Consider the following 42133-nt stretch of genomic DNA (forward strand, 5'->3'; position numbering starts at 1 on the left):
AACCGCTGCACCGCCAGGCCCGGCAACTGCCGCAACCCACCCAGATCCTCGAAGTTCGTGGTGAACGCCCGATACCCACCGCCCTCCAGGAACCCCCGCAACCCCAGCTCGATCCGGGCGGCATAGCGCAGCGACTCGGCCCGCTCCCCCAGCAGCGCGGAGGAGACACGGTAGGTGTCGGCGTACTCCTTGACCAGCCGGTCAACCTCCGCATCCAACGCGGCGTCGACCGCCGCGACGAGGTCGTTGACACCGAAGGTGTTGACCGACACCCCGAACCGCAGCTGCGCCTCAACCTTGTCACCCTCGGTCACGGCCACATCACGCATGTTGTCGCCGAACCGGACCAGCCGCAGCGAACGCATCGCCGCATACCCGACCGCGGCACGGGCCCAGGCACCGATACGGGACACCACACGGGGGTCGGACACATGCCCGGCGACGGTCTTGCGGGCCACACCGAGCCGGGACTGGATGTACCCGAACTCCCGGTCACCGTGCGCCGCCTGATTGAGATTCATGAAATCCATGTCGATGTCCGCCCACGGCAGCGCGACATTGGCCTGGGTGTGCAGATGCAACAACGGCGTACGCAACGCGTCCAACCCAGCGATCCACATCTTCGCCGGCGAGAACGTATGCATCCACGCGATCACACCGACCACATTCGGATCGTTACCCGCCTCCAGACACACCCGCAGAATGTCCCCGGCCGAGGTGAGCACAGGCTTCCACACGACCCGCGGGCCGATGTCCGACGCCTCGTCCAGCGCGGCGGCGATCTGCCGGGATTGGTCGGCGACCTGTTCCAGGGTCTCCGGGCCGTACAGACCCTGGCTACCGGTGAGAAACCAGATCTGCTTGTCGTTCATACCGCGGTTCCTTTCGGGGTGTGTTGGCCGTAGACGTTCTGACAGCGACGGAAGGGCGGCCGCAGGCCGCCCTTCCGGTTTCGTGCTCAGGCTCGGGGTCGTGGCGGACGTCTTGTGGACGCCCGCCACGACCAACGTGCGGCGACTACCGAACGACGACGGAGCCAGAGGATGCGAACGATCCGCTCTCGACCACGGCGGCGAGCGCCGACGTGCCCTGGATCGTCACCTTGCCGGGCGTGTGCACGGTGAGGTCGACGAGTGCATCGGTGGTGGAGTTGGCGGAGAAGGTCACGGCGCCGTTCTGCGAGTTGGAGCCGGTGACGATCACCTTCACCGAGTGGCGGCCGCCGTCGTCAGACACGAAGGCGATGCCGTTCACCGCGTCGAACTTGTCCACGTAGATGACGAGGTTGCCGCGAAGCTTCACCGTCATCTCCTGCAGCGCCACCGAAGCGCAACCCGAGGTTGCCGTCCGAGCGTCGACGACGAGATCGGATGCGACCGTGACCTTGCCGGCGTTCACGCTCGACGCCCATGGGGCCATCGTGCAGCCCGGGTTCGCGGTCAGACCCTGCGACGAGCTCGGCGCACCGTTGGCGGCCGCGGTGGCGTTCATCCACTGCCGCCAGGTGATCCGGCCGGCAGCGTTCCCGTCGAACTCCGCCGGCGTGAACCCTGCCACCGTCAGTGCGGAGACCCCGACGCCTGCCTTGACGGTACCGCCGACGATGCCGTGGCTGGTCAGGTAGTCGATGGTCTTGCCGTCGATGACCGTGAACGTGGTGCCGGCCGAGATCGACCCGCCCACCTTCGCCGTGGACTGGAACCGGACCGAGCCGACCGCGAACACCGAACCGCCGACGCTTGGGGTGGAATCGATGGTGACGTTGCCACCCGCGCGAAGGTCGCCGTCGATACGGCAGGTGTTGGTGAGGTAAGCGTTCCCGGTCACCAGAACGTTGCCGGCGACGCGGACCTGCGAGTTGCACGTGAAGTCCCCGCGCACCTGCACGTCGCCCACCGTCACGCTCATCTGGTTGGTCAGGGTCACCGAGCTCTGCGATGTGATCGCCGGGGCGGACGCGACGTGGAGGGTCGTCTCCGACTGGTTGCCCGCGACGTCCACCGCCCGGTAGACCACGGTGTGCTGCGACTTGTCGATCTTGACTGGACTGGTGTAGTCGGCCCAGTCGGCGTCATCGACCTTGACCGTGACGGAGGCCACGCCCGAACCCGCATCGGTGGCGACAACCGTCACCAGTCGATCGGACGCGTTGGCGACGCTGATGCTGGCGTTCACCGTCGGCGCGATCGTGTCCACCTTCACCGTGCTCGACTTCGACTCCTCGACGTTGCCGCTGGTGTCGGTCGAGCGGTACTCCACCTTGTGGGTGCCCTGCTCGTTGAGGGTGACCGGCGTGCCCGTGTAGGCCGTCCACTCACCGCCGTCGAGCCGGTACTGCGTGCTGGCCACGCCGAACGCGTCCTTCGCGTCGAGCTTGAAGGACGGGGCCGTGCGGTACCAGTTGTCACCGCCGTCCGGCTCCGCCGGCGACCAGGTCATGGTCGTCGTCGGGGCCACCGTGTCCTTGCCCACGGTGAGGATCAGCGCGGTCTGCGTGGCGCCGGCCTGGCTGACGTAGTCAGGCAGGGCCAGGTCGCCGATGACGACGTAGCGGCCTGGAGTGTTGACGATGTTCGCGTCGTAGTTCCAGTTGACCGCGATGGCCTGGTTGTCCCGGGAGCCGTCGTTGTAGGAGACGTCCACCTTCTTGGGCAGGTAGGGCTGCTGGCCCACCTCGAGTGTCTGCTCGAACGACTCGGCGCCCTGGATCGAGATGCCGCCCTGCGACATCTCGGGCCGCACGTAGATGTCGGCCTCGACGATCAGGCCGTACGCGTCGTTCATGCCGTAGACGACGAACGGGTCGACGTTCGCCTCCGCGACCATGTCCGGGGTGATCTCCTGCCACCGGATTCCCACGGTGCCGCGGGCGCCGCTGGCGTAGACCGCGTCGAGCGTGCTCGGCAGGGTCGGCACCATGCCGATGCCGGTCCGCATGTACACCGGCGAGCGCACCGAGTCGACGGTCTCGCCGTTGGCACGCCAGCGCAGCACGCCGGTGCCGGCACCGCTGCCCTGGACACCCCAGATGCGGATGCGCAGGAAGCGCGCGGTGATCGGTTCGAAATCGAAGTGGTTGTAGGCGTTGATGTTCAGCCCGTTCGCGTACGACGATCCCTTGTTGAGCGTGACCGGCGTCCACGTGGTGCCGTCCTGGGAGGACTCGAGGGCGTAGGTCGTCGCCGTGGGCCGGCGGGTGCCGCCGTTGTCGTCGTACCAGTAGATGTCGGTCGACGACAGCCGCACCGCCGAGCTCCACGTGTACTGGATCCACGCCGCCTTCGCGAGGGTGGTGCCGTTCTGCGTCGTGCCCCAGTTGCCCCAGCCGTAGCCGGTGCCCGGGTTCGAGCTGCTCGGGTTGGTGGACTCGTTGACGCGCAGCGGGTTCTCCCACGACGCGCTGCCGCTGGTGCTCACCGTCGCCGAGGAGCCGAACTCCGCGCTGACCGCCTTCTTGGTCAGGGTCACGGGGATGGTCGCCACGGACCGCTTCTCGCCGTCGAAGGCGAAGAACCGGAACACGTAGTCACCGGGGAGCGTGCCGGTCACCCGGGTCGTCAGCGCCTTCGGGTCGGAGAAGATGACGCCGGCACCCTGGGGCGCCGAGACCGTCTCCCAGCCGAAGGTGAGGTCGCTGTCGTAGGGGATGCCGTCGTCGCTCGCCGTGGCGACCAGCTTGGTGGACAGGTTGCCGTCGGCCGAGGCGTCACGGGCGACGGACACGACGGGCGCCTGGTTGGTGACCGCCGGAACCGCACGCCCCGAGTTGAAGATCTGGATCTCGGAGATGGCCGTGTAGTACGTCGGGCTGTTCGTGAACACGACGCGCACCTTGCTCGCCGAGACGGTGTTGAACAGCGCCTCGTTGAACTTGGCCGCCGGGACGGTTGGGTTCTTGAACTGGTTCGGAACCTCTTTCCATCCTCCGTTGCCGTCGGGCACCTGGATCCACCAGCGCGAAGGCTCGTGGTAGCCGCCCGCCTGCCGGTCGCTGACGAACGTCACCTTCACGTTGTCGAAGGACTTGGCCGACCCCAGGTCGAGCTCGATGTAGCCGTTCTTCTCCGTGGTGCCGTAGTTGCCCCAGTACGGCTCGTTGGCCGTGTTGCCGTCGGTCACCGCGGCCAGCGACACCGGCCGTTCGGTCTCCGAGATGGCACCGGGCGTGTAGTTCATCGAGGTGCTGCTGTAGCCGGGCGTGTGGAACTGCCGCCACGCCGCCGGCCGCGGACCCTGCTGGGTGTACGAGGAACGCAGGGTGGCGCCCTTCGCCAGGTTCGGCGCGTTCACGGTGAGGTCGATGCCGGCCGTCTTGAGGTAGTCGACGACCCGGCCATCGGTGATGGGGGTGTTCACCGCGCTCGGGAACGCGGTGCTGGTCCCGGCCTGGAAGGTGACGTTCACGCCGCTCTCGGCCTGAACCTGGTTGGTGTTCGGGTCGTAGGTGATCTTGCCGAGCTTGTCGGTGCTGACCTTCTTCTGGCCGTCCACGAACAGGCTGTAGCCGGCGCCCAGGCCGTACTTGCTGCCGGTGGGGTCCCACACGACCGTGAGATCGTGCCCGTGGTAGCGCAGGTTGTTGGCCATGAAGTAGTCGTAGCCGAACTTGATCGGCCACAACTCGATCTTGTCGTCGGAGCGCGGCTGGAGGCCGGCCATGTCCTCGACGAAGATGTAGTTCATGTTGCCGAGCATCACGTGGTTCGGGTTGTTGCGGTTGTAGGTCTTCGTGCTCGCGTTCCAGCCGGAGAAGTACTCGGCCTGGTTCGGGATACGCATGTCCGCGCCCGGGTAGACGCTCCACGCCATCCAGTCCAGCAGCCGCTTGGCGTACTCCGGAGTGATGTACTTCTGTTGCGGGTCGTAGTGGCGCAGCGCCGACCGGACACCGCGGTACTGCACGGTGAAGTTGATGTTGGAGAAGTTGTTGGAGCCGCCGATCCCGTACGCCGTCCGGTCATACTGGTTGGCCGTGTAGAACGGGAAGATCGGGAAGTTGTCGTCGTACGTCAGGAACCGGAAACCGTCCACGTACTGCTGCCACTGGTCGTACGGGATGAGGTCCTCGGCGTAGATGTCGTAGAGGTTCGACTCCTTGGCCGGGATCAGGTTGCGGGCCGCCACCGGCAGCGGATTGGCCGTGCCGTTGGAGCTCGCCCCGCTGGTGGCCCCGTACGACGTGCGGGTCAGGAACATCCGCATGTCGGGGCTCCACAGGTTACTGAGGATCGAGTCGCGGATGTTGTCGGCGCCGGTCGCCATCTGGTTGACCTTGGAGGGGTCGGCACCGGCGATCTGGTAGAGCTGCCGGGCGGCGTCGAAGTCGCCCCACACGTACGCCGACTCCGGGCGCTCGATCGTGCGCGAGCCGGCTGCGGTGGCGTTGGACTTCGGGAAGCCGAACGAGATGGCGTCGGCGTCGTTACCGGCCATGTAGTTGGTGTCGTAGGCGATGAGATTGTTCTTGTTGCCGTCGTAGTGCTCGAGCTGGCCGACGCCGTCGCCCTCGAAGTACTGGGCGAACTTCTGCGCGATCTCCTGGCCGCCGCCGTGCACCTGGTAGGCCTCGAGCCCGGCGGTGCCGACGTACTGCGAGTAGTGGTTGTTCCAGCTCGTGTGGCCGGGGCTGTCCAGGAAGGCCGACGAACCCGACAGCTCACCGATGTTGAGGATCTCGCCGTAGGGCAGGTACGGCGTGCGAATCCACTTGGTGTCCTGCAGGTGCATCGGCTGGGTCAGCGCGATGGAGTTCTGGTAGAGGTTCGCGCCCTCGACCGTGGTCGGGTACTGGTAGACGTAACCGGGCGTGTTGGCGTCCAGGCTGTTGTAACGCTCACCCCACCAGCGGTAGACGATGGCCTTCTCGAGCGCGGGGTCAGGCACGTTGATGTAGGGGATGTCCTGCGCCCAGCGGCGGTTGAACTCGGTGATGCCCGAGCGCACGGCGTCGGACGGCGCCATCGCGGCGTAGTCCTTGTAGCTCGCGACCGTCTGGGGCAGCGTCGCCGAGGAGACGGCGCCGACGACCGACAGCGACACCTTGCCGCCGGCGGGCACGGTGATCGTGCGGTCGAGGTTGGTGCCGTTGCGGGTGAAGCCGGCACCGGTCAGGTCGACCTTCACCGTGTTCCACGGGGTGTCGACGAGTCCGTTGTTCGACCCACTGGTGATGACCCGGCTGCCGGTGAGCTCGGCGTCGCTCTCCCCGGCCGCGGTGGCCAGCGGCGAGGCCGCGCGGACCGTGAACGTCGCCGCCGAGCTGCCCGGGTTGTTGAAGTCGATGGCGGTGACCGCGACGTTGTCGTACGTGATGAACTTCGTCAGATTGGCGGTGACGCCGGTGCTGCCGATCGTGTACTGGTCCTTGGCGTGGCTGGGCGCGTTGAACCGGTTTGCGCTGACCTCGGTGACGGTCTGTCCGGTGACGGTGACCGTGTACAGGTTGCCGAGGTTGTTGGGGCCGCCGACGTACGTCGTGCCGGCGAAGCCCATGGTGGTGAAGTTGGCGGTGTTCGAGCCGCGCATGTACAGGGAGCGGCCCCTGGTCATCAGGAAGGGTGACCCGATGGTCCCGCTGACGCCCAGAATGCGGTCGAGGTAGTAGTCCGTGCCGCCGGCGGCGAGGTCCTTCTCGAAGATGGACTGGTGCATGCTCGACGCGGTGAACGGCACCCCGGGCACGAGTTGCGCGGCGACGTTGCCGACGTTGTTGTAGACCGGGTCCCCGATCTCCATGGCGTGTTTCTGTCCGTTGGTGTATTTACCTACGTCACCCTCATTGCCCGGCAGGATCGGGCTGGCGGCGTGGGCTATGGACGCCACGCCGGCCACCCCTCCCACCATGAGTGCGGCTACGGTGACCCAGATGGGTCCCCGCTTCAGCCGTCTCGTGAACATGTTCTACCTCCTTGATACCGGCGCGGCCGGATGTGTTTCGGGGGTGACCAGCGCGCGCACTCGTGTGGGGTGGTGAGGCCGGTGAACCGCATGCGGTTTCCACCGCAAGGTCGGCGGGAGAGCGGCGTAGCCGATGGCGCCACGGCTCGCCGTACACATGTGGCATGAATTGGACAGAATCAATGGAGTGCAGAATGTCGCTGCGCGCCGCCGAGCTGGTCCGGTCGCTGCGCACCAGCGGCCGGACCCCGGCCCGATCAGCCCTTCTGCAGTGACTTCGTGATGGCGGAGTTGCCCGATTCCAATGCCGTCGCCGCGTCGGCGAACAATGCGCCCCGGCACGTGGCGAGCCACGGGCTCTGCGGGTCGTTGAAGGAGGCGTTGAAGTTCTTGGCGTACGGGGTCTTGCCGCTGGCCACGATGCCGTTGATGGTGGCGATGCGCGGATCGGCCGTCGAGTACTTGTTCGAGGCCAGGTCGGTACGGGTGGGCACGCCCTTACCCTTGGCGATGACCTCGATCTGCGCGTCGTCGGACATCGTCCAGGCCAGGAAGTCCCATGCCTGCGCCGCCTTCTTGCTGGTGGCCCCGATGCCGATGGCGTCACCGCCGACGAAGGTGGACGAGCCGCCGTTCATACCCGGGATCGGGGCCACCCCCATCTTGATGCCCTTCTCCTCGATCAGACCGAGCCAGACCGAAGGCCCCGGCGCGATGCCGATCTTGCCGCTCTCCAGCGCCCCGAGCCAGGTCGGACCCGCCTCGTCCTTGGACGCCGGCGCGGCCACGCCCTCCTCGTACAGCTTGCGGTAGAGCGCGAAGACGTCGGCCATCTCCTTGGAGTTGAGCGTCGCCTCGGTGCCTCCGGGGTTGATCACATCGCCCCCGCTGGCCCACACCGAAGGCCAGAACGTGAACTCGATGCAGCCACCACAGTTGCCGCCGAAGTACGTGCCGTGCACGTCACCACCGAGCTTGTTGACCGCCCGTGCCTGGTCGGCGAACTCCTGCATCGTGGTCGGCGGCTTGTCCGGGTCCAGACCCGCCTTCTGGTACAGGTCCTTGTTGTACAGCATGACGGACATGTCGATCGTGTGTGGTACGGCGTAGTTCTTGCCCTGCCACGTACCCGCCCGCACATGCGCCGGGGCGACCTTGTCCTTGACCGGCAACGCCGCGAACCTGTCGGTGATGTCGAGCCACAGCCCCTGCGACGCGTACTGCGGCGCGAAGACCACGTCCGAGGCGAACATGTCCGGCAGCGCCTTCGCGCCGGCGGCCGAGGCCAGCTTCGCCGGGTACTCCTCGTTCGGGTACGCCGCCACCTCGACCTTGTTCTTGTGGCTCGCGTTGTACGCCGCCGCGTACGCCTTCGAGACCGACTCGGTCGCGGCCCGAGTCCATAATGTCAATGTACTGCCGTCGTCGAGACTCGCACTCGCCGCAGGAGTGTCGCCGCTCTCACCCTTGGTACAGGCCGCGAGGCCCAGCGTGAGAACCATCGCCGACGCGACCGCACCAGCCACCCTGGCGAGGGAACGGGTTCTCATGGTGTCTCCTTCCGAACTGCATGTCTTGCCGGTGGTGGTGTCTAGTCGGTTGTGCGCCCGGCGGGAAGGCCGGACCAGGAAATGTGTCAAAGTTGTGGCAGCCAGACCCGCATGGTCGACGGTCCGCGGCGTGCCCACTGGTAGTAGGGAACGAGCGTTATCGAGACCGGCTCGCCGGCGCTCGGCGTCGGCTCCTCGCGGTGGTACGCCAGCGCGCCGTCGCGGTAGGCGCGCAGAACTCCCCGCGCCGAGGTGCCGTTGTCCGTGTCGTCCGGCTCGGCGCTCGGGTCGACCCGGAGGTCGTCCAGCGACCGCCCGGGCAGGTCGACCGACTCGGCGCAGAGCACGAGCGGCCCGCGCTCGGCCGCGACGCATCCGCGGATCGCGTCGATGCGTGGATCGGGAAAGACCCACCGGCTGCGGACGGGTAGGCGCAGCACGATCTGGTCACCGACGGCGAACGGCCGGTGGATGGTGGTGATGCCCGGCCGGCGGTCAGTTCCCGGATCTCGCGATCGCGACCTTCGTCGCCGGTGCGGCCGTGATCCCAGGCCATCGCCTCGACCAGCTTGAAGACCTCGGAGTCGGAGAACTCGCGTCCCCGTCGCTCGCGCGAACCCTGCCCAGCCTTGGCGGCGACGAAGTTGCCCGTCCAACCCAGCCGATCCAGCCAGGTCCGGGCATGACCGATCGACGCCTCGCTGACGACCTGTTGACGCCGGCCCCAGAAGCCGCCGGCGATGCGGACCTGGCCGAGGCCGAGCGGGCGCAGCGCACCGCGGGACGGGACGACCGGGCGTCCGCCGGCGGAATCGGCCTCCGCTCGAACCACCGTCATGGCTGCCTCCGTCTAGTCTTCGTTCAGCGATCTCGCGCCTGCGGAAGACGATGAGGGACGAAAACGTTTTCGGCAAGGTTACATTTATGTAACATCCGGCGCTGGTTGATGCATCGAAGTACAGAAGATTCGATCCTGGCTCCACCTCGAAGGGAGCCGCTACGCTGCTTCTCATCGCCTACGACCACACCCGGTGAGCGCCCGAACGAGACCGAAAGGCTTTCCGAAAGGATTTCAATGAGCCCGCAAACCCGCTCCGTGACCCTCGGTGACGTCGCCAAGCGAGCCGGCGTCTCGGTCGCTACCGCCTCAAAAGCCCTCAATGATCGGGACCAGGTCGCGGAGACGACCCGGTGGCGGGTGCAGCAGGCCGCAGCGGAGTTGGGATACCGGCCGAATGTGCTCGCCCGCGGCCTGATCTCCGGGCGTACCCGCACGATCGGGCTGCTCACCGATGAGCTGAGCGGCCGCTTCTCAATCCCGATCATGCTCGGCGTCGAGATCGCCGTCGGCAGCCAGGAGATGTCCGTCGTGCTCTGCGACGCGCGCGGGGACGCCATCCGCCGCCAGCACTATGTTCGCGCTCTGCTCGCACGGCAGGTCGACGGGTTCATCGTCCTCGGCGATCGCAACGACGTCCGCCCCTCACTCAGCCACGACATCCCGGTTCCGGTCGTCTACGTGTACGGCGAGTCGACCCATCCCGATGACCTGTCGGTGCTGGCGGACGACGCCGGCGGCGCACGGCTCGCCGCGAAGCATCTCGTCTCGTTGCAGCGCCGTCACATCGGGCACATCACCGGACCGGCGAGCTACCGGCCCGCGCGCGACCGGGCCACGGCGCTGGCCGAGGTGCTCGACGAGGCCGGCCTCCGACTGGCCGGCGAGGCACTCTACGGCGAATGGTCGCGACGCTGGGGCCGGCACGCCTCCCGAATCCTGCTCACCACCTCGCCCGAGGTGGATGCGATTTTCTGCGGAAATGACCAGATCGCCACGGGGGCCTGCGACACGCTGACGGCCATGGGCCGCCGCATCCCGGAAGATGTCGCGATCGTCGGCTACGACAATTGGGACGTCTACGCCGCCGATGGACTCCCTCCACTGACCACGGTGGACCTGAATCTGGAGCAGCTGGGGGGCACCGCGGTCGAGCACCTGATCGCCGCCATCGATGGACAGCGTCGCTCGGGTGTCATCCGCCAGCAAGGCCGGCTTGTCGTTCGGGAGTCGACAGTTCCACGGTAAGTAACCGCACGGCGGCCGGAAGGCGGGTCAGTCAGGCCCGAGCGATGTCGCGCCACCGCAGCAGCCCGTCGCCACCGGCCCCGGCCAGGTGCCCGTCGTAGCCGGCGATGATGGTGCGGTCACCGGCCGAGCCGAGATCCGTCCAGGCCGACTGCGTGACGGTCGGCAACCGGGTGCGCAGCCGGCGGTTACGGTCGACGGCGAAGAGCAGCCCGCCGGCCGCGGTGAGAGCGACCGCACCCTCCGCGTCTCCGGCGTCGGGCCAGCCGTGGTCCCCCTCGGCGAGCCGGGCCAGGGGCAGGCAGCGGAGCCGGTCGTCCTCGGTGACGGCGAAGAGCGAGCCGTCGGCGCTGGCGAGCGCCAGGACCCCGTCCGGCGCGGTGCCGATCTCCTGCCACGGCGCGGGTTCCCGGATCGGCTCCCGATGCAGCAGCCGCCCGCGCCGCGTCACGGCGTACAGCCCGACCGCCATCCCGCCGACGGCCTCCCGCGGCGCCGCGAGGCAGACCGGCGGATCCTGGGACGCCTCCTCGGACGGCGCGGGTAAGGCCGGGTGCCAGCGGAGGTTCTGGGCGCAGGCGGCGCGGACCAGGAGAGTGCCGTCCGGGGTCAGCGCCCAGAAGGCGTGCTCGCACGCGACCAGCGCGGCCAGTTCCGGGACCGGGCCGATCGCGTCCCAGCGGGCCGGGTCCGGGGGCGCCGACAGCCGATCCAGGACGTTGCGGGTGATCCGGTCGACCACGTCGTCGGCGAGCGTGTTGCCCCAGTTCACCGTCGCCGCGTTGAACACCGTGCCGGCGCCCAGCCGGAACACGCCCATCGTCGCGTGGCCGCCCTGGCCGTACCGGCGCCAGTGGCGCAGGTCCGCGGTCGCCAGGACGACGAACGACGGCGGCGTGCCGTCGCCGCCGGTGATCCGCGGCACGCCGTCGACCTCCTGGTACAGCGCGGCATCCGTCTCGTACCCGACCGCGCCGAGCGCGAACCGGTCGCCGTCGCGCAGGCCGGTGCCGGCGAACACCCAGTGCTCGGCAAAGCGCGCCGTGTAGTCGGTCTCCTTCATGACGTCCATGAAGTCGCCCCATGCGCCGGCGCCGTGGCGATAGCCGACGCCGGTCATCGTGTTCTCCGGGCGGTGCACCGGGGCCGCCGCCCACTCGACCGTCGTGCGCGCCGGGTCGAGCGCGGCGACGGGGTCACGAACCGGGTCGCGGTAGCAGACCATGGTGCGGCCGCCGTCCTCGAAGCGGACCTGCCAGTACGCCGTGTTGGCGGCGAAGTACGCGACGTTGCCGCCGGCCGCGGTGAAGGACTCGACGGCGTCGCGCATCTCCTTCGACCAGTACTCGTCGTGGCCGTTGACGACGAGCAGGCGATACCCGCGCAGCAACGCCGGGCCATCGGCGTGCAGGTCGAGGTTGGAGCAGTAGTCGACCCGGTACCCGGCCGGGCGCAGCCAGCGCAGCAGCCCGTCCTCCCAGCGCTCCGGGGGCGGTCCGCCGCCGGGGCGGTCGAACGACACGCGGGCCGCCCGGGTCGGCTCCTCGGCGTAGTAGAGGCTCTCGCCGGGGACACCGGAGCGGTTGTACGCCTGCCAGGTCGCGAACGGCAGCGAGACGAGGATGGCGGCGGACGGAGTGCCGGCCGGGCGGCGCACCACGAAGTACACCTCATGGCTACGCATGGTGAAGACGGCCCGGTAGAGGGAGCTGGGCCAGTCCTCCGGAACGGTCAGAGTCCACACGGGACAGTCGACGTCGGCCGTCAGGAGCGGGCGGTCGTCGGTGGCGTCGTGGACGGTGACGGTGTCCGGTCCGGGGCCCAGCAGGGTGAAGCGCAGGGTCCCGCCGGGGATGCAGGAGGTGGCGTCGGCGTAGGCGGGCAACGGCCTATGCGGCGACGGTGAGCGCGCCGAGCGCTTCCGCCACGAGCAGCGTCTCGATGCCGCGCAGGTGCGCCTCCACCTGGGCGTGGTCGAACACGCTGGTGTCGGCGAACAGGGTGAGGTCGAGCGCGCCGGGGACGGCGTTGACGTGCAGGAAGTAGCGGGCGCCGTAGTGCTCGACCGGTTCCCAGGTCAGCGTGGTGCGCGGCAGGGCGGCGCGGACGGCGTCGGCGGTGACGCCGACCGCGGCGGAGACGGGGGTCTGCGCGTCGAAGCGGCGGTCGTTGAACGAGCAGGACAGGTCGACGTCACCGAGCCGCGCGACGAGGGTGTCGAGGGCGACCGGGTCGTACTGCGCGTGCAGGTACGCCTGGATCGAGGCCTGCATGGCCCGGCCGATGACCGGCCCGAGTTCGTCGTCGCCGACCTCGATGACGCACAGGCCGTCCTGCGAGGCGGGCCCGACCGAGTCGGCGAGGCCGGGGCGGAACCGGTTGCTGACGATGATCTGCAGGACGGCCTCGCGGGTGCCGGTCTGGCGGGCGAGCTGGACCGCGGCGGCGGCGAGGATGACGGCGGAGGTGCTGACCCGCTCACGGTCGGCCAGCAGGCTGACGGCCTGGTCGCCGGCGGGTGAGCTGAGCGTGGCGCTGACGAACCGGGGCTCGCCGGCGGGCTCCCCGAACCGGCTGTGCGCAACGGCGCGCATACGGCGCTCCCAGTACCGCAGCGCCTTCTCACTCTGCCGTCGCCCGGCGTCGGACTGCTGGTACAGCGCCTGGTCGTACGGCTGCCGGTCGGGCGGATCAAGGGTGGGACGGCCGGCGAGGCTGTCCAGGACGTCGCGCACGAGCGCGGTGAGCCCGCCCCGGTCGGTGACGAGGTGGCAGATGGCGAAGACGGCGTGCGTGACGACGTCGCCGACGCGCACCGCACCGACCCGCAGCGGCCATTCGTTCGGGTAGTCGAACGCCGGCTCGGTGAGCCTTCGCTGCAGTTCCCGGGCCGCGACGCCGGCCTCGTCCCGCCCGGCGTCGATGACCTCCAGCTCGATGATGCCGTCCTGCGCCACCATCTGCCGCGGCCCGTGGACCTCGTCGACCCGGACCCTCGTGCGCAACGACTCGTGGCGGGCCATGATGAACGCCACCGTGTCGGTGATTCTCGGCAGCGGCGTGTCGAAGGAGATGCCCTCGTCCTCCAGGGCGGTGACCCAGCTCATGTTGAGGCTCGCGTCGTCGGGCACGAGCCGCTGGATCGCCCGCCAGATTGCGATCTGGCCCCAGCTGAGCCCGCATTCGCCGCCCCGCGCACCGGTGAACCCGATGGGGATCCGTTCCGTCATCGCTGCCCGGCTTTCGTCAGGGTAAGACTTCGGCGCCTCATTGAATCCAGGTCGTTCAACGCCTGTCAATACAGCGGCAACCCGACCATCGCGGTCCTGGCGGCAGTGGTCCGGCACCCGCCGAGGGCGTCGTGGACTCGATAGGCCGGGCGGCGTTGGGGCAGGTCGTGGCGCCCTGATCGGCCTGCGCCGAGGCGGCTGCCGCACCGCCCGTCAGCGGGCGGCGGGGTTCGGTGCGGGTTCGAGTAGACTGGCGGCGCGGCCCGCCCGATCATGGCTGGTCGCGGTTCGATGTCCGACGCCACGCGCCGCGACCGAGACGGTCAGCGCCGGGGCGGGACGTCCCTTCGACGTACGGAGCCTTCATGGCGGCACGCCGCCCGAAACAGACCACCTCGCCCAACTCCCCGACCTTCGCCGACCTCGGCGTGCCCGACGCGCTCGTCCGCGTGCTGGCCGCGACCGGGGTGGACCGGCCGTTCCCGATCCAGGCCGCGACCCTGCCCGACGCGCTCGCCGGCCGGGACGTGCTCGGCCGGGGCCGCACCGGATCTGGCAAGACCTACGCCTTTGTCCTGGCCGTGCTCACCCGCCTGGCCGCCGGTGCCGCGCCACGGCGGGCCGGGCGGCCCCGGGCGCTGATCCTCGCACCCACCCGAGAACTGGCCGCCCAGATCGACGCCGTGATGGCGCCGCTGGCCAAAGCGCTGTCGCTGCGGACGATGACCGTCTTCGGAGGCGTCGCCGCCGGGCCCCAGATCGCCGGGCTGCGCGCCGGGGTCGACGTCCTGGTGGCCTGCCCCGGCCGGCTCGCCGACCACGTCGAGGCCGGCCACGCCCGCCTGGACGCCGTCGAGATCACCGTGCTCGACGAGGCGGACCACATGGCCGACCTCGGCTTCCTGCCCACCGTGCGGCGGCTGCTGGAGCAGACCCCGCGCGACGGGCAACGCCTGCTGTTCTCGGCCACGCTGGACGCCGGCGTCGACGTGCTGGTACGCCGGTTCCTCGCCGATCCGGCCGTGCACAGCGTCGACTCGAAGCTCTCGCCGGTCGCCGCGATGACCCACCACGTCCTGCACGTTCACGCCGAGGATCGCTTCGCCGTGCTGGTCGAACTGACCGCCGCGCCGGGCCGGACCGTCGTGTTCACGCGCACCAAGCGGGGCGCGAAGACGCTCACCCGCCGGCTGGTCGCGGCCGGCGTGTCCGCCGTGGAACTGCACGGCAACCTGGCCCAGACCGCGCGCACCAGAAACCTGCGGGCGTTCTCCGACGGCGACGTGCGCACACTGGTCGCCACCGACATCGCCGCCCGCGGCATCGACGTCGAGGACGTCGCCCTGGTCGTACACGCCGACCCGCCGGCGGAGCACAAGGCATACCTGCACCGCTCGGGCCGCACCGCCCGGGCCGGCGCGACGGGCACCGTCGTCACGCTGATGACCGACGGCCAGGCGCCCGAGGTACGGGAGCTGACCCGCAAGGCGGGCATCGCGGCGACCACCACCCGGCTCCGCCCGGGCGACGCGCTGCTGCGCACCCTCGCGCCCGGGGAGCGGACGCTGGTCCCGCAGCCGGCGTCGCCGCCCGCCGCCGCTCGGCCCGAGGCGCAACGGCAGAACGCGCAACGCCGTGAAGCACAGCCCGCTCAGAGCGACCGCGGCCGGCGCGGCGGCAAGTCGACGCCGACCGTCTCGACCCACTCCGCACCGGCGCGATCCGGCGCGGCGGCGTTCTCCGCCCGGGCCCGGCCCGCCGCCCGCCGCGGTGGGCGCTGAGCGCCAGGGCCGGGTACCGAGACCTCGTGACTACTGCCGATCGCCTTGCCGGTGCTTCGTTCTCGACTTGGCGGTTCGGGCGATCCAACGCCCGTCGCGATGCTCGACCTCGACCGGGTAATCGAACGCTGTGGTCACGTTCTCGCTGGTGAGTACCTCGCTGGTCGGGCCTGCGGCGACGATCCGGCCGTCGGCGAGCAGCAGGGCGTGGGTGGTCGTTTCGGGGAGTTCCTCAAGGTGGTGGGTAACGAGGATCGAGGTGAGGTCGGGGTGGGTGTGGCAGAGCAGGTCGATGGTGTCGAGCAACTGCTCGCGGGCGGCGAGGTCGAGGCCGGTGGAGGGCTCGTCGAGCAGGAGGAGGAGCGGGTCGGGCGCGAGGGCTCTGGCGATGAGGGTTCGTCCGCGCTCGCCCTGGGAGAGGGTCGGCCAGAGATCGTCGGCCTGGTTGGCGAGCCCGAGCAGGTCGATGAGGTGGTGGGCACGGGCGAGCTCCTCCCGGTTCGGCTGCCACCGCATCGGGGTCTCGATGGTGCCGGTGATGCCGGTGAGGACGATCTCGGTGACCGTCAGCGGTGAGCGCAGCGGGTGGCGCGGGTTGACGTGGCCGATGTGGCGGCGCAGCGCCTGCAGTTCCACCCGGCCGAGTTGATGGCCCAGGACGTGAACGGCGCCGCTCGTCGGATGGACCACCGCGCCGCAGAAGCCGAGGATGGTGCTTTTGCCGGCCCCGTTCGGTCCGAGCATCACCCAATGCTCGCCCCGGGCCACGGTGAAGGACACGCCGTGGAGGATCTCCTTGGCGTCGCGGCGGAAGGTGACGTCGAGCAGTTCGAGCACCCTCTGCGACGCGGTACCGATCTTCAAGGGAACCTCACTTCTGACGGTGCCGGGGCTGTGGACTTGACCAACGCGATCAGCTCGTAGGCGGCGCTTGCGGCGCCGTCCGGGTCCCTGTCCTGGATCGCGCGAAGCAGTCGTGCGTGGGCGTTGCCCACTTCCGGGTCCTCAGGCAGCACCGAAGTCTGCTCGATGGATTGGTCCATCAGCTCAGCCACCGCGGTATGCAGCCGGACGAGCACCGGGTTGCCGCTGGCGTGGATGACGGCCCGGTGGAAGGCGCTGTCGGCCTTGGCGTATGCGATCAGATCTCCGGAGTCGTGCGCTCGGGTCCTGGCCTCGAGGCTGACCGCCAGCTCGTGCAATGCCGTCGGGGTCGCCTGCTGGGCCGCCAGCCGGGCACTGACGGCTTCGAGGCCCCCTCGGGCGTCGAGGACGTGGTCGAGCGTCGACAGATCGTCGCGGACGAGTACCCCGGTGATCTCGTTGGTGGCGCGCACGTAGGTCCCGTCGCCGATGCGGGGCTCCAGCAGGCCGGTGATGCTCAGCCCGCGCAGCGCCTCACGCACCGTGGCCCTGCTCACGTTGAGTTCGGCGGCCAGTTCGTGTTCGCCGGGAATCTTCTGGCCGATCGCCCATCGCCCGGACGTGATCAGTTCGCGGAACTGGTCTGCGACCTGCGTGACCAGCGGGGCGTGACGTACAGGTCCGCGCATCATCCGCGCATCACTTGACTTCCGTCGTTCATGACCGCCGTCCGCCCTCCTCGCCAGCCGCCCTCGAATCGCGCACCAGCGTAGTGCAAATGTCTTACATCTGCACCAAGCGGGGTGGCGACGGCGCTGACCTGCGGCCGCGCCCGGGCTACTCGTGGTCGGGCCGGGCGCCGAGCGGGACCAGGGCGGGGACCGTGCACCGGCTGGTGACCTCGACCGCCGTGCCGGTCTCCGCGGCCTCCAGGAGCCGTTCCATGACGTCGAGGACGTGGTATGCCAGCTCGCCCGACGCGCGCGGCGGTGTGCCGTCGCGCAGGGACCGGGCCAGGTCCGCGACGCCGTAGCCGCGGGCCGCGTCGCGGTAGCCGGCGCGCTCGGGGACGTCGATCCACTCCTGCGTCGTGGCGGTGAACAGCCGCACCGGACCGGCGAAGTGGTTCGGGTCGGGGACCGACAGCGAGCCCGCGCTGCCGTACACCTCGATCCTGGGCAGCCCGGCGTCCCAGATGTCGAAGCTCATCATGAGCGTCGTCAACGCGCCGCCGGTGTGCTCGAGGATGCCGGTCACGTGGGTGGCCACGTTCACCGGGAAGACGGTGCCGGCGCGCGGTCCGGCACCGATCTCGCGTGTCCCGCGCGGGGCGGCGGACATGCCGGTGACCCGGCGGACCGGGCCGAGCAGCGTCACCAGCGCCGTCAGGTAGTACGGCCCCATGTCGAACAGCGGGCCACCGCCGGGCTGGTAGTAGAACTCCGGCGACGGGTGCCAGCGCTCGTGACCGGGGGTGACCATGAACGCGGTCGCCGCGACCGGGGTGCCGATGTCGCCGGCCGACAGGCTCGCCCGGGCCGTCTGCAGCCCCGTGCCGAGGACGGTGTCGGGTGCGCAGCCGACGACGAGGCCGGCGCGGGCCGCGGCGTCGAGAACGCTGCGCGCCTCGGTGGTGTTGGCGGCCAGGGGCTTCTCGCCGTAGACGTGCTTGCCCGCGGCGATCGCGGCGAGCGCCACGGCGGCGTGGGCCTGCGGCACGGTCAGGTTCAGCACCACGTCGACGTCGTCGGCGGCGAGCAGCTCGTCGGGCGATCCCGCCAGGACACCGGGAAGATCCGCGGCCAGGGCGGCCGCGCGGCCGGCGTCGAGGTCGGCGACGCGGGTCATGGTGATGCCGGGCAGCCGGGCAAGCGTGGCGGCGTAGGCGGTGCTGATCTTGCCCGCGCCGATGATGCCGACGTTCAGCGCGTCGCCCATGCCAGCCCCCGCGTGATGATCTCGTCGTGCTCGGGGACCTCGAGGTCCTCGAGGCGGTGCCCGACGGTGGTGACGAACACCTTGCCGGCGCCCCACCGGGTGGTCCACACGACCGGCATGGCGACGCCGTCGACGTCGGTGACCGCGTGGACCTCGATCGACGGGTCGACGTGCACCCGGTACTGCTCGGTGTGGACGGTGAACGGGCCGATGCCCGCGACGACGGGGTGGTCTGACGTGGGCCGCACCTCGTAGGTGACGAAGTCCGGCGGGTGGTGCACGAACTGGCCGCCGGTCAGGTGCTGGTAGTCGGGGGCGGCGCGGAACGCGTCGATCATGCCGCCGTGCCAGCCGGCGAAGCCGGTGCCCGCCCGCACGGCGGTGGACAGGCCGAGCAGCTGCTCGGGCGTGATCGTGCCCATCGTCCAGCACTGCACGATCAGGTCGGCGCGGCGCAGCAGATCCTCGTCGAGGTAGACGTCGAGGGTCTCCGACGTGACGACCTCGGCACCCCGGTCGCGCAGCCGGGTGACGTAGCGGTCGGTGGCCTCGACGGGGCGATGCCCCTCCCAGCCGCCCCGGACAACGACAGCGACGCTCATGCCGTCACCTCCGCTTCGCTCCGGCAGCGGCATGAGCTGCACCTGCGTTCCTGATGAGCGGCCCCTCCGCTCCGCTGCGGACCGCTCATGCCCGCCGCCAGGTGTGGGCCGGGGTGAAGTCCAGCAGGTCGCGGCTCAGGCGGGTGGAGACCGGCACGGCGAAGCCTTCCAGCGGTTCGGTGACGACGGATTTCGGATGGTACCGGCTGATCAGCTCCGCTGTCGGCCGTAGTGCGGTGGTGTCCGGTGCGGCGACGGTGACAACGGCGTGGCCGTCGACCGGCCGGGTCAGGGCGGCGACGACCGCGCCCGCGGCGTCGCGGGTGTCGATCCAGCTCCACAGGGCGCCCCGGTCGCCGCCGGGGTCGGCCTGGACGTGCGCGAGGTGGTGCCGCAGCCGCTCGCCGGTGCCGATGAACGGGAAGCGCAGGCTCACGGCGGGGATGCCGTGGCGCCGGCTGACCGTCGCGGTGACGAGTTCGCCGACGTGTTTCGAAAGCCCGTACGGGTCGTCGCCGACGTAGGGGTGGTCCTCGGGCAGCGGCAGCCGCAGCGGTGTCGCGCCGCGCCCCGACCACGCCAGCCCGACGGCGGACAGGCTCGACACGTAGACGATCCGGCCGACGCCGAGCGCGCCCGCGGCGTCCAGCAGGTGGTACGTCGAGCCGACGTTGTTGTCGAAGACGTCCTCGCGCAGCGGGTCGGGGGTGGCGGCGGCATGCACCACCGCGTCGACGCCGGCGAGCAGCGGGCCGAGGCCGGTGAGGTCGCGCAGGTCGCCGAAGACACGATCGTCGGTGGGGCTCGTCCGCAGTGGCGTGCGGTCGTGCGCGCGGACACCGTGCCCGTCGGCGTGCAGCCGCGCGACCAAGGCTTGCCCCAGCATGCCGCCCGCGCCGGTGACCAGGATCTTCACGCCACGCTCCTCCCCCGCCTCGTCCGCGTCATGCTCTGTTCTCCGGTACGAAGTTGGCGGTCAGCGCCTGGTCGCCGGTGACCGTGAACGTGTATTCCCGGGCGGTGGACACCTCCGCGCCGCCCACGGTCCAGTTGACGAAGCGGTAACCGGACGTGGCCTTGGCCGATGCGGTGACCTGGCTGCCGTGCTCGTAGCAGCCGGGCCTTGTGTCGTTGCCCTCCAGCCGGACGGTGCCGGCACCGCCGGGAGACACCGACGCGGTGACGTTGTGCTCCACGATGTTGATCACCATCACGTCGTACAGCCTCGCCCGTCCCGCGCTGGTGGTGCCGTTGTAGCGCATGAGGTTGACGACGGTGACGTTCCCGCCGGCGACCTTCACGGTGTAGCCGTCGCCCCCGAGATTGTCGGTGCCCAGGTTGAAGACCCGGACGTCGCCGGAACGCACGATGAGCCCGTTGTGCAGGCCGTAGCCGAACGCGTCCGCGACGGTCAGCCGGTTCGCGCCGTCGACGGTGATCAGGTCCGCGTACTTGCGTGTGTAGCCGTCGATCACCTGCGGGAAGAGGTCCTTGCCCAGGACCCAGTTGGGCGGATAGAAGCCGGTGCGCACGAACGTGTTGCCGTTGCTGAGCATGCCCTCGATCCGCCCGCCGTCGCTCTTGCCGACGGTGACGCCGTGCCGCACGAAGGTGCCCTTGATCTTCCGTACCAGGAAGTGGTCGTTGCGATAGGTGGCCATGTCGATGGCGTTCCACGCGTTCGGCAGGCCGATGTTGACGGCGTAGGTGCCGCTGCCCTGGCCGCGGATGGCGTAGGGGTAGGGCACCAGGCCGCCCGGCGCCGCCGGGTTGTTCTCCGGGTAGAACACGCGCAGGCCGCTGACCCCGGCCCGTTCGCCGCGCAGGGTGATCGCGGCCTGGTCGGTGTCCGGGTCGGCGGTGTCGCGCCCGGCGTAGGACATCAGCACGGTGCCTGCGCTGCGCCCGTCCTCGTCCCGGTTCGGCACTGAGGACGCACCGCGCAGCTCGACGCCGGCCGGCACGACGAGACGTCCTTCGAGCCGGTACCAGCCGGCCGGGAGGTAGACCACGCCTCCACCGTCGCGCCCCGCACGGTCGAGCGCGCGCTGGATGCCCTCCGTCGCGTCCTGCGCCGGGACGTAGCCGTTGCCGCGCAAGGTGTTGTACGGGGCCTTGCTCACGTCGTAGAGGACGTTGCGCCCGGGCTTGACGACGGCGGATCCTCCGTCGTCGGTGGGCGGGGTCCCGGCGAGCCGGTACACCGTTCCCTGGACCGCGCCGACGAGCTTGGTGCCGGTGAGCTTGACGTAGCCGCCCCCGTTGTTCACCACCGCGGCCTGGCTGCCTTCCAGGTCACTCGCGGCCAGTGCCAGTCCCCACCGCGAGTCGAACTGGTCGACCTGCAGGGCGATGTCGGTGCGCAGCAGCCGCACGCGCTGGAAGATGCCGGTGAACTCGGCCCGCAGCCCCCGCACGACGTGGATGCCGATGCGGTAGTCCGTCGCGGACAGGTCGGCGAACTGGTCCCACTCCAGGTCGCCGAGGATGAACCCGGTGCCGTGCGCGCGGGTCCACGCGTCGAGCGCGGTCCGCCGCGGTGGGTTGTACGCCGCCGGGGCCTGGGCCCAGTAGGCGTTGCTCAAGTCGACGTTCTCCCACGTGCCGACGTCGGCGCCGTTGTAGGCCTCGACGCCTGCCAGCAGTGCCGTGCCCTTGACGTTGCGGACGGTCGCCGACTCGTGGGTCTGGCCGTTGCCGGGCGGGCGGCCCCGCTCGTCGCGCATGGTACTGATGCCGATGCCCCGGTACGAGTTGAGCATGGTGACGTCGGAGACCGTGCTCATCATGTAGTTCTCGTCACCGGCCCAGGCGCTGCCCGGGATCTCGAACGTGAAGTTGTAGGGCACCGGCGCGGTCGCGCTCTGCCGCGGGTAGTAGGTGGTGACGCCCATGACGCCGGCGCTCCCGCCGATGCGGAACAGCACGGGGCCGTTGTCGCCGGCGGGGAGATCGGCGCTCACCACGGTGCCGTAGGCGCCGCGGCCCTGGTCCGGGTCGCGCCGGTCGCCACGCAGCGTGCAGAAGGCCGGCACCTCGACCGTGTCGGTGACCCGGTAGCTGCCCTCGGGCAGCCAGACGGTACCGCCGCCCGAGTCGTAGCAGTCGTACAACGCCGCCTGGATGGCTGCGGTCGCATCCTTCTTCCCCGTCGGGTCGGCGCCGTACGCGGTGGCGTCGAAGTCGGCGACCACGGCGTCGGTGGTCGGGTACTTGGTCTTGACCAGCGTCGGCGACGGCGCGGCGGCGCGCTGGTCGCGGATCTGGAACCCGGCCACGTCGATGCCGGTGAGGCCGGGGGCGTAGCCGGTGAGGTTGAGCCGGACGTACCGTGCGGTCGCGGTGGGGAACCGGGTCCGCGACGAGCTGTTACCTCCCGGGGCTCCGGACCGGCCGACGACGGCGTAGGCGGCGCCGTCGGTGGAGACCTCGACGGTGTAGTCGGGCGAGTAGGCGTTGCCCCACTGCACCGTCACCTCGTTGACCGGCCGCGCCGTGCCGAGGTCGGCCCGCAGCCACTCGCCACTGCCGCCGTTGCCGCTGCGCCACGCGGTCGTCGCGTCGCCGTCGTTCGCCGCGGGCGGGCTCGAACCGTCGGCGCTGCTGCTGGCGGTGAGCGTGGCGTGGCGGGCCAGGTCGGTGTCGACGGCCGAGGCGCGCAACGCCTGGTAGGTGCCCTGCAACGCCCGCAGCACCACCGCCACCTGCGCCTCGGTGGCCGAGGCGTCGTCGAGCACACGCTGTGCCTGGGCGACGGCCGTCGCGAGTGCCGGCTTGGAGCCCGGAGGATATTGCCCGTCGCGGGTACCTTCGCGCGCGGCGTAGAGCGCCAGGTTCGCCGAGGCGACGAGGTCACGCAGACCGGCCTTGACGTCGAGCCGGCGCGGAACGACGGTCACCCGCACGGCGGCCACCGTGAGCTCGACCGGGGAGCCGTCGTGGGTCAGGCGGAAGTCCGATCCGTTGGTGCGGTTAGTCAGGATGGCGTCGTCGAGGACGAAGTCATGGGACTTCCACGTCTGGCTGTCCCCGTAGGTGACGACGTCCGACGGCTTGAACTTGTCGATGAGCTCGTCGCCGGGGGAATCGTAGTGCAGGAAGAGCGTGCCGTTGCCCGCGTCGAGGTAGTCCACGCTGACCATCACGATGTCGGTGGTGTCGTACGCGTAGCTGTCGGCGACGTTCATGTACAGGTAGTTGGTCGCCGGCGATGGCGCGGCGGCGTTGGTCCGCCAGTAGCCGCGGCCGGCGATCGTGCCGGTGACGAGCCCCGCCTCGTTGTCGCCGGCCCTCGGGCCGAGACCGGTGTCGGTCGCGGTGGGGCCGAGGGTGGCCTGCGGTCCGGTCCTGGTGATCCGGACCTGGGCGACGGTGATGTCCGAAGGGGCGCCGCCGGTGACCCCGGCGAGGCGCAGCTCACCCGCGCCACCGGCGGTGAGCGCGGCGCCGTCGAGCCCGACCGCCGCCAGCCGCCAGGCATTCGTACCGGCGAGGTCAGCGATCGTCTTCGTGTCGCCGGACGCGGTGCGCAGCGTCAACTGTCCGCTGCCGGCGTCGTGGTAGGTGACCACGACGACGATCGGCGCCTGCGCCACGCTCGAGGCGTAAGCGGCGTCGGGCGTGACGCCGACATAGCTCGTGCCCGCGGCGACCTGCGTCTGCCAGTACCCCCGGCCGTCGAGTGTGCCGGTGCGCAGGCCCGACGGGTCGTCACCGCCGCGCACCCGCACGCCGAGCGTGACCACGTCCGGACCGAAATCCGCGCCGATGCCGCGCGGGTACATGACCGGGCCCGTCGCGGCGTGCGCGGCGCCGACGGGCACGAGGAGAGCGCTCGCCAACAGCAGGACCGGCCAGATGAGGGACCATCGCTTGCTTCGGGGACGCCTGCGGGTTGTCACGGGTTGCCTCCGGGATCGTCCGATCTCATGCTTTCACCGCGCCCATCAGGCCGTTGACGAAGTACCGTTGCGCCGCGACGAACAGGATGATCACCGGTATCACCACGATCAGCGCGCCGGCCATCAGGACGTTGTAGTGCTGCACGGCGCTGGACTGCAGGTTCTGCAGCGCGATGGGCAGGGTGTACGTGCCGGGGTCGTTGAGTGAGACCCGCGTGAGCAGGTACTCGTTCCAGGTCGGGAGCGCGGTGAGGACGGCGATGGTGATCAGGACCGGTCGCGACAGCGGTAGATAGATGGTGGCGAAGATGCGCAGTTCGCCGGCGCCGTCGACGCGTGCCGCCTCGCGCAGTTCACCGGGGATGACGTCGAACGCGTTGGTCATCATGAGGATGGACAGCGGTGCCGAGCCGTTCACGAAGGGCAGGATCAGCCCCCAATGGCTGCCCAGCAGCCCCAGCTTGTTCTCCAGCAGTACGACGGGCAGCAGCACGGTCACCCCGGGCACGAACAGCAGCACCATGAACAGCCGGTACAGCGCCTTGCGCCCCGGGAACCGCAGCACCGAGAACGCGTACCCGGCCGCCGAGTAGATCACCAGCACCAGCAGCACGGTCAGCCCGGTGACCTTCAGGCTGTTCAGGAAATAGTCGAAGAAGTGCAGCTCGTTCCAGGTCTCGGCGAGGGTGTGCAGGGTCGGGCGGTGCGGGATCAGGTTCCCGCCGGCCACCACCTCGACCTGGTCCTTGAACGCGGCGGACACCATCCACAGGAACGGGTACAGGCTGATCGCCGCGTACAGCAACAGCAGCAGACCGACGGCGATGCGGGCCAGCACGGTGGGCAGCGACCGACGCACGGTCTCGGCGCTCACGTGAGCCTCCGCATGGCTCGAAGGTTGATCGCGGCGAGGAGCACCGCTGCGGCGAACAGCATCCAGCCCAGCGCACTGGACAAACCGAGGGTCGGACCGAGCTGGGACAGGAAGGCCAGCCGGTACGTCTCGAGGCCGAGGACGTTGGTGTGGTTGCCGGGGCCGCCGTTCGTCATGACGAGGAAGGTCTGGAACCCCTGCAGCGAGTCCCGCACGGCGAGCAGGACGATGATCGCCGTGATCGGCCTCAGCAGCGGCCACACGACGTGGCGGGTGATGTGCCACGAACCGGCGCCGTCGACACGTGCCGCCTCGACGAGCGTCGGGTCCACGGCCTGGAGGCCGGCCAGGTACAGCATCATGGACACCGGAACCGACGACCACACGGTGATCACGATGAGGGTCGGCAGCGCGGTCGACGGGTTGCCCAGGAAGCCCTGCGGCTGTTGGAGACTGCCCAGCCCGAGCGAGCGCAGCAGCAGGTTGACCGCGCCGTCCGGTTGCAGCACGTACATCCACGCGAAGTACACGGCGATGCCGCTGGTCACCTGGGGCAGGAAGTACACCGAGCGCAGCAGGGTCTTCAACCGCCGCACCGAGTTGAGCAGCACGGCCAGCGGGAAGCTGACCAGGACGGTCAGCACGGGAACCGCGATCATCACCCACATCGTGTTGAGCGCGGCCTGGTGCACGATCGGCGCGTACCTGGGATCGTCCCACAGCAGGTCGGAGTAGTTCTTCAGGCCGACCCAGTGCCAGTTCGGCGTGAAGCCGTTCCAGGTGGCGAAGCTGAGCGAGAACCCGTATCCGATGGTGTAGGCGCCCATCACCGCGAACAGGATGACCGCCGGCGCCACGAAGGCGGCGCCCCAGGCCACTTCCGAGGGGCGGTACCTCGTCTTGCGGCGGCTCGGGGCCCGCCGGGTCGGCGACGGGCCCTTCGCGATCGTCGATACAGCCATTACTGCTTGGTCCAGTAGGAGTCGATCTGTTTGGTCATCTCCGCGCCGGTCTCCGCGGCGCTCTTCTTCTTCAGTGGGGTGTAGTCCATCAGGGTCGAGGCGACGGGGGTCCCGTCGTACGCGTTGGGCCGGTAGGAGGTGTCACCCGGGTTGTACGCCGAGGGGCCGGACCCGAACGCCTTGATCATGGCGCCCAGCGCCGGGCCGACCGCGGCGGCCGGGTCGGCGCCGAGGTCCGTCGGCGGGATGTCCAGCGCCTCCTTGGCGAACGTGGCCGACACGTCCGCCTTGGCCAGGTATTTGAGCCACTGGATGGCACCGGCCCGGTTCTTGGTCGTCGACGACACCGACATGCCGGTCAGGGTGAACGGCGCCAGGCTCAGGTTCTTGACGGCGCCGCCCGCCGGTGCGGGCACCGGGAACGTCACCACGTTGCCGGCGTCGAACCCGTTCTGCGCCAGGAACGCCAGGGTGAACGTGCCGCCGATGTCGAACGTCGACTTGCCCTGGGCGAAGGCCAGGTCCGCCGCGTCGATGTCCAGGCTCTGCGTGCCTGGCATCCAGTACGGGGTGACCTGGCCGTAGGTCTCCAGCACCTGGGCTCCCGCCGGGGAGGAGAAGTTGCTGGACTTGTCCTTGCCCCACAGGGCGTGGAAGCGGTCGGGGCCGAGCATCCCGTACGCCATGGGCTGCATGAACCACTCCAGCCCGGTGGTGGGGGCCTTGAATCCGATGGTGACCCCGCCGTTGGCCGGATGCTTCGCCTTCACCTTCTCCAGGTCGGCGATGAAGTCCTCCCACGTGGTCGGGGCGGCGGTGATGCCGGCGTCGGCGAGCCGCTGCTTGTTGGCGTAGACGATGCCGAACGTGCCGACCGTGAGCGGGACGCTGAACCGCTGGCCCAGCTGGATGCCCTTGGTCTTGGCGTCCTGCGCCAGCGACTTCTTGTAGTACTCGTCGGTGACGCCGCCGTCCTGCCGGACCTGCGGCAGGTAGTTGTTCAGCCAGGCGTCGTCGACGTCCTTGGCCAGGTCGGTGAGCAATCCGGCGGCGCCGAAGGCGAGGTCGTCCCCGTTGGTGTGCACCTCGAAGAGGTCGGGCAGGTTCTTGGTCTGCGCGGCCGCCTGCACCTTGGTCACGTACGCGTCGTCCGGTCCGTACGCCTCGACCTTGACCGAGATGCCCGTCTCCTTGGTGAATCCCTCCGCGACTTGCTGCAGCGCCTTGACGTGGGACTGTTTGAAGGTCCACATCACCAGTGTCTTGCCGGACGAGCTGCCGTCCGAGTCACCGCCGCAGGCGGTGGTGGTGGCGCCGAGTGCCAGCGCCACCAGGACGGCCAGCGCCGGCCGCCACGCCCGTCGTTCATGTGTCATCACGGTGCCGACCCTTCGCGTCCGGGGCGCCATCGACATGCGCCACTTAATCCAGAGAAGCTAAATCGAATTGATGTACTGTGTCAACCACGTCACAGCTGCGAAGAGGTGGACACAGCGATGCACTCACTGGACTCCGGCGGACCCGGCTCCGCGCAGGTCGACGTCCCGGCACGCGACGACCCGTCGCCTGACGTGCTGGCGGCCGCGCCGTGGACGGCGCCGGCCAGGGCCGCCCGGATCACCCGGGTACGGACCTTTCTGTGCGCGCCGCAGGGCTGCCCGTACCTCATCGTCCGCGTCGAGACGGACCAGCCGGGGCTGTACGGACTGGGTTGCGCCAGCGACCCGCAGCGCACCCTGGCCGTGCGCGCCGTGCTGGACGAGTACCTGGGCCCGCTGGTTCGTGGCCGGGACGCCGGCGACATCGAGGACATCCACCGCCTGCTGCAGAACAGCGGCTACTGGCGGGGCGGTTCGATCGCCAACAACGCCCTGGGCGCCATCGACGTCGCGCTGTGGGACATCAAGGCCAAGGCCGCCGGGATGCCGCTGTACTCGCTGCTGGGCGGCCGGGCACGGCACGGCGCCGAGGCGTACACCCACGTCGACGGCGCGGATCCCGGGGAGATCGCGGACAAGGTGGACGCCGCGGTCGAGGCGGGTTACCGGCACGTGCGCGTCCAGGTGGCGGTGCCGGGCGTGGACACCTACGGTGCCGCGCCCGCGGGTGCCACGCAGGCCCGTCGCCGGGCGGACCGGCGCGGCACCTGGGACTCCCCCGCCTACCTGCGCCATGTCCCACCGGTGCTCGTCGAGGTGCGGCGCCGGGTCGGCGACGGGGTGGAGCTGTTGCACGACGTACACGAGCGGCTCACCCCCGCGCAGGCCCGGCACCTGGTCGCTGCTCTCGCCGACGCGGGGCTGTACTTCCTCGAGGATGCGCTCACGCCGGAGGACAGCGCGTACTTCGGCCAGCTGCGGGCCGCCGGCCCGGTCCCGCTGGCGGTCGGGGAGCTCTATGACGAGGTGAGCCGATACCTGCCCCTGCTGGAGCAGCGGGCCATCGACTTCGCGCGTGTGCGGATACCGACCCTGGGGGGGCTGACCCCGACCCGCAAGCTGGTCGCCGCGTGCGAGCTGTTCGGGGTGCGTACCGCGCCGCACGGACCGGGCGACGTCAGCCCGGTGGCCCAGGCGGCCAATGTCGCGCTCGACGTCTCCACGCCGGCCTTCGGCATTCAGGAGGCGGCCCGGTTCCGCGACGCCACGCTGGAGGTCTTCCCCGGGGCGCCGGTGCCGGAACGGGGCAGCCTCTACCCGGCCGAAACGCCGGGCCTCGGGGTGGACTTCGACGAGACCGCGGCTCGCCGGTACCCGCCGCCCCCACCGCTGCACCACGACCGCTGGGCCCTGTTGCGCGGCACCGACGGCGCCGCGCACCGGCCCTGACCATGTTCCGAGCGGCGGCCGGACGGCACCGGCCGCCGCGTCGGTCAGCCCAGCAGCAGCGACTGCGGCTGGACCGACAGGATCTGGTCGAGTACCAGGCAGGCGGCGCCGATCGCACCGACGTCGATGCCCAGCCCGGTCGTGGTGACGGCGGTCGGGTGGATTCGCTCCACGAACGGGGAACTCTCCACGATGCCCGGGATGATGGCCATGAACCGGTCCGCCAGCAGCGGCCAGATCGGCCCACCGAACACGATCATCTCCGCGTCCACCAGCGTGGCGGCGGCGCTCACCCCCCGCCCCACCCGGACCGCCCAGCGATCGATGATCTCGCCGGCCGTCACGTTGCCGGCCGAAGCGTGCCGGCACAGGTGCCGCAGGCTCTGCTCCGCGTCACGCGGGCCGACCGGCTTGAACTCCGGACCCAGCACCCCGTGCTCGATCGCCTCGGCGACCAGGGCGTTGGTGGTGCAGGCGGCGTAGAGCCCGCCGACCTCGCCGGCGTTGCCGGAGAAGCCGCGCAGCACCACGTCGTCCACGACCAACCCCATGCCTGAGCCGGTGCCCAGGTAGAAGAACAGGAAGTTGCCCGTGTTGGTGGCCGCACCGGCCCAACGCTCGGCGACGGCCGCGGCGATCACGTCCTTGTCCAGCAGGACCGGCAGCCCGGTGGTCTCCGCCAGGTAGTCGCGTAGCCGGACCCGGCCCCAGCCGGTGAGCTCAGGGGGCGCGATGACCAGCCCGGACGTCACGTCCACCGGTCCCGGCGCGGCGATGCCCACCCCCAGGATCTTCTCCCGCGGTACCCCGGAATCGCGCACGAGCGCATTGATCGACTCGCTCATCTCGATCAACGTGTGGTCCGGGTCTGCCGCCTCGGGCGTGGGCCGCTGCGCACGCGCCACCACCTTGCCCAGCAGATCGAGCACCACGAAGGTGACCACCGCCGGATCGAGGTGGACGCCGACGGCGTACCGCGCGTCCGGGTTGACCTGGAGCAGCCGCCGCGGCTGGCCGCTGCCCGAGCTGCGGGTGCCGGCCTCACGGGCCAGGCCGGTGTTCAACAGGCGCCGGCAAATGTTCGACACGGTCTGTGCGGACAGGCCGGTGGCCTCGACGAGCTCCACACGGCTCAGCCCGGCCGGCACCCGGCGGATGGCGTCGAGCACCACCGACTCGTTGAAGTCGCCCATCCGTGGCAGGTTGGTGCCACGCCTGGTCGGCAACCGCTTGTCCACTGTGCTCCCATGACGGCCGATGTTGCGCGAATTCCTCCATCAAATCGATTTAGCTTAGCATCCGATGGCTGTCGACATCGTCGGCGCAAGGATCGCCGGACGCAACCACGCCCCGGCCATGCCCTTCCTGTGGGGCTGGTTCCTGACCGGGCGGCCGTGCCTTACAGCTTGCCGGCGGACGGTCCACGCCCACCGGTTGTCACCGGCCAGGTGAGCGCGGGGCTTCGCACCTTCGCGGCGTGTGCCGCGATCTCGGCCATGTCGGGCCGGGCGAGGGTCAGCAGCCCGTAGCGGAGCTTGACGCGTTCGTTCTGGACTTGCGGGAAGTTGGTGTCCCAGTAGTTGTTCGCGACCCAGCTCAGCAGCAGCGGATCAGCGCTGCGTTCGATGGCGTCCGGCGGCGGTCCGAAGTGGAACCCGCCGATCTGGACCAGTGGCGCGTCGGGCGTGAGCAGCGCCACCGCACCATGCCCGTCCCACAATGCCGCCGCCGACTGGACCGTCACCCAGCCGCGGGATGCGCCGGGCAGCTGATCGTCGTCGAGCGTCACGACGTGGCCGGCCGTGTCGAACGCGGCCTGCCACCCCGCTTCCATCGCCAGCGGCAGGGCGAAGTAGATGCCGGTGGGGGAAGCGTCCCCGGCGAGGTCGATGTCGATGCCGATGTGGATGACGGGGTCGTTCGCGTCGAGGCTGAGGCGCTGGACAAGGCTCCTGGTGCCCGGCGCGGCGAAACGGCGTACCAGGCTGACGCGTCCGGGTCGTTCCTCCACGGTGCAGCTGAGCACCCGTTCGGCGGGTTCACGCATCGGCGTCCACGGCCGCCAGCACGACTCGTCGAGCATCTCCAGGTCGAGGTTGCGCTGATAGAAGGCGCGCCTGCTGTCATCGACGAGTGGGTCGGGCCGTTCCCGGATGAACGACATCAGATCCATCCCCGGCCTGGGGCGCAGGACGGTGCGACCGGTGGCGCGATCCACCAGGGCGATGATCCGCCCGGAGTCGGGATCGTAGGTCAGTTCGTGGAACGGCGATCTGATGCGGCCGGTGGCGGCGACACGGTCGACGGCGGCGGCGAAGTTCAGCTCGCGAGCCGACTTGTGCCGCGCAATGATCTCGTGCACCGGCTGGTCGGGAAAGACGGGCTCGGGCAGGTCGTTGATGCCGATGATCTGCCAGGCTCGAGGTGCGAGATCGATCGGTCCGGACACCCGGCGCGGTTCGTCCGGGGCCGGTGTCCGCCAGGGCCGGTTCTCGTACGCCATCCGGCTGGCCCGATAGGTTCGCTCGTTGGACGGGGTCGGCGCGACGAACCAGGCGCCGGGAAGGTCGAGGGTGACCGTGCGGGGGTGTTCGGTGGGGTTGCACACCAGCACACCGGCGATCCGCTTGTCCGCGACCGGGTTGCCGGCCAGGCGTTCGAGCGCGTCCATGACGGCGAACGCGGCCAGCTCATGGCCCTGGTGGGCGCCGGCCTGCTTCATCGTCTCGATTGCCGTGGCCTGGGGGTTGTCCGGTTCGGTGTTCCAGTGGCTCCAGGTGTGCTCGTCGAACAGGTCGACGTGCTCGGCCGCCTCGGCGATGAGGGCCGGGTCGGCCTTCAGCGCCTCCGCGGCGGCGAGCAGTGGTTTGGATTGCTGGTTGACGGCGGTGGCCGTCGGTGTGCTGGCGGCGCCGAAGTTCCAGTAGTCGGTCCAGTCGCCGCGAAGGGTGGCGACGTCCTCGTCGGGTATGCGGAGGATCCGCTCTCTGAGGTCGTCGAAGGTCGCGTACCGGATCCGGGGGCCGCGTCGCTCGTCGTTCCAGCGGCGGATCAGGCCGGGCAGGTATGGGTTCGGCGGCGCGTTGTCCCACATGATCGGGGAGCAGGTCGAGGTGAGGTAGACGAACGGCAGCCGGTAGCCGGTCCGGGTCAGTCGCTCGTGGAAGGCGTTCCAGCCGTCCGCCATCCGGTCCACCGAGTCGTCCCAGGCGTTGAGGAGCTGGTCGAACATGGTGTAGTGGCTGCCGTTGAACACGCGGAGCCGTCGCCCGGACGGCGCCTGCCAGGCGAACAACCCGGGCCGGGGTGCCGCGGGCTGGCCGAGGTGCCGGTTGATCGCCATGACGAACAGGTCGACGCCCGCGTCGAGCAGTTCGTCGGCGATCGGCCACGGGACGCCGTTGACGTCGTGCTGGCAGGCGACCGCGATCGGCCGGCCGACGACGTCTTCCAGCTCGCGCTTGCCGGCCAGCAGGCGCCGGATCCCCGGCCGGTCGATCAGGGCGCTGACGTGCCAGCGCAGCGCGGACAGCCCGATGCGGCCCTGGTCGCACAGGTTCCTGAACCGCACGATCTGGTCCGGGGAGGCGTCGGCCAGCCAGCGCCGGACCGGCTCGGTCGCCTCGCACGTCCATTTCGGCCGGCAGTCTTCGGGCAGGTCTGCGGTCTGCTCCAACCAGTCCAGGGCCTGGGAGATGTACTCGGCCTGCAGCCGCCACAGGATCGGCTGGGAATGGGTGTAACCGACGTCGAGGTGGCTGTGGTGCAGCACGAGGATTTCCTCGATGCCGGCCGCTTCAGCGGTCACTTGGTGGCTCCTGTGGTGAGTCCGGCGATGAACTGCTTCTGTACGGCGAGGTAACCGGCAACGGGGATGACGGCCGCCAGGAACATCACGCCGAACAGCTGGGCGTAGTTGGTGGAGTACTGGCCGAGTGACAGATAGAGCCCGGTGGTGATGGTCTGTCCGTGCAGCGGACCGAGAATGAACTGCGGATTCATGAAGTCGTTCCAGATCCACAGCGACAGGAAGATCGCGACGGTCGCGGTGGCGGGGCGCAGCAGCGGCATGACGATCGTCCACCAGATGCGCAGCATCCCGGCGCCGTCCATGGCCGCCGCCTCCACGATCTCGCGGGGAACCGAGCGCAGGAAACCGGAGTAGACGAAGACGGCGAAGGACAGGTACCCGCCGCCGACGTTGGCAAGGATCAGGCCGGCATAGGTGTGGTCCAGATGCAGGAACGTCAGGATCCTGATGGTGGGTAGCAGCACCACCGCGGGCGGAATCATCAGGCCGGCGGCGAAGACGGCCAGGATGATGCGCCGGAAGCGGGCCGGCTTGCGGGTCAGCCAGAAGCTGAACGCTGCACCGAGCGGGATGACCAGCAGCAGCGAGGCGACGACGGTGACCGCGGAGTTGGTCAGGCCGATTTGGATGATCTTGTCGGATCGGGCCAGCGCGTCGCTGAGGTTCTGCGTCGTCGGCGGCGCGGGCGGCGCCGACGGGTTGCGGATGATCTGGTCCTGGGTCTTGAAGGCGTTGACGATCGTGAGGTAGATCGGGCTGACGAAGGCCAGGGTCAGCAGTGCGACGGCGGCGAGGTGTCCGCGGGCGGCCCAGGGCCGGCGGCCACCGTCCGGTACGGGGGCGATCGGCTTGCCGGTCCGGCGCTGCCACGTCGACGTCGGGGCGGTCACAGGTCCACCTCCCGGCGGCGCAGCAGGCCGGTTACCGACAGCGCGATGACGGCCGAGACGAACAGGAGCAGCATGGCGACGGCCGAGGCGTAGCCGAACCGGTCGTCGGTGAAGGCGAGCCTGACGATGTACAGGGCGGTGGACTGCGTGGAGTCGGCCGGGCCGCCGGACGTCAGGGCGGCGATGATGTCGTAGAGCTTCAGCATCGTGATCAGCGAGATGGTGACGCTGATCGTGGTGCCCGGCGCCACCATCGGCAGCGTGATGCGCCGGAACCGCTGCCAGGGTCCGGCGCCGTCGACCATGGCGGCCTGGTACATCTCGACCGGGACCGACTGCAGCGCGGCCAGGTGCACGACGGTGGTGAACCCGGTCAGCACCCACGCGGCGACCAGGCCGACGGAGAACATCGCCAGCCGCGGGCTGCCCAGCCAGGTGATCGGCGCGCCGATGATCCCCGCGCCGACGAGTAACTGGTTGAGGATGCCGTCCTGAGCCAGGATGTAGTGCCAGACGAAGCCGACGATGACCCCGGACAGCACCTGCGGGAGGAAGGCGACGGTGCGCATGATCCGGAAGCTCAGCGACGTCTTGTTCAGCAGCAGCGCGAACCCGATCCCGGCGGCGTTGGCGGCGATCGTCACCGCGCCGGCCATGACCAGGGTGAAGGCGAGGCTGGCGGCCAGAGCGTCGTCATCGATCATGTCGGTGTAGTTGGCCACCCCGACGAAGCTGGCCTGGGCCAGCAATGGGTTCTCGTTGGTCAGGCTCTTCCAGGCGCTCATGATCACCGGGACGATGATGAACAGCGCGTACAGGCCGAGGGCCAGGACGGCGAGGGCACCGAGAGCGGTATCGCCGCGGTGACGGCGGACGCGAAAGGTCATGACGTGTCCTTGGCAAAGGTCGATGAGAGACGAGACGGCGCCGGGCCACGGTCGGCCCGGCGCCGGCATCGAGGGTCACTTGGTCGCTTTGTCCCAGGCGGCGTCGAGTTTGGCCATCTCGCCGGCGATGTCGTCGGAGTTGTAGAGCGCCTGGCTGGCCGCGTAGTAGGCGTTGTTCAGGCCGGAGGGCATCGAATCGTCGTTGGTCGCCCAGCCGAACGCCGAGACCTTGGTGTTCTGGTTCTGGACGTAGGCGTAGGAGTCCTTGAACACCTGGGTGACGTCGACGTTGTAGTCGGCGAGGGTCTTGCCCTTGAGCATCGGGAAGGCGCCGTCGCCCTCGATGAGGGCCTTGTAGTTGGCCGGGTCCAGCGACCAGACCTGGGCGAACGCCGTCGCCTTGTCCGGGGCGGCGGTCTTGGCGCTGATCGCCATCGAGCCGCCGACCGCGAACGGCACGACCAGGGAGCCATCGTCGGTGGGCGTCATGAACGCGCCGAAGTCGTCGGCGTGGTCCTTGGGCACCGAGCCCAGGAACCAGCTGCCCATCATGTACATGGCCGCCTTGCCGGAGGTGAAGTTCGTGATCGAGTCGGCGTACTTGACGCCGAGCGCGCCGTCCTCGAAGTATCCGTTCTTGGCAAGCGTCCGGTACTTGGCCACCGCGGTCTGGACGTCGGCGTCGGCGAACTTGACCTTGTGCGCGTAGCGGTCCTGCAGCCAGTTCGGGTTCTTGCCCAGCACGTCGGCCGACAGGATGCCGGTCAACGGCATCGACGCCGCGAACGGGTCACCACCGCCGAGTTCGAGGGGGGTGATGCCGGCCGCCTTGAGCTTGGCGCAGTCGGCCAGGAAGTCCGCCCAGGTCTTGGGCGGCTCGCTGATGCCGGCCTTGGCGAACAGGGTCTTGTTGTAGAAGACCATCGGGATGATCTGCGAGTTGGTCGGCGGGATGTAGACGTTGCCCTTGTAGGCGTTGCCCTTGGGCAGCAGGAAGTTGGCGTCCACCCAACTTTGCTCGTACGGCTTGAGCAGGCCGGCCTGGACGAACGTCGACGGGGTGATCGACTGCAGAAGGTCGGGAAACTGCCCGGAGGCCTGCAGCTGCTTGGCGTAGGAGTCACGGTCGGTGCTCGGGGCGACCAGTTTCTTGACGGTCACGCCCGGAACCTGCTTCTGGGCGTTGGCGATGGACGTGTCCCAGAATGACGCGGTCAGGCTGGGTGTTTCGAAGGTGAGGTAGGTGAGCGTTGTGGACCCGTCCTTTGCGCCGTCGGGCGACGCAGCAGAGCACCCGGCGATCAGAACGAGCCCGGCGGCAAGGCAGGCCGCGAGCAGACGATTGTGCCGCATGTGAGCCTCCAACGGAGGATGTGGCCCGGGCCGATGAGACGGTTGGGCGCCGGGACGACGATGGGATAACGTTATCCGGCGAGGATAGGCCCGGATCGCGGGAATGTGTCAAGAAGCGATCTGATAACGACGCCGTAACACGACGAGGAGAACGCGGATGAGCCCTGCGCGGGACGGGAACGGAAGCGGGGGCCGGGCCAAGCGGCCGACCATGGTCGACGTCGCACGCGAGGCCGGGGTGGCCCTGCGCACCGTGTCACGGGTGGTCAACAACGACCCGACGGTGGGGCCCGAGTACGTCGCCAAGGTCGAGGCGGCGATCAGGGCGCTGCGCTTCCGCCCGGACGAGCGGGCCCGCCAGCTGCGCACCGGTGTCGCCGGCACGATCGGCGCGGCCGTACGGCGCATCGCCGAGGCCAACCCGGCCCTGGCCGCCATCGAACAGACCGCCCGCGCCGCGGGGCTGACCCTGCTGGCCTCCTCCACGGACTTCGACGAGTCCCGCGAACGCGACATCCTGGTCTCGATGTGCCGGCAACGGCTCGACGGCATCATCGTCGAGCCGTTCGGCGAAAGCCACGGCTACCTGGAGCCCGAGCTGGAGGCGGGCATGCCGGTGGTGTCCATGGACCGGCCGATGAGCGGGCTGTCGGTGGACTGCGTCATGGCCGACAACGCCTCGGGCATCGGCATGGCCTTCCACCATCTGCACCAGCACGGACACCGCCGCATCGCCTACATCGGCGACAGCGAACAGGTCTTTTCCGGCCGCGAGCGCGCCGCCGCCTTCCGTGCCGCCCTGGTCGCCCACGGACAGCCCGTGAACGGCCTGGTCCACCCCGGCGACATCACCGCCGAGCGGGTCGCCGCGGCCCTGGACACCGCACTGGACGCCGCCGATCCGGCGACCGCGCTGGTCACCGGCAACGTGGACACCACCATCGCGGTGCTGCGCCGGCTGGGGCCGCAGGCGGCCTCGCGGCTGGCGATCGTGGCCTTCGACGATGTCCCGCTCGCCGACCTGCTCCAGCCCGCGCTGACGGTGATCGCCCAGGACACCGCACGGATCGGCCACACCGCGGTCGAGCTGCTGCGCGCCCGCATCGCCGATCCGTCCCGGCCCGTGCAGACCGTCATCGTCCCCGTCACGCTGACCGTCCGCGGCTCCGGCGAGGTGCCGGTCCCGGCGGCTACGACGGCGTGACAAGGTCTTGACAGAACTGCGAGGCACCCCCACTCTTTCGAGATAACGTTATTCGGCGGCGATTCGGCGGCTGCCGAATAACGTGATCGCGTGAGGGGTTGATCCGCGTCCCCCCGACTCAGCACGTTCACACTGCCGAGCATGGACGAAATCTCTCACGAGCGCCGCCCACCGCTGCTTCTCGATGAGAGGTCCATCCATGAAGCTCCCGCCCCTGCCCAGACGGGCCGTCAGCATCGGCGCCGTCGCGGCGCTGGCATGCGCCCTGCTGAGCACCATCCTGGCCCGCCCGGCCATGGCCGACTCGGTCACCGCCAACCAGGCCTGGCGTATCGCCCAGCAGTACACCGGCGTCTGGACCAGCCCGCCCACCGTGCTCAGCGGTGGTGGGACGGTCGACGCGCCACTGCTGGGCAACGGCGACATCGGCGTCGCGATCGGCGGGTCGATCGCGAACCAGACGATGTACATCGGCAAGAACGACTTCTTCTCCGGCTCCAGCCACGCGATCAAGCCGCTCGGCCGGGTCGTGGTCACCGCCGCCGGGATGACCGGCTCGTCCTACAACGTGGTCCAGGACATCGCACGCGCCGAGGTCCGCGGCACCTACACGCTGGGCGGTCAGACACTGAGCACGACCAGCTGGGTGGACGCGAACCGGGGCCTGTTGGTCACATCGTTCACACTGAGCGGCGGCAGCGCGCAGAGCATCGGCGTCACGCTGCAAAACGGCTCCGGCGGCAGCCCGGCCGTCACCACCACCGGCAACAACCTCGACGCCGACGTGGTCGCCGACACCGGGACCGGCAGCGATCCGCGCGCCCGGATCGCGGCACGCACCATCGGCCAGACCCAGTCGATCTCCGGCAACAAGATCACCCTGACCATGCAGCCTGGTACCACGTCCACGCTGGTGGCCGGGATCGTCTCCAGCATCGACAGCACATCCTGGCAGTCGAGCGCCGATGCCCTGGTCACCGGCCTCACCCAGCAGGACGTGGACAACCAAAAGGCCTCGCACCGTTCCTGGTGGCAGGGCTACTGGTCGCAGTCCTACGTCGAGATCCCCGACAAGGCCGTGGAGAAGAGCTGGTACGGCTCGCTGTACCTGCTCGCCTGCGTCTCACGGGCCGGCAAGTTCGCGCCCGGGCTGTGGGGCAACTGGATCACCGGAGCCATGAACTGGAACGGTGACTACCACACCAACTACAACTACCAGACCCCGTTCTATGCGGCCCTGTCCACCAATCACATCGCGCAGATGGCCGCCTACGACCAGCCGGTGCTGGACTGGCAGTCCGCCGGCCAGACGCTGGCGACGCAGAACGGATTCACCGGCGTGCTCTACCCCGTGGGCATCTCACCCAAGGGCACCAGCGCGGACATGAACCTGCACAACCAGAAGTCCAACGCGGCCAACCTCGCCAGCGACATGGTGATGCGCTTCGAACACACCCGTGACACCGCCTACGCCAACACCGTCTACCCGTGGCTCAAGCAGGTGGGCCTGTTCTGGCAGAACTACCTGACCTGGGACGCGGCCAACAACCGGTATGTCATCACCAACGATGCCCCGCACGAGGACCAGTCCTACCCGCAGACCAACAGCAGCATGTCGCTGGGCCTGGTGAGCCTGCTGTTCCAGGGCCTCATCGACATGAGCACCGCACTGAACGTCGACTCCGGCACCCGCGCCACCTGGCAGAACATCCTGTCGCGCCTCAGCAGGCCCGCGACGTTCACCCGCAACGGACAGACCGTCGTGCGGGAGACCGAGGTGGGCAGCGACTTCATCGACGACGGCAACGACATCGCCGCGCAGTTCATCTACCCGGGCGGGCTGGTCGGCCTCAACAGCTCCGCCACTGACCTGCAGAACGCGCGCAATACGATCGGCCAGCTCGGCAATGCGTGGCACGGCGGCAACGCGCCGGCCACCTTCTACGCGGCCGCCGCCCGGGTCGGCTACAACCCGTCGACAATCCTGTCCAACCTGCGCACCGAGGCGACCACCTACGCCTACCCCAACATGCACATCCATCACAACGGTGGCGGCATCGAGAACATCAACGTCACCACCTCCGGCCTGGACGAGATGCTGCTGCAGTCGTTCCAGGGCGACATCAAGGTGTTCGCGAACTGGCCGGCGAACACGGACGCGAAGTTCGGCGATCTGCTCGCCTACGGCAACTTCCTGATCTCCAGCAGCAAAGCCGCCAACGCGGTGCAGTACATCCGCGTCGTCAGCCAGAGCGGCGGCAGTCTCACCTTCACCAATCCCTGGCAGGGCAGCGTCCAGGTCTACCGCAACGGCACCGACACCGGATCCGTGTCCGGCTCGAAGATCACTATCGCCACCTCGGCCGGCGACACCCTGCACCTGGCCCCGGCCGGGACACCGCTCGCGACGATCCAGACTCAGTTGACCCAGCCGCTGCAGTCGGGTGCGACCGGCACCTTCGGCTCCGGCTTCGAGTCCAGCGACACGCCCCTGACCTGGTCGGACACGGTGGACACCACCGGCGGCGGCCGGTCGAACGTCACCGGGATCTGCTGCGGGGTGACCGGCCCCGAGTCCGGGATCCGCACCGGCGAAACGACGCACGCCGGCAGCAGGTCCCTGATGTTCTCCGGGTCCGGGCAGGGCGGCAGCAACGTGTACGCCTACATGAAGTTCTACGACCTCAGCGGTAGCCCGCTGGCGATCGGCACCAGCAAGACCCTCAGTTACTGGATCTACCCCCAGAGCAACGCCACCAGCACCTGGGTGCCCGCCGGCTCCAACAACAGCACGTGTGTGGCGATCGATCTGGTCTTCACCGACGGCAGCACCCTGAGGGACTCCGGCGCCGTGGACCAGGCCGGCAATCGCCTCCACCCGGCCTACCAATGCGGTCGCTTGACGCTCGACACGTGGAACCACGTCACCGTCAACCTGGCCGCCAACAACGCCAACAAACAGATCAGCCGGATCCTGGTCGGCTACGACCACCCCAACACCACCGGCGGCTACCGCGGCTACCTCGACGACCTGACCATCAGCTGACCGTGCGACAGGAGGTGCCGTCGTGAACATCAAGCCACTCGAAGTCACCATCGAATCCGGGCTCGAGGCGACGATGCGCGACGGCACCGTCCTGCGCGCCGACACCTATCGGCCGGCCGGCGACGGCCCGTGGCCGGTCCTGCTGACCCGAACCCCCTACGGCAGACAGGACGCGGGTGTGCTTTCCCGCCTCGACCCGATCCGCGCCGCCGCCCGTGGCTACCTGGTCGTCATCCAGGACTGCCGCGGCCGGTTCGGGTCGCAGGGCCGATGGGAGCCCCTCGTCCATGAGGGCACCGACGGATACGACACCGTCTGCTGGGCGGCCACGCTGCCTGGATCGGACGGCCGGGTCGCGATGTACGGACCCAGCTACCTCGGATACACCCAATGGGCAGCCATCCACACGCTGCCACCCGACCTGCGCGCCGCCGTCCCCGAGTTCACGTGGGCGGATCCCGACGACGGCCTGATCACCCGCGGCGGCGCGTACGAGCTCGGGCTGGTGACGCACTGGACGTTGACCCTCGGGTTCAATGTTCTGCAGCGCCGGTACGCCGGCAGCTCCACGCGGCTGCGACGGCAGCTCGAAGCGTTGAACACCGCCCTCGACGGCCTGATCGGGCACACGTACTGGGAGCTGCCTGCCGACGAGGCGCCGACGCTGCGCCGCCTGGGCCTGCCGAAGCCGATGGCAGGCCACTGGTCAGCCACGCCCGCCCCCATCCCGACGCTGACCGTCGCGGGCTGGTTCGATGCCTTCCTGCAGGGAAGCCTCGACAACCACCGCTCGGCCCGCGCCGGCGGGACGCCTGCGGCACTGATCGTCGGCCCATGGTCGCACGACAACCAGACCAGCCAGATCGGCGAAACCGACTTCGGCCCGATCGCCGATGCCGCCGGCCTGGACGGCGACAGGTCACTGCTGGAGCGGGAGCTGGACTGGCTCGACCGGCATCTTCGACCTGACCCTGATACGGAACAGGGAGAACCACCGGTCTTGCTGTTCGTGATGGGGGCCGGCGAATGGCGCCGCTTCCCAGCCTGGCCGCCCGACGCGGTCGACGCCCCCTGGTATCTGCGAGCCGGCGGCAGGCTGTCACCGGACGCGCCACCGCGGTCAGACTCGCCACCGGACACGTACTACCACGATCCCGGCGACCCGGTCCCGACGCTCGGCGGTGCGCTCCTGCTGGCACCGCAGTTTCCCGCCGGGCCCCGGGATCAGCGACTGGTCGAGCAGCGCGACGACGTCCTGGTCTACACCAGCGAGCCGCTGCGCACGCCCCTGGAGGTCGTCGGCCGCATCACGGTCCACCTGTTCGCGGACACCACGGCACGCTCCACCGACTGGGTGGCCCGGCTGTGCGACGTCGACATCGACGGCATCTCACACAACATCACCGATGGTGTCCTGCGGACACCTGACAGTGACCGGACGGCGGAGCACGTGATCGACCTGTGGTCCACCGCCCACGTGTTCCTGCCCGGCCACCGCTTGCGCGTGCAGATCGCCTCGAGCTGCTTCCCCCGATGGGATCGCAATCTCGGATCCGCGGACGCGGCCGCGGAAAGCAGCGAAGCCCCGACCGTACCGAACGCGATGCCCATTGCCCGCCAATCCGTCTACCACGACGCTGCCCGACCGTCGCGGATCGTCCTTCCGATCCTCCGGTCAGCCGCACGGTAACCGCAGCTCCGACAGCAGTTTCGACAACACGCACAGCAGTCTTGACAACACGCCGAGAAAGGCCAGCACCGCAATGTCGCCTGTTCGGGGATACGAAGCCGAACCATGCCACCCCATCACCGGAGTCGTAGGCACCGGATTCCGATCAGCGGTCGCCGGCCTCGGACCGGGGCTTGTGCTCGCCATCGACGGGCCGGCCGCCGTCGACTGGGACAGCGTCGCCGCCGAGACCGGCAATGCGCTGACCGCCCGGGACCTCGCGGTCAAGCAGATCGACATGCGCGAGCACCTGGCGGCATGGTCGGACATCCTCGAACTCACCGCGTCAGCGGCCCTGCACGACGACCCGGACTTCGCCCCCCTGTCGCAGGCGAGCCTCGCCGACTTCTTCACCGACCTACCCGAGCCGGACGCCAACCCCGACGCCGTAACCGTCGTGACCGGACCAGGGGCGGCCCTGGTCGCACACCACGTCCTGTGGTACGCCGACCTGCCCAAACGATACGCAGAGGCCGCGATCACCGCCGGGACCGGACGCAACCTCGGCCAGCCGGCCGGCACCGGCCCGGGCACGACACGCCGCCTCTTCTACATCGACTGGCCCGTGCTCGACCGGCACCGCGACCACATCATCGGCGACATCAACCTGTGGCTGGACACCCAGAACCTCCCAACGCCCGCCTGGCTGGACGGGCCGACGCTGCACACAACCCTCGCCGACCTCGCGGCACGGCCGTTC

General features: G+C 69.6%; 25 protein-coding genes and 2 pseudogenes. 7 read left to right on the plus strand and 20 right to left on the minus strand.

From position 1 onward, the window contains the following. From ACGFI8_RS44545 to ACGFI8_RS44560, 4 genes and pseudogenes are all read right to left on the minus strand, one after another. A pseudogene (locus ACGFI8_RS44545) lies at nucleotides 1-872 on the minus strand (L-arabinose isomerase); the annotation flags it as partial. Between the two features lie 145 nt (nucleotides 873-1017). Further along, a complete protein-coding gene (locus ACGFI8_RS44550; RefSeq protein WP_392814282.1) occupies nucleotides 1018-6897 on the minus strand; it encodes an OmpL47-type beta-barrel domain-containing protein in 5880 nt (1959 codons plus the stop codon). Between the two features lie 257 nt (nucleotides 6898-7154). Further along, nucleotides 7155-8447 carry an ABC transporter substrate-binding protein gene (locus tag ACGFI8_RS44555; RefSeq protein ID WP_392814284.1) on the minus strand — a complete coding sequence of 431 codons (1293 nt, stop codon included), beginning with the start codon at nucleotides 8445-8447 and terminating at the stop codon, nucleotides 7155-7157. Nucleotides 8448-8533: 86 nt separating this feature from the next. Continuing rightward, nucleotides 8534-8887, minus strand: a complete 354-nt coding sequence (locus ACGFI8_RS44560; RefSeq protein WP_392814287.1) for a hypothetical protein — start codon at nucleotides 8885-8887, stop codon at nucleotides 8534-8536. Between the two features lie 635 nt (nucleotides 8888-9522). On the opposite strand from ACGFI8_RS44560, the gene ACGFI8_RS44565 reads away from it, so the two are divergent. Next, the gene (locus ACGFI8_RS44565) at nucleotides 9523-10533 is read left to right on the plus strand and encodes a LacI family DNA-binding transcriptional regulator (protein ID WP_392814346.1); all 1011 of its coding nucleotides are present in this window, start codon (nucleotides 9523-9525) and stop codon (nucleotides 10531-10533) included. 31 nt (nucleotides 10534-10564) lie between these two features. Here ACGFI8_RS44565 and ACGFI8_RS44570 read toward each other — a convergent pair whose 3' ends face one another. Both ACGFI8_RS44570 and ACGFI8_RS44575 read right to left on the minus strand, forming a co-directional pair. After that, nucleotides 10565-12418 (minus strand): N,N-dimethylformamidase beta subunit family domain-containing protein, encoded by a 1854-nt coding sequence (locus ACGFI8_RS44570; RefSeq protein WP_392814289.1) that lies wholly within the window; start codon nucleotides 12416-12418, stop codon nucleotides 10565-10567. Between the two features lie 4 nt (nucleotides 12419-12422). After that, complete coding sequence (locus ACGFI8_RS44575) at nucleotides 12423-13763, minus strand: condensation domain-containing protein (RefSeq protein WP_392814291.1); 1341 nt, start codon at nucleotides 13761-13763, stop codon at nucleotides 12423-12425. A gap of 365 nt (nucleotides 13764-14128) precedes the next feature. Between ACGFI8_RS44575 and ACGFI8_RS44580 the strand changes: the two genes are divergently transcribed. Beyond that, a complete protein-coding gene (locus tag ACGFI8_RS44580; RefSeq protein WP_392814293.1) occupies nucleotides 14129-15544 on the plus strand; it encodes a DEAD/DEAH box helicase in 1416 nt (471 codons plus the stop codon). A 30-nt stretch (nucleotides 15545-15574) separates the two neighbouring features. Here the strand turns inward: ACGFI8_RS44580 and ACGFI8_RS44585 are convergent, their stop codons facing one another. The 9 genes from ACGFI8_RS44585 to ACGFI8_RS44625 all read right to left on the minus strand — a co-directional run bounded on the left by ACGFI8_RS44585 (nucleotide 15575) and on the right by ACGFI8_RS44625 (nucleotide 27061). Then, nucleotides 15575-16408, minus strand: coding sequence for an ABC transporter ATP-binding protein (locus ACGFI8_RS44585; protein ID WP_392814304.1), 834 nt, complete (start codon nucleotides 16406-16408; stop codon nucleotides 15575-15577). Then, a complete protein-coding gene (locus ACGFI8_RS44590) occupies nucleotides 16405-17100 on the minus strand; it encodes a FadR/GntR family transcriptional regulator (protein ID WP_392814305.1) in 696 nt (231 codons plus the stop codon). The genes ACGFI8_RS44585 and ACGFI8_RS44590 overlap by 4 nt, the downstream gene beginning before the upstream one ends. A gap of 145 nt (nucleotides 17101-17245) precedes the next feature. Beyond that, a complete protein-coding gene (locus ACGFI8_RS44595) occupies nucleotides 17246-18346 on the minus strand; it encodes a Gfo/Idh/MocA family protein (protein WP_392814307.1) in 1101 nt (366 codons plus the stop codon). Continuing rightward, a complete protein-coding gene (locus tag ACGFI8_RS44600; RefSeq protein WP_392814309.1) occupies nucleotides 18331-18948 on the minus strand; it encodes a ThuA domain-containing protein in 618 nt (205 codons plus the stop codon). The genes ACGFI8_RS44595 and ACGFI8_RS44600 overlap by 16 nt, the downstream gene beginning before the upstream one ends. A gap of 85 nt (nucleotides 18949-19033) precedes the next feature. Then, nucleotides 19034-19864: an NAD-dependent epimerase/dehydratase family protein gene (locus ACGFI8_RS44605; RefSeq protein WP_392814311.1), complete on the minus strand. Its 831-nt coding sequence runs from the start codon at nucleotides 19862-19864 to the stop codon at nucleotides 19034-19036. Nucleotides 19865-19892: 28 nt separating this feature from the next. Continuing rightward, on the minus strand, nucleotides 19893-23789 hold the full coding sequence (locus ACGFI8_RS44610; protein WP_392814314.1) for a discoidin domain-containing protein: 3897 nt from the start codon (nucleotides 23787-23789) through the stop codon (nucleotides 19893-19895). Between the two features lie 85 nt (nucleotides 23790-23874). Beyond that, the gene (locus ACGFI8_RS44615) at nucleotides 23875-24723 is read right to left on the minus strand and encodes a carbohydrate ABC transporter permease (RefSeq protein WP_392814317.1); all 849 of its coding nucleotides are present in this window, start codon (nucleotides 24721-24723) and stop codon (nucleotides 23875-23877) included. Then, nucleotides 24720-25685: a carbohydrate ABC transporter permease gene (locus ACGFI8_RS44620; RefSeq protein ID WP_392814320.1), complete on the minus strand. Its 966-nt coding sequence runs from the start codon at nucleotides 25683-25685 to the stop codon at nucleotides 24720-24722. Before ACGFI8_RS44620 ends, ACGFI8_RS44615 begins: the two co-directional genes overlap by 4 nt. Further along, a complete protein-coding gene (locus tag ACGFI8_RS44625) occupies nucleotides 25685-27061 on the minus strand; it encodes an ABC transporter substrate-binding protein (RefSeq protein WP_392814322.1) in 1377 nt (458 codons plus the stop codon). The genes ACGFI8_RS44620 and ACGFI8_RS44625 overlap by 1 nt, the downstream gene beginning before the upstream one ends. 120 nt (nucleotides 27062-27181) lie before the next feature. Between ACGFI8_RS44625 and ACGFI8_RS44630 the strand changes: the two genes are divergently transcribed. Further along, nucleotides 27182-28513 carry an enolase C-terminal domain-like protein gene (locus tag ACGFI8_RS44630; protein WP_392814325.1) on the plus strand — a complete coding sequence of 444 codons (1332 nt, stop codon included), beginning with the start codon at nucleotides 27182-27184 and terminating at the stop codon, nucleotides 28511-28513. A gap of 44 nt (nucleotides 28514-28557) precedes the next feature. On the opposite strand, the gene ACGFI8_RS44635 is transcribed toward ACGFI8_RS44630, so the two are convergent. The 5 genes from ACGFI8_RS44635 to ACGFI8_RS44655 form a co-directional block, all read right to left on the minus strand. Then, complete coding sequence (locus ACGFI8_RS44635; protein ID WP_392814327.1) at nucleotides 28558-29706, minus strand: ROK family transcriptional regulator; 1149 nt, start codon at nucleotides 29704-29706, stop codon at nucleotides 28558-28560. A gap of 206 nt (nucleotides 29707-29912) precedes the next feature. After that, a complete protein-coding gene (locus tag ACGFI8_RS44640; RefSeq protein WP_392814330.1) occupies nucleotides 29913-32321 on the minus strand; it encodes a glycoside hydrolase in 2409 nt (802 codons plus the stop codon). Next, nucleotides 32318-33214 carry a carbohydrate ABC transporter permease gene (locus ACGFI8_RS44645; RefSeq protein WP_392814333.1) on the minus strand — a complete coding sequence of 299 codons (897 nt, stop codon included), beginning with the start codon at nucleotides 33212-33214 and terminating at the stop codon, nucleotides 32318-32320. Before ACGFI8_RS44645 ends, ACGFI8_RS44640 begins: the two co-directional genes overlap by 4 nt. After that, entirely contained in the window at nucleotides 33211-34101 is an 891-nt protein-coding gene (locus ACGFI8_RS44650) for a carbohydrate ABC transporter permease (protein ID WP_392814334.1), read from the minus strand. Before ACGFI8_RS44650 ends, ACGFI8_RS44645 begins: the two co-directional genes overlap by 4 nt. 75 nt (nucleotides 34102-34176) lie before the next feature. Continuing rightward, a complete protein-coding gene (locus ACGFI8_RS44655) occupies nucleotides 34177-35454 on the minus strand; it encodes an ABC transporter substrate-binding protein (RefSeq protein ID WP_392814337.1) in 1278 nt (425 codons plus the stop codon). A 157-nt stretch (nucleotides 35455-35611) separates the two neighbouring features. Here ACGFI8_RS44655 and ACGFI8_RS44660 point away from each other — a divergent pair, with 157 nt between their 5' ends. From ACGFI8_RS44660 to ACGFI8_RS44675, 4 genes and pseudogenes are all read left to right on the plus strand, one after another. Beyond that, on the plus strand, nucleotides 35612-36658 hold the full coding sequence (locus ACGFI8_RS44660; protein ID WP_392814339.1) for a LacI family DNA-binding transcriptional regulator: 1047 nt from the start codon (nucleotides 35612-35614) through the stop codon (nucleotides 36656-36658). A 199-nt stretch (nucleotides 36659-36857) separates the two neighbouring features. Beyond that, nucleotides 36858-39704, plus strand: coding sequence for a hypothetical protein (locus ACGFI8_RS44665; RefSeq protein WP_392814342.1), 2847 nt, complete (start codon nucleotides 36858-36860; stop codon nucleotides 39702-39704). Between the two features lie 22 nt (nucleotides 39705-39726). Then, the gene (locus ACGFI8_RS44670; protein ID WP_392814344.1) at nucleotides 39727-41394 is read left to right on the plus strand and encodes a CocE/NonD family hydrolase; all 1668 of its coding nucleotides are present in this window, start codon (nucleotides 39727-39729) and stop codon (nucleotides 41392-41394) included. A gap of 175 nt (nucleotides 41395-41569) precedes the next feature. After that, nucleotides 41570-42133: pseudogene (locus ACGFI8_RS44675) on the plus strand (hypothetical protein); the annotation flags it as partial.

Origin of the sequence: Dactylosporangium sp. NPDC048998 (genome assembly GCF_043197855.1) — a bacterium.
Taxonomy (GTDB): Bacteria; Actinomycetota; Actinomycetes; order Mycobacteriales; family Micromonosporaceae; genus Dactylosporangium.

Coding starts and splice junctions, on each gene's coding strand:
- ACGFI8_RS44550 (WP_392814282.1), bottom strand. CDS start 6,897: ATGTTCACGAGACGGCTGAAGCGGGGACCCATCTGGGTCACCGTAGCC.
- ACGFI8_RS44555 (WP_392814284.1), bottom strand. CDS start 8,447: ATGAGAACCCGTTCCCTCGCCAGGGTGGCTGGTGCGGTCGCGTCGGCG.
- ACGFI8_RS44565 (WP_392814346.1), top strand. CDS start 9,523: ATGAGCCCGCAAACCCGCTCCGTGACCCTCGGTGACGTCGCCAAGCGA.
- ACGFI8_RS44575 (WP_392814291.1), bottom strand. CDS start 13,763: ATGACGGAACGGATCCCCATCGGGTTCACCGGTGCGCGGGGCGGCGAA.
- ACGFI8_RS44580 (WP_392814293.1), top strand. CDS start 14,129: ATGGCGGCACGCCGCCCGAAACAGACCACCTCGCCCAACTCCCCGACC.
- ACGFI8_RS44590 (WP_392814305.1), bottom strand. CDS start 17,100: ATGATGCGCGGACCTGTACGTCACGCCCCGCTGGTCACGCAGGTCGCA.
- ACGFI8_RS44595 (WP_392814307.1), bottom strand. CDS start 18,346: ATGGGCGACGCGCTGAACGTCGGCATCATCGGCGCGGGCAAGATCAGC.
- ACGFI8_RS44600 (WP_392814309.1), bottom strand. CDS start 18,948: ATGAGCGTCGCTGTCGTTGTCCGGGGCGGCTGGGAGGGGCATCGCCCC.
- ACGFI8_RS44620 (WP_392814320.1), bottom strand. CDS start 25,685: ATGGCTGTATCGACGATCGCGAAGGGCCCGTCGCCGACCCGGCGGGCC.
- ACGFI8_RS44625 (WP_392814322.1), bottom strand. CDS start 27,061: ATGACACATGAACGACGGGCGTGGCGGCCGGCGCTGGCCGTCCTGGTG.
- ACGFI8_RS44630 (WP_392814325.1), top strand. CDS start 27,182: ATGCACTCACTGGACTCCGGCGGACCCGGCTCCGCGCAGGTCGACGTC.
- ACGFI8_RS44635 (WP_392814327.1), bottom strand. CDS start 29,706: ATGGGCGACTTCAACGAGTCGGTGGTGCTCGACGCCATCCGCCGGGTG.
- ACGFI8_RS44650 (WP_392814334.1), bottom strand. CDS start 34,101: ATGACCTTTCGCGTCCGCCGTCACCGCGGCGATACCGCTCTCGGTGCC.
- ACGFI8_RS44655 (WP_392814337.1), bottom strand. CDS start 35,454: ATGCGGCACAATCGTCTGCTCGCGGCCTGCCTTGCCGCCGGGCTCGTT.
- ACGFI8_RS44660 (WP_392814339.1), top strand. CDS start 35,612: ATGAGCCCTGCGCGGGACGGGAACGGAAGCGGGGGCCGGGCCAAGCGG.
- ACGFI8_RS44665 (WP_392814342.1), top strand. CDS start 36,858: ATGAAGCTCCCGCCCCTGCCCAGACGGGCCGTCAGCATCGGCGCCGTC.